51 protein-coding genes, 2 pseudogenes and 1 riboswitch (2 of these 54 cut by a window edge) are annotated in these 57,671 nt (G+C 71.9%); of the genes and pseudogenes, 29 read left to right on the top strand and 24 right to left on the bottom strand.

Annotated features, from left to right (window positions below; genetic code table 11):
* The 3 genes from AB0I42_RS05250 to AB0I42_RS05240 form a co-directional block, all read left to right on the top strand.
* On the top strand, positions 1-653 hold the final stretch of the coding sequence (locus AB0I42_RS05250) for a macro domain-containing protein (RefSeq protein ID WP_357534370.1). 664 nt of this gene lie to the left of the window's left edge; only the last 653 of its 1,317 coding nucleotides appear in the window; its start codon lies off the left edge, out of view; the stop codon is at positions 651-653.
* A 69-nt stretch (positions 654-722) separates the two neighbouring features.
* On the top strand, positions 723-1,088 hold the full coding sequence (locus AB0I42_RS05245; protein ID WP_357534368.1) for a CATRA system-associated protein: 366 nt from the start codon (positions 723-725) through the stop codon (positions 1,086-1,088).
* A gap of 23 nt (positions 1,089-1,111) precedes the next feature.
* Positions 1,112-2,818 carry a CATRA conflict system CASPASE/TPR repeat-associated protein gene (locus AB0I42_RS05240; RefSeq protein ID WP_357534366.1) on the top strand — a complete coding sequence of 569 codons (1,707 nt, stop codon included), beginning with the start codon at positions 1,112-1,114 and terminating at the stop codon, positions 2,816-2,818.
* 40 nt (positions 2,819-2,858) lie between these two features.
* Here AB0I42_RS05240 and AB0I42_RS05235 read toward each other — a convergent pair whose 3' ends face one another.
* The gene (locus tag AB0I42_RS05235) at positions 2,859-3,395 is read right to left on the bottom strand and encodes a hypothetical protein (protein ID WP_357534364.1); all 537 of its coding nucleotides are present in this window, start codon (positions 3,393-3,395) and stop codon (positions 2,859-2,861) included.
* A gap of 232 nt (positions 3,396-3,627) precedes the next feature.
* On the opposite strand from AB0I42_RS05235, the gene AB0I42_RS05230 reads away from it, so the two are divergent.
* Complete coding sequence (locus AB0I42_RS05230) at positions 3,628-4,203, top strand: hypothetical protein (protein ID WP_357534363.1); 576 nt, start codon at positions 3,628-3,630, stop codon at positions 4,201-4,203.
* Between the two features lie 126 nt (positions 4,204-4,329).
* On the opposite strand, the gene AB0I42_RS05225 is transcribed toward AB0I42_RS05230, so the two are convergent.
* From AB0I42_RS05225 to AB0I42_RS05215, 3 genes are all read right to left on the bottom strand, one after another.
* Positions 4,330-4,692, bottom strand: coding sequence for a transcriptional regulator (locus tag AB0I42_RS05225; RefSeq protein ID WP_357534362.1), 363 nt, complete (start codon positions 4,690-4,692; stop codon positions 4,330-4,332).
* Positions 4,689-5,411, bottom strand: coding sequence for a hypothetical protein (locus tag AB0I42_RS05220; RefSeq protein ID WP_357534360.1), 723 nt, complete (start codon positions 5,409-5,411; stop codon positions 4,689-4,691). The genes AB0I42_RS05225 and AB0I42_RS05220 overlap by 4 nt, the downstream gene beginning before the upstream one ends.
* 381 nt (positions 5,412-5,792) lie before the next feature.
* Positions 5,793-8,411 (bottom strand): LuxR C-terminal-related transcriptional regulator, encoded by a 2,619-nt coding sequence (locus AB0I42_RS05215; protein ID WP_357534359.1) that lies wholly within the window; start codon positions 8,409-8,411, stop codon positions 5,793-5,795.
* A 481-nt stretch (positions 8,412-8,892) separates the two neighbouring features.
* Between AB0I42_RS05215 and AB0I42_RS05210 the strand changes: the two genes are divergently transcribed.
* The 4 genes from AB0I42_RS05210 (at position 8,893) to AB0I42_RS05195 (ending at position 12,035) form a co-directional block, all read left to right on the top strand.
* Positions 8,893-9,243, top strand: a complete 351-nt coding sequence (locus tag AB0I42_RS05210) for a hypothetical protein (protein WP_357534357.1) — start codon at positions 8,893-8,895, stop codon at positions 9,241-9,243.
* A gap of 678 nt (positions 9,244-9,921) precedes the next feature.
* Positions 9,922-10,245: a hypothetical protein gene (locus AB0I42_RS05205; protein WP_357534355.1), complete on the top strand. Its 324-nt coding sequence runs from the start codon at positions 9,922-9,924 to the stop codon at positions 10,243-10,245.
* A gap of 107 nt (positions 10,246-10,352) precedes the next feature.
* Positions 10,353-11,087 carry a class I SAM-dependent methyltransferase gene (locus tag AB0I42_RS05200; protein ID WP_357534353.1) on the top strand — a complete coding sequence of 245 codons (735 nt, stop codon included), beginning with the start codon at positions 10,353-10,355 and terminating at the stop codon, positions 11,085-11,087.
* A gap of 426 nt (positions 11,088-11,513) precedes the next feature.
* Positions 11,514-12,035, top strand: a complete 522-nt coding sequence (locus AB0I42_RS05195) for a hypothetical protein (RefSeq protein WP_357534351.1) — start codon at positions 11,514-11,516, stop codon at positions 12,033-12,035.
* A gap of 269 nt (positions 12,036-12,304) precedes the next feature.
* Here the strand turns inward: AB0I42_RS05195 and AB0I42_RS05190 are convergent, their stop codons facing one another.
* The 4 genes from AB0I42_RS05190 to AB0I42_RS05175 form a co-directional block, all read right to left on the bottom strand.
* Positions 12,305-13,504: a hypothetical protein gene (locus AB0I42_RS05190; RefSeq protein ID WP_357534350.1), complete on the bottom strand. Its 1,200-nt coding sequence runs from the start codon at positions 13,502-13,504 to the stop codon at positions 12,305-12,307.
* Between the two features lie 469 nt (positions 13,505-13,973).
* Complete coding sequence (locus AB0I42_RS05185; protein ID WP_357534349.1) at positions 13,974-16,391, bottom strand: CHAT domain-containing tetratricopeptide repeat protein; 2,418 nt, start codon at positions 16,389-16,391, stop codon at positions 13,974-13,976.
* A gap of 49 nt (positions 16,392-16,440) precedes the next feature.
* Positions 16,441-17,172, bottom strand: a complete 732-nt coding sequence (locus AB0I42_RS05180) for a DUF2071 domain-containing protein (protein WP_357534348.1) — start codon at positions 17,170-17,172, stop codon at positions 16,441-16,443.
* Positions 17,172-17,918 carry a methyltransferase domain-containing protein gene (locus tag AB0I42_RS05175; RefSeq protein WP_357534347.1) on the bottom strand — a complete coding sequence of 249 codons (747 nt, stop codon included), beginning with the start codon at positions 17,916-17,918 and terminating at the stop codon, positions 17,172-17,174. Before AB0I42_RS05175 ends, AB0I42_RS05180 begins: the two co-directional genes overlap by 1 nt.
* Before the next feature lie 237 nt (positions 17,919-18,155).
* On the opposite strand from AB0I42_RS05175, the gene AB0I42_RS05170 reads away from it, so the two are divergent.
* Both AB0I42_RS05170 and AB0I42_RS05165 read left to right on the top strand, forming a co-directional pair.
* The gene (locus AB0I42_RS05170; protein WP_357534345.1) at positions 18,156-18,746 is read left to right on the top strand and encodes a hypothetical protein; all 591 of its coding nucleotides are present in this window, start codon (positions 18,156-18,158) and stop codon (positions 18,744-18,746) included.
* A gap of 156 nt (positions 18,747-18,902) precedes the next feature.
* On the top strand, positions 18,903-20,921 hold the full coding sequence (locus tag AB0I42_RS05165; RefSeq protein WP_357534344.1) for a hypothetical protein: 2,019 nt from the start codon (positions 18,903-18,905) through the stop codon (positions 20,919-20,921).
* 180 nt (positions 20,922-21,101) lie between these two features.
* Here AB0I42_RS05165 and AB0I42_RS05160 read toward each other — a convergent pair whose 3' ends face one another.
* The 11 genes and pseudogenes from AB0I42_RS05160 to AB0I42_RS05110 form a co-directional block, all read right to left on the bottom strand.
* Complete coding sequence (locus AB0I42_RS05160) at positions 21,102-21,701, bottom strand: phosphotransferase (protein WP_357534513.1); 600 nt, start codon at positions 21,699-21,701, stop codon at positions 21,102-21,104.
* Between the two features lie 235 nt (positions 21,702-21,936).
* Positions 21,937-22,521 (bottom strand): hypothetical protein, encoded by a 585-nt coding sequence (locus AB0I42_RS05155; RefSeq protein WP_357534343.1) that lies wholly within the window; start codon positions 22,519-22,521, stop codon positions 21,937-21,939.
* A gap of 388 nt (positions 22,522-22,909) precedes the next feature.
* Positions 22,910-23,572, bottom strand: a pseudogene (locus AB0I42_RS05150) (DedA family protein); the annotation flags it as partial.
* A 115-nt stretch (positions 23,573-23,687) separates the two neighbouring features.
* Entirely contained in the window at positions 23,688-24,863 is a 1,176-nt protein-coding gene (locus AB0I42_RS05145) for a cytochrome P450 (RefSeq protein WP_357534341.1), read from the bottom strand.
* The gene (locus AB0I42_RS05140; protein WP_357534340.1) at positions 24,860-26,041 is read right to left on the bottom strand and encodes a nucleotide disphospho-sugar-binding domain-containing protein; all 1,182 of its coding nucleotides are present in this window, start codon (positions 26,039-26,041) and stop codon (positions 24,860-24,862) included. Before AB0I42_RS05140 ends, AB0I42_RS05145 begins: the two co-directional genes overlap by 4 nt.
* A gap of 7 nt (positions 26,042-26,048) precedes the next feature.
* The gene (locus tag AB0I42_RS05135) at positions 26,049-27,407 is read right to left on the bottom strand and encodes a glycosyltransferase family 2 protein (RefSeq protein ID WP_357534338.1); all 1,359 of its coding nucleotides are present in this window, start codon (positions 27,405-27,407) and stop codon (positions 26,049-26,051) included.
* Positions 27,404-28,411 (bottom strand): histidinol-phosphate transaminase, encoded by a 1,008-nt coding sequence (locus tag AB0I42_RS05130; protein WP_357534336.1) that lies wholly within the window; start codon positions 28,409-28,411, stop codon positions 27,404-27,406. The genes AB0I42_RS05135 and AB0I42_RS05130 overlap by 4 nt, the downstream gene beginning before the upstream one ends.
* The gene (locus tag AB0I42_RS05125) at positions 28,408-29,679 is read right to left on the bottom strand and encodes an NAD(P)/FAD-dependent oxidoreductase (RefSeq protein WP_357534334.1); all 1,272 of its coding nucleotides are present in this window, start codon (positions 29,677-29,679) and stop codon (positions 28,408-28,410) included. Before AB0I42_RS05125 ends, AB0I42_RS05130 begins: the two co-directional genes overlap by 4 nt.
* The gene (locus AB0I42_RS05120; protein ID WP_357534332.1) at positions 29,676-31,385 is read right to left on the bottom strand and encodes a prenyltransferase/squalene oxidase repeat-containing protein; all 1,710 of its coding nucleotides are present in this window, start codon (positions 31,383-31,385) and stop codon (positions 29,676-29,678) included. Before AB0I42_RS05120 ends, AB0I42_RS05125 begins: the two co-directional genes overlap by 4 nt.
* Before the next feature lie 11 nt (positions 31,386-31,396).
* Entirely contained in the window at positions 31,397-32,458 is a 1,062-nt protein-coding gene (locus AB0I42_RS05115) for a UbiA family prenyltransferase (RefSeq protein ID WP_357534330.1), read from the bottom strand.
* On the bottom strand, positions 32,455-33,474 hold the full coding sequence (locus AB0I42_RS05110) for a polyprenyl synthetase family protein (RefSeq protein WP_357534329.1): 1,020 nt from the start codon (positions 33,472-33,474) through the stop codon (positions 32,455-32,457). The genes AB0I42_RS05115 and AB0I42_RS05110 overlap by 4 nt, the downstream gene beginning before the upstream one ends.
* 360 nt (positions 33,475-33,834) lie before the next feature.
* Between AB0I42_RS05110 and AB0I42_RS05105 the strand changes: the two genes are divergently transcribed.
* Both AB0I42_RS05105 and AB0I42_RS05100 read left to right on the top strand, forming a co-directional pair.
* A complete protein-coding gene (locus AB0I42_RS05105) occupies positions 33,835-37,941 on the top strand; it encodes an amino acid adenylation domain-containing protein (RefSeq protein ID WP_357534327.1) in 4,107 nt (1,368 codons plus the stop codon).
* Between the two features lie 91 nt (positions 37,942-38,032).
* Positions 38,033-38,278 (top strand): hypothetical protein, encoded by a 246-nt coding sequence (locus AB0I42_RS05100; RefSeq protein WP_357534326.1) that lies wholly within the window; start codon positions 38,033-38,035, stop codon positions 38,276-38,278.
* 41 nt (positions 38,279-38,319) lie between these two features.
* On the opposite strand, the gene AB0I42_RS05095 is transcribed toward AB0I42_RS05100, so the two are convergent.
* Positions 38,320-39,555, bottom strand: coding sequence for a glycosyltransferase (locus tag AB0I42_RS05095; RefSeq protein WP_357534324.1), 1,236 nt, complete (start codon positions 39,553-39,555; stop codon positions 38,320-38,322).
* A gap of 4 nt (positions 39,556-39,559) precedes the next feature.
* A complete protein-coding gene (locus tag AB0I42_RS05090) occupies positions 39,560-41,020 on the bottom strand; it encodes a methyltransferase (RefSeq protein ID WP_357534322.1) in 1,461 nt (486 codons plus the stop codon).
* Between the two features lie 216 nt (positions 41,021-41,236).
* On the opposite strand from AB0I42_RS05090, the gene AB0I42_RS05085 reads away from it, so the two are divergent.
* Together AB0I42_RS05085 and AB0I42_RS05080 are read left to right on the top strand one after the other, a co-directional pair.
* The gene (locus tag AB0I42_RS05085) at positions 41,237-42,100 is read left to right on the top strand and encodes a TauD/TfdA family dioxygenase (RefSeq protein ID WP_357534319.1); all 864 of its coding nucleotides are present in this window, start codon (positions 41,237-41,239) and stop codon (positions 42,098-42,100) included.
* 45 nt (positions 42,101-42,145) lie between these two features.
* Positions 42,146-43,354: a glycosyltransferase gene (locus AB0I42_RS05080; RefSeq protein WP_357534317.1), complete on the top strand. Its 1,209-nt coding sequence runs from the start codon at positions 42,146-42,148 to the stop codon at positions 43,352-43,354.
* Here the strand turns inward: AB0I42_RS05080 and AB0I42_RS05075 are convergent.
* Positions 43,317-44,498: a cytochrome P450 gene (locus AB0I42_RS05075; protein ID WP_357534316.1), complete on the bottom strand. Its 1,182-nt coding sequence runs from the start codon at positions 44,496-44,498 to the stop codon at positions 43,317-43,319. The genes AB0I42_RS05080 and AB0I42_RS05075 overlap by 38 nt on opposite strands.
* A gap of 142 nt (positions 44,499-44,640) precedes the next feature.
* Here AB0I42_RS05075 and AB0I42_RS05070 point away from each other — a divergent pair, with 142 nt between their 5' ends.
* Positions 44,641-45,777: an FUSC family protein gene (locus AB0I42_RS05070; RefSeq protein WP_357534314.1), complete on the top strand. Its 1,137-nt coding sequence runs from the start codon at positions 44,641-44,643 to the stop codon at positions 45,775-45,777.
* A 72-nt stretch (positions 45,778-45,849) separates the two neighbouring features.
* On the opposite strand, the gene AB0I42_RS05065 is transcribed toward AB0I42_RS05070, so the two are convergent.
* Positions 45,850-46,524: a DUF1986 domain-containing protein gene (locus AB0I42_RS05065; protein WP_357534312.1), complete on the bottom strand. Its 675-nt coding sequence runs from the start codon at positions 46,522-46,524 to the stop codon at positions 45,850-45,852.
* A 274-nt stretch (positions 46,525-46,798) separates the two neighbouring features.
* A riboswitch (guanidine-III (ykkC-III) riboswitch) is annotated at positions 46,799-46,869 on the top strand.
* 114 nt (positions 46,870-46,983) lie between these two features.
* On the opposite strand from AB0I42_RS05065, the gene AB0I42_RS05060 reads away from it, so the two are divergent.
* The 9 genes from AB0I42_RS05060 (at position 46,984) to AB0I42_RS05020 (ending at position 55,141) form a co-directional block, all read left to right on the top strand.
* Positions 46,984-47,298, top strand: a complete 315-nt coding sequence (locus AB0I42_RS05060; RefSeq protein ID WP_357534310.1) for an SMR family transporter — start codon at positions 46,984-46,986, stop codon at positions 47,296-47,298.
* Between the two features lie 118 nt (positions 47,299-47,416).
* Entirely contained in the window at positions 47,417-48,268 is an 852-nt protein-coding gene (locus AB0I42_RS05055) for an ABC transporter ATP-binding protein (RefSeq protein WP_357534308.1), read from the top strand.
* The gene (locus tag AB0I42_RS05050; protein WP_357534306.1) at positions 48,265-49,107 is read left to right on the top strand and encodes an ABC transporter permease; all 843 of its coding nucleotides are present in this window, start codon (positions 48,265-48,267) and stop codon (positions 49,105-49,107) included. Before AB0I42_RS05055 ends, AB0I42_RS05050 begins: the two co-directional genes overlap by 4 nt.
* 5 nt (positions 49,108-49,112) lie before the next feature.
* On the top strand, positions 49,113-50,288 hold the full coding sequence (locus AB0I42_RS05045) for a sensor histidine kinase (protein WP_357534305.1): 1,176 nt from the start codon (positions 49,113-49,115) through the stop codon (positions 50,286-50,288).
* Positions 50,285-50,902: a response regulator transcription factor gene (locus tag AB0I42_RS05040; RefSeq protein WP_357534303.1), complete on the top strand. Its 618-nt coding sequence runs from the start codon at positions 50,285-50,287 to the stop codon at positions 50,900-50,902. Before AB0I42_RS05045 ends, AB0I42_RS05040 begins: the two co-directional genes overlap by 4 nt.
* 116 nt (positions 50,903-51,018) lie before the next feature.
* Entirely contained in the window at positions 51,019-52,557 is a 1,539-nt protein-coding gene (locus AB0I42_RS05035; protein WP_357534301.1) for a cellulose binding domain-containing protein, read from the top strand.
* Between the two features lie 583 nt (positions 52,558-53,140).
* On the top strand, positions 53,141-53,623 hold the full coding sequence (locus AB0I42_RS05030) for a hypothetical protein (protein ID WP_357534299.1): 483 nt from the start codon (positions 53,141-53,143) through the stop codon (positions 53,621-53,623).
* A 258-nt stretch (positions 53,624-53,881) separates the two neighbouring features.
* A complete protein-coding gene (locus AB0I42_RS05025) occupies positions 53,882-54,613 on the top strand; it encodes a VOC family protein (protein WP_357534297.1) in 732 nt (243 codons plus the stop codon).
* A gap of 198 nt (positions 54,614-54,811) precedes the next feature.
* The gene (locus AB0I42_RS05020; RefSeq protein WP_357534295.1) at positions 54,812-55,141 is read left to right on the top strand and encodes a hypothetical protein; all 330 of its coding nucleotides are present in this window, start codon (positions 54,812-54,814) and stop codon (positions 55,139-55,141) included.
* 127 nt (positions 55,142-55,268) lie between these two features.
* Here the strand turns inward: AB0I42_RS05020 and AB0I42_RS05015 are convergent, their stop codons facing one another.
* A complete protein-coding gene (locus AB0I42_RS05015) occupies positions 55,269-55,811 on the bottom strand; it encodes a dihydrofolate reductase family protein (protein ID WP_357534293.1) in 543 nt (180 codons plus the stop codon).
* 66 nt (positions 55,812-55,877) lie between these two features.
* Between AB0I42_RS05015 and AB0I42_RS05010 the strand changes: the two are divergent.
* From AB0I42_RS05010 to AB0I42_RS04990, 5 genes and pseudogenes are all read left to right on the top strand, one after another.
* Positions 55,878-56,013, top strand: a pseudogene (locus tag AB0I42_RS05010) (IS630 family transposase); the annotation flags it as partial.
* Between the two features lie 80 nt (positions 56,014-56,093).
* Positions 56,094-56,369, top strand: coding sequence for a hypothetical protein (locus AB0I42_RS05005; RefSeq protein WP_357534292.1), 276 nt, complete (start codon positions 56,094-56,096; stop codon positions 56,367-56,369).
* A gap of 342 nt (positions 56,370-56,711) precedes the next feature.
* Positions 56,712-57,395, top strand: coding sequence for a helix-turn-helix domain-containing protein (locus AB0I42_RS05000; protein ID WP_357534290.1), 684 nt, complete (start codon positions 56,712-56,714; stop codon positions 57,393-57,395).
* Positions 57,392-57,622: a hypothetical protein gene (locus AB0I42_RS04995; RefSeq protein ID WP_357534288.1), complete on the top strand. Its 231-nt coding sequence runs from the start codon at positions 57,392-57,394 to the stop codon at positions 57,620-57,622. Before AB0I42_RS05000 ends, AB0I42_RS04995 begins: the two co-directional genes overlap by 4 nt.
* Positions 57,619-57,671: the 5' end (the start) of an MIP/aquaporin family protein gene (locus tag AB0I42_RS04990; protein WP_357534287.1), read on the top strand. It continues 691 nt past the right edge of the window; only the first 53 of its 744 coding nucleotides appear in the window; its start codon is at positions 57,619-57,621; its stop codon lies beyond the right edge, outside the window. The genes AB0I42_RS04995 and AB0I42_RS04990 overlap by 4 nt, the downstream gene beginning before the upstream one ends.

Below are 57,671 nucleotides of genomic sequence, written 5' to 3'. Positions count from 1 at the left end.
GGCGGGACCTGGCCGCACTCGGCACCGCCGTGGTGGTCGCCGGCGGCGACCTGTTCGCCCAGGAGGGTGCCCACCTGGCCGTCGGCTTCAGCGATACCTTCGACACCGACATCACGCAGGACGTCGTGATCAGCCGCACCAGTCTCCAGGGACAGGTGCTCGACCGCCTCTACGGGGGCGACCGCACCCGCCTGGACCGGGACCTGCGTAACGCCCTGCGCACCGTCGACCCGGTCACCGTGGAGTCGCGCGCCGACAAGCGGCGCGGGAAACTCGCCCGCTACCCGGTCGGCACGGTGGCGGTGCTGCGGGGATCGAGCCGCCAGGTCTTCGCCGTGGCGTACAGCGTCATGGGCAACGACCTCGTGGCACGGTCCTCCCTCGACCGCCTACGGCACAGCCTGGACAACCTCTGGGAGGCGGTCGACCTGCACGGGCGCCGGGAGCCGGTGGCGGTGCCCGTGATGGGCGCGGGGCTGGCCCGGGTCGACCGGATCGAGCCCGCGACACTGATCGCCACGATCGTCGAGTCGTTCGTACGACGGTCACGAAACCGGCCGGTGAGCCGGGAACTGCGCGTCGTCGTCCGACCGGAGGACCTCCAACGGACCGCTATGCTGGACGTCGCATCGTTCCTCAAAGGATTGGCCTGACCTCGAAGGATCGGCCTGACCTCGAAAAGTCGGACTGACCTCGAAGGATCGGGCTGAAAGGACGGCCGGGTGCAGAACCAACTCCCGCCACAACCGGCCGCCGGTCCGGAAGCATCCGAACCCGACGCGGTCCGGGACGCGCGGGACATCCTGGCCGACCTGATCGAGTGGCACCTTCCCGGCCAGCGCTGGTCGACGGTCGAGGAACTGCTGACCGATGCGGAAGCCGCCATCGCCGCCCGGGACCTCGCCGCACTCGCGCACGCGGTCGCCGCGCTGGAGTTGGCCGGCCCGGACCGCATCCAGCGCGTCTCCGCCCCACCGGACCGCTCCGTGCCGCAGACCGTGCGGGAACGGGTGGGCCGCACCGTCGACGCCATGACCGCCGCCTACCCGCCGGCCGGACCGGCACCGGCGAAGCCGTCGAGGCGGTGACCGGGCCGCACGCGGAGCCGGCGGTGGCCGAACCCCGCCTGGTCGACCAGCAGATGGTCGTCCACGTCTTCGCACCCGCCGCCGGCCCCCACGCCACCGCGGCGTACGGCGCGCTGCGTGACCTGTGGGACGCCTGCCGCCACCTGTTCCGGTTGGACGACGAGATCCCCGGCCTCGACGCGCCGGCACGCCTACCCGAAACCGCCGCCGACCTGCCTGCCCCGGCCGGCACCGGACCCGAGTGGATCCTCGCCGGCCAGGAGCGCGCCGACGCGGACTACCAGGCCGTACTGCGCCGCCACCACGACCTGCTCAACCTGTCGTTGGCGCTGGCCCCCGGACCGCCGCCGACCGACGCCGCGCCCGCCCACTGGCCGCGGTGGCACGACCTGGACCGGCAGTGGACCGCCCTGGCCGTCGGTCGGACCGCCCCGCTGCTGGGTGTGGTCCGCATCTATCTCGCCGGGGTGACCGGCCTGTCCGACGCCGGTCCGGCCGGGATCCCGTCCGCCGGGCGGGCAGCGGTGGGCCGCGCCCTGGCGGGGCAGTTGCCCGGCCCGGCGCCCCGGTGGGCCGAACCCGCCCAGCTCGGGGACTCCGCGCTGCTCTGGGAGCTGCCGTACTCCGACGACGCCCGGTGGGAACGGCGACTGCTGCTGGCCGCCCCGACGCACGACGACGCCACGGTGAGCGCGTGGGTGTGGTCCGACGGCAGCGCGGCCATCCCGCCACTGGCCCGCTACCTGCTCCACACGGCGAAGGCCCGCTTCCAGCTGCGGGTGCTGCGCCGGGACAACCCGTCGGACGACCTGCGCGACCGCGTGGACGCGCTGGCCGCCGACGTCCGCGCCGGCGACACCTCCGCGGCCGTGATCGGGGCACTGACCGCCGTACAGCGGGACGCGAACCTGTCGGTCGAAGACCTGCGGGCCATGCGCCACACCGTCGGCGTGGCGAAGCACAACATGGCGGCCGCGTGGGGGAGGACCCCGCCCGCCGTCCAGGGACTTTTCGCCGACGACCAGGACATGATCGACTGGCTGCTCACCCACCTCGACGACGAACGTGAACACCTGGAGACGACGGCGGCCCGGGCCCGCCACCTGACCGGGGACCGACCCGTCGACCCGCCAGCGGACCCGCCGTCGCCGGGCGTCGACCGGCCACCGGCCACCGGCGCGCCGGCCGACGACGTCGCCCGCAGCGTGTTCGTCGTCCACGGCCGCGACGCCGCGGTCCGCGACGGCATCTTCACCCTGCTGCGCGCCCTGGACCTCAAACCGCTGGAGTGGGAGACCCTCGTCTCGGGCACCGGCATGGCCACCCCGTTCCTCGGCGACGTCGTGGCCCACGCGGTGACCCGCGCGCGGGCGGCCGTGGTGGTGCTGACCCCCGACGACGTGGTCGGACTGCACCCCAGCCTGCGCCTGGACACCGACGAACCCCACGAGTGGGCGACCGGCATGCAGGCCCGCCCCAACGTACTGCTGGAACTCGGCATGGCGCTGGCCGCCTATCCCGACCGGACCGTCATCGTCAAGGCGGGCTCCCACCGTCCCGTGGCCGACCTGGACGGGCGCAACTTCCTCCAGCTGCGGGACAGCGCCGACTTCCGGCGTAAGCTCGCCCACCGGCTGCGGCTCGCCGGCTGCGCCGTCGACGACCACGGGCAGGACTGGCTGGCCGCGGGCGACTTCGCCGACCTCGACGCCTACCGCCGCGCACCCTGAGCCGGTCCTGCCCGCGTAGTCGGGTGGCCGGTACCGGCCGTCACCCGGGCGGCAGCTCCCGACGGCCGTTGAAGATGCTGTCCTCGAACGCGAGCAGCGTCCCCCCGATCGCCTTGATGAAGGCGTAGTTGAGGCCACCCCCCACCGCCGCACCCACGAACGGGATCACCTTGCCCGCGACGCGTGCGGTGAGCTTCTTCAGGATCACCTGGGCGACGACCCGCACCACCTGCTGCAGGCCCATGACGCCGACCTCGACCCCGAGGGACAGGCCGACGATCTTCATGAACTCCGGGAAGGACACGGCGTACCGGCCGGTCCGGTGGTAGATCACCGCCAGCGTGACCCGGAACTGCTGCGCGACGGTGTTGGCGACGTCGGCGGGAACACCGACCACGAACGTGATCGGTCCGCCGACCCCGGCCACGGCACCGCTTCCGGCCGCCAGCAGCGCGCAGTAGTTGATGTAGCCGTCGATCCCCATCGAATCGACCTTTTCTTTGATCTTGAAGCCGTCGAGGTTCTTGTGCACGAACTCGAAGGAATTGCTGAGCTGACTCCACTTCCCGTCGGACATGGCCCCTCCTCGCGCAGCAGGCGATCAGTGCGTCCACTGCACCGCGACGGGTGCTTCCCGAGAAAGGCCCGACCCGCTGCCGATGTGCTTCCGATCCGCTCCGCTGGCCCGCCGTATCGAATGGTGGATCTGGCTGTCATGGCAACCGGATCCGTCATCCGACCATGCCGCCGAGTAGGGGTTGGTATCGCGTGTGCCGCCGCTTCGGCACGCTGGGGTCGAGAATGGTGGGGTGGGTGAGGAGCAACGGGGTGTGGTGCTCTACGGGTACGGGGTTGACGCCGTCGCGGAGGCGTTGCGGGAGCGTGATCGGCGGTACGTACTGGTCGATCGTGTAGCGCCGGAGTCAGGGCAGGTGCCGGTGCTGCGTTGCCCACACGGAGCGGAGGCCGACGCCGCGCGGGAGGCGGCGCCCGGGGTCGCCTGGTTGGTGGTTGAGCTATACCGGCCCGGGGTTGATGTCGAACGCGCCCGTGGCCCTCTGCTACTGCTGAACGCCTCCAAGGTCGACCCTGGAATGGCCGCGCGGGCGATTGACCAGCCTGACCTCAAGATCTGGTACGAGGTAGTCAATCCCATTCGCTCCACCACGGTGGACGGCGGGCCGGCAGCGGATGACTACAGCAACGTCGCGATCATCGTGCCGGACGGACATCGGATGGTGGCGCACGCGGTCAGGGCCGGAGGGGCAGTGCCGCAGTGCCTGCCAGGCGGTGCGGATCAGGTGTTGCCGTCGCATGACCTGTGGGCGCTGGCGCGGTTGGGAACGACCGAGGTGTGCCGGGCCTGCACGGCCCGACACGGGTGACGAGGACGAGCCGTACCGGGCCACCCGCGGCCGCCGCCGCCCAGCCGCGGCTGGCGTCGCCGAGCGGCACGGCGACCCCGGTTGCGAGCGTGGCTGCGAGCAGGTGTCGGCGGGTCAGTGTGATGGTCATCGGTCCTCCTGGGTGTCGGCGGTCTCGACCCGCGCGATGAGCTGCTTCAGCCGCCCGATCTCGTCGGCAAGCGCGGTGTTGCCGGCGGCGGTGAGCCTGATCCAGGTACGGCCGCGCCGGCCGGCGTAGCCCTTCTCGACCTCGATCAGGCCGGCCGCTTCGAGCACGCTCAGATGCTTGGAGAGGTTCCCGGCGGTCAGCTCCAGTTGGGTGCGCAGGTAGCCGAACTCGACCCGGCGCGCCTCGTGCGCGATGGTGAGAATCCCGAGCCGCACCCGCTGGTGCACTACCTCGTCCAGCCCGGTGACCGGGTGGGCGAATGGCTCGTGCGGGTCCGGGGTCCCGGCCGCCGCGGTCACCGGTGCCGCCGGCGGGCCACCGCGAAGCCGACCGCGCCCAGCAGCAGCACGACGCCGTTGACGATTTGCTGCGGCAGGAACTCTCCCAGGATTCCCGCGTATCCCCAATTGGGGTGCCAGAAGAAGGTGATCGGAACCAACACCAGCACCAGGTATCCGAGGGTGAACACCAGCAGTGCGACGTTGCGCTCCAGCCGGGCCAGCACCAGCAGCGCGACCCCGATCGTGCCGGCCGGTGCGACCAGACGGTCCAGCAGCATCACCCAGTCCGGGAGCGGGTCGGTCGGAGCCGGGTGGTCGGCCAGGTACAGGCGCACCAGCAGCCACGCGGCGGTGAACAGGACAGTCAGGGCGACGCCGGTGAGCGCGTACGGCAACACCCGGGCGCCCAGCCCCCGTGCCCGGGTCACCCGCACCGCGTACACGGCGATCGCCGCGTACGCCAGCAGCAGTGCCGGCGGCCAATAGAACATCGCGCCCTCCCGCCGGATGTGGCACATGGAGCTGCCGTCCACGTTGCTGATCCACGCGCCAGCGGACCCGCAGTCGGCGTAGAGGGAGTACCAGTCGATCGGGATCGCCGCGAACGTCACCGCGGCCAGCACCAGCAGCGCGACCCAGGTCACCCGCTGGTCAAGCCGCACCCGGTGGGCGAGGGTGCGCACGTCCGACAACAGCCGGCGGGGATCACCGCCGGCGGGTAACGAATCAGTGGTCATGCCAATAGGTTTCCACAGCAAACCTATTTCCGCTAGTACTAGCTTCGACGGCTACCGCACCACGCCCACAGCGGCAGCGGCCCGCGTGTGCCTCGGCTCCGCGCGAGTGCGCGACACTTCGGTCATCGCACACCGACACCTGGATCAAGATCAGACATCCGCTCGTACCTGATCGAGAGATCGGCTGGCGCCGCGCACGGTTGGCGGCAATCCGGATGCGGCCGACCACCAGGCTGCGGCAGCCGCAGCGGCTTCGGCGTCTTCGATAGGGCCGGTCGCGCCGCCGTACACGGGTACTCGGAACCGGGCTTCCTCGTCGGTGGGTAGTTGATCTCACTCACCCTGCTGAAGGACCTGTTCAGGATCCGGCGAGGCCGCCGGTCAGGATCGGTGGGCCAGGAGCCGGGTGAGGCTGGCGCGGTTCGTCACCCCGAGCTTGTGGTAGACGCGCCACAGGTGGCCGTCCACCGTACGGACGCTCAGCCCCAGGTCGGCGGCAATCTGGCTGTTGGTCATTCCGGTGCTGACCATCGCCGCAATTTCGGACTCGCGCGCGGTGAGCTGGTCCAGCGCGGCCGTCGCCAGGGGCAGGGTGGCGTTGAGGGCTCGCCGGGCCACCGCGACATATTCCGCCAGCCGTGGCGACCCACACACGTCGGCCAGCCCAGCGGCACGGTCAAGGTGGCCCGAAACGCCGTCAGCCACCCGATTGTCGAGACAGGCGTTGGCGATGACCAGGCCGGTGAGGGCCGTATCGAGCTTGGCATCGCGGGCCTCGAACTGGGCGAGGGCCGCCGTACCGGTCTCCGCCGCCCCGCGGGGATTCCCCTGTACGCCGTGGGCACGTGCCTCGGCCCGACCGGCGTATCCCAGACACAGCGGGGACGGCCGTCGCCGGGCGTAACTTCTGGCGCGCCGTACATAACCGTCGGCAGCGCCCGGCTCGCCGCCGGTCCCGTGCTCCGCGTAAGCGAGCAGGTCCCACTGTCGGGGCCGGCGCCATGTCGGCAGGCGCGGCAGGTCCCGTCCACCGGCTGCGCGCAGCGTCAGGTGGATGCCACGCTCGGGCTCGCCCACGTGCACCAACGCCTCGGCGGCCATAGCGCGGACCACCACGGCGAACGCGGTCTCGTGCCCATCGCAGACCCGCACGGCCTCGTCCGCCGCGGCCACCGCCTCGGCAGTGTCGGCACCGGCCCGTAGCCACACCAGGGCGTTTGCACGCAGCCCGGCGACCAGCGCCCGACTCGGCCGGTCGTCGCTGGTCCGGGCCAGGTGCGCGGCCTCGTCCAGGGTCTCCAAGCCGCGCGCGAGCCGCCCGAGCCGAAGCTGGATGTCTCCGAAGGTCTTCAGCATCGCGGGAAGGATGTGCGACTGCCCGCTGCTACGGCACAGCGTCACCCCACGCTCAAGGTGGCGCTCGGCGTCACCGATGCGCTCCATGATCGCCTCGACCCGTGCCAGTTCGTACAGACAGGAAAGGTCGCGCAGCAGCACCATGTCGGATGTCGCGTCGGCCTGCCGTGCTGCCCGCCCGATAGCGGTCTCGGCGTTGCCCGGCTTGTCGTCGGAGTACCGCGCCAACGCCGTCAGACTGAACGCGATTATCTCGCCTGCCGGATCGGCGCTGCGGCGCGCGTGCCGGGTGGCGGCGGTCGCCTGCCGTGCTGCACGGTCGTAGTGCAGCGCCTCCAGCGCGTTCTCGGCCAGTTCACGCCGCAGCCGGCTCATGATCCGGTCTCCGTTGGGGAGCGCCGTGAGCGCCGCGGTACGGGCGATCGCGTCCGCCTCCCGGAAGTTCCCCAGCTGCCGTTCCACCTCGCTGGACAGGACCAGCGCGGTCGCCGTGACCTGACGGTCCGGAGCCGGCTCCCGGGCAAGCAGCGTGTGCAGCGCCTCCCGGCCGGCCTTTGGCTGCCCCGTCAGCAGCCGGGCCCGGGCCAGCAGGAGCTGCGCCTCGTACCAGCGGCCGTCGGACTCCGGAATCAGGGTCAGCGCGACCGTCAACCAGCCGATCGCCGCGTCGGGGTGAGCGTCTGTCGCCTCACGGGCCGCCACCAGCAACGTGTCGACGTGCGCGGGCTCGGTCGGGTCGGCTGCCCGTGCGACGTGGTACGCGCGTGCCGCCATCGACCCACCCCGCCGACCCAGTTCCGCCCCGATCCGCGCATGCATCGCGCGGCGTTGACTGACCGGTGTACGGGCGTAGACCACGTCGGCGAGCACCGGATGTCGAAAGGCGAGCCGGGGTGCCGGCTCGGTCGGTCGGATCAGATCCCGTGCGACCAGTGTGTCGAGGGCCGTGAGCGTCTCGTCGGAAGCGGCCGTGGCGACCGCGACCAGCAGGTCCGGCGAGAACGGGTCGCGCAGCGCCGACGCCAGCTGCGCCGCTCGCAGGTCGGTCGGCGAGAGTTGCGCGAGCTCGTCGGAGAACACGCCGGCGGCGTCGGAGGTGTCCGGCGATCCGGCGGCCAGCATTCGCATGTAAGCCGGATTGCCGTGCCCGTCACTGTGGATGGTGGCCAGATCGGGGCAGTCGCCGAGTATCTGTCGGGTGTCGGCGAGCGAGAGCGCGCCGATCGGGTATGTCCGCAGTGCTCGCGAGGACGTCGCCTGGAAGACCACGGCGGCCACCTCCAACGGAAGCTGCCGGGGACGGTAGGCGGCGATCAGCAGGACCGGCGCGCAGACCGTGAGCTCGAGTAGGCGGTCGAGAACGGGTGCAAGGAAATGGGGCAGCCGGTGCAGGTCGTCAAGGACGAGGAGTACGTCGGTGCGGGCTGACAACTCCGTCAGCCCGTCCGGCAGGCGCTGCCACCACTCGAACGGTGCGGGCGCGTAGGGGCGCCGATCGTCGAGCGCGCCGTTGGGAGCCGACACCACGCAGAGGTCACGAGCCTTCGCGTACGCGAGCGACGCGGTCAGCAGGGTGGTCTTGCCGATCCCCGGCTCTCCGAAGATGGCGGCGGCGCCGCCCGTGCCGGCCTGCAGGTTGTCCACCAGACATTCGAGATCACGACCGCATTCCGTACGACCGATCACCGCGCTCGGCCGAGGCACCGCAACCGACGACATGTTCCTGCCTCCGCGAAGCGGTTAGGTAGATCGGTATAGGTAGGTTTGCCGATGTCTTGGGGGATCGAGTGCTGTCATCATAGCGGCCATGCCGGCCGGCACGAAGGGACAGCAATTCTGTCTATCGTGGAGGAGTATCTAAATGATCTTCAGGAGACGTCCGAAGGATCGCGGACGGGGCGGGGCGAGAACCTCGTGGCCTACCCGACTCGGCGCCTATTTCGCCCTGGTTGGCATGGCCATCGCATCGCTGGTAGTGGTCGCACCCACCGCCGCCCACGCGGGGGCGATCGTGGCCTGCCCGACCGACCTCCAGTACTGGAACCGCTACGGCTCCCAGTGAGAAGCCCACCGCTACCGGATCGTCTCCTCGACACCGGTCTTTCTTGCCAGCGACGGTCGCGCCGTGAGCAACGGCCTGAGTTATCCCGTCTCGGCGACCGTGACCGCCACCCAAACGCGGACGCACCAGGTCACCACGTCAGTCGGCGTGGCTGCCCAGCTCACCGAACAGCTCACGATCAATGTCAGCACCCAGATCGTGCAGATACGTAGCACGGCGATCGGGGTGTCCACCAGCTTCGAGGTGCAGCCGAACCAGACGGTCTACGCGGACTACGGAGTGCACGCCTACCAGGTCTCCTACTACGTCGAGAAATGGCGCGCCAGAGGTTCGCTGTGCGAGGAGTGGGGCTACTATCCGTCGACGGTGACCGCGCCCACGTACATCGAGGGGTGGCAGCTCCGGCTCGGCTGAACCGCCCCGACCAGGGTTGGTTCGACTATCGCTGAGTGCGAACTGTGAACATCGCAACATGTGGTGAACGCCGAAAGTGCCTTCGGGCTTTGGTGACATGAAGCCGACGACGCCTCATGAGCCAGACCAGAAGGCACTTTCGCTCGTCTGAAGGACGTCTCGAACTCCGCGAAGGCGATGCCGCTGAACGATTCTATTTGCTCATCCCTGAGCGGCCGACGTCGTATAGGTGAGTGGCCGATGATCGGTGACAGTCGTTCGACTGGAAATCACACGGAGGTGTGAGTTCTGTCGATGGCGACGTCAACAGCGGTTTGGGGATATGCGCTACCCAACGTGCCGTACGTGGCCGCCAGACCCTGCCGAGTGGGGGACGTGAGAGATCCTTGGCATCCAGCAGGCAGGACTGGCCCGGATGTGCGCGGCGCGCACCCGACGTCACGCACGTCGTCGTTCGGACGCCGGCCACGACGTACACCTCGAGCAACACCAGGGATGCGGATCGCCTCCGTCAGACCGCCTACCGCTCGGTCGACGTACCGCCGGCCTTCGTCAACTGGCGCCCTTGGGTACGAGCCGCACGGACCGGTGCGAACGGACGCGCTAATTCGATAGCAGCGAAAACGGATCCCTGCCTACGGTGCTCGCTCGGACAGTGCTGGAGAGGCGAGGTTACGGATGACACTGGCAATCAAGGGTTCTCGACGGATCACCGTCGACGGCGTCGCCTTCCGTTGGTCGGTTCGGCGCAGGCCGACCTATTCCCAGGGAAGTGGCTGGTCGCCACTGACCTTCGTCGTCGAGCAGGCGGAACAGCCGGGCGCCCTGTTGGTCGCGGCGCTGCCCTGTGCCCATCCCGGCAACTGGTTCGGACTGCCGAGCCAACCGGTGTTGCCCGGGACAGTGGCCGCAGGCGTCCGTCAAGCCCTGACGGCCGGCTGGCAGCCGTCACGGCCCGGCCCCGCCTTCAAGTTGGACCTGAGCGACCCGGCGCCCAGATGATGACGACCGCGCCGCCGGGCGCCGCGCCCCGTCCGCGTCGGGAGGGCGCGGCCCGGGACCCGGCTCGCACCCTCGCCGTCCGTCGGTAGCCTCGCGATGACGCGGCGATGTTCTACACCGGAATCGTCGTCGAGGCGTACGCCAGGCTCAAGTCGGCGGACTTCGATCCGCAGCCGTACGCGGAGTTCGTCGAGACGGCAGGGCAGCCCGGCCTGGAGATCGGATGTGGGGACGGGAATCCCCTGCTGGCGCTGCGTCGTCGGGGACTCGATGTGGAGGGTGTCGATTCCTCTGCTGACATGCTCGAGCGATGCCGGCACAGGGCCGCCACGCTCGACCTCGATGTCACCTTGCATCATGCGCTGATGCAGGAACTGTCGCTGGAGCGACGGTACCGCTCGATCTACCTTGCCGGTCCCACCTTCAACCTCCTGCCCGACGACCAGACGGCCGTGCGGGCGCTCCGCGCGATTCGCGAGCATCTGACCGAGGACGGTACGGCGCTCATACCTTTGTGGGTTCCCGGTCCCACGCCGGCCGACGAACTCGGGGTGGCCCGTGAGGCGATCGGGGAAGATGGGGCACTCCTGCGCTACACCCCCGTCTCGGAAGTTCATGACACGGTCTCACAGACGCGGACCACCACGACCCGCTACGAACGAATCACTCCGGCTGAAATCGAGGCTGTCCAGCGTGAGTGGATCCTGCACTGGTACTCCCCGGACCAGTTCCGGGTGATGTGCGACGAGGCCGACCTACATGTCACCAGCCTCGTTGACGACGAGGACAGGCCGGCGACCGCCACGACAACCGATTACACGGTCACCGTCCAACGCAACTGACCCGTCGTACATGCCTCCCGATCGTGCGGGGCGCTTGCGCGCGGGCTCCCATTTGAGCGTCTTGTAGTCGAGGACGGGTCGATCCGGTCGACGAACTCGGCGAGGTCCGGCTCGTCGAACCCGCGCTGCTGCCCCGAACTCGCCGCTAGGCGCGGCTGATCCGCTGGGCGATCACCGTGAGAGCGATCTGGTGAACCAGGTCGACGGTCTTCGAGTGCTTCGGTAGTGCGGTCTCGGCGATGGTTTTTGCCTGAGCTTCTATTCGCAACCATCGCCGGCCGGAGCCTAAGCCCGGGCCACCGGAACGTCGGTCTCTACGCGACCCGGACGAACGTCGTCGGCCCGCCCTGTCATGCCGAACGGAGGCAGCCACGGGAGCGACAGCGGCGCGGTGCTTGGTCCTGTTATAACGGCTACCATCCCTCCGTGTCGATCTTGCCATACAGCGCGAACAGCCCTGAAGGCCTCGCTGCCCGCTGGGTGCAGTGGGCCGCTGCCACCGGGCCGTGGCGGAACCCGCTGCTGGACCGGAACGGCCGTTACGCGCACATGCGTCAGCCCAAGGACGTGTGGTTTCTCGCAGGCTGCTTCGGTGGCACTGTCGAACGGCGGTGCACCGTTCCTTCCGACCGTCCGCTGTTCATGCCAGCGTTCAACATGTGGTGTCCCAACGGCGCATACATCCCGCCGCTGCCTCGCGCACGCGGCACCGTTCACGTCGACGGCGAGCAGCACCCGGTCGTCACCATCGAAGCGGCAACGATGTTCGACGTCCGGGGTGCTCTATTCAACCCGGTCACCCGCGTCCGACGGGTCGTTCCCATGCGGGTCTGGGGTATCTGGGCCATGGTCGACCAGCTTTCGTCCGGCGCGCACACGGTCCGCTTGGACGGCACCGATGGGCATGGGTTCAGAGTGACGGCGACGTATCACCTCGTCGCGCGCTGAGACAGACGATCTGAGCCAGGGCCAATGCCGCCAACTGGCTCGGAATACCGAGCCGGCCGGTGTTGCCCGGGACGGTGGCTGCAGGCGTCCGCCAGGCACCGGCGACTCACAGCCCGGGCCTGTCTGGGCGCCGGATACGGGGGTTGCGGGAATGTTGTTCCTCGCGGACATGTCGCCGGGGATCCTGTGTGGCGCATGTCCGCGAGGGTGACGCGTCACGGCTGGGGCGGTACGGGTTGTTCTGCCGTTACGGCCTGCCGTTTAGTGGGTCAGGTGCAGGTGACGAGTAGTCCGGTGAGGACGGTGCAGGTGAAGGTGATGGTGTCGTTGGCCGGGTTGGGGTCGTTGAGGGTGGTGAAGCGGAATTCGACGGTGTAGGTGCCCAGGGCGAGGATGGAGACGGTACGTCCGTAGGTGGGGTTGACTGATGCTCCGGCGGCGAGGTTGGGGCCGGGGCAGGTTTCGTTGTCGGCGTTGCCGGTGCAGCCCACTCCGGTGTTGGTGATCAGGCCTGCCGGGGTGACCGTCCTGGTGACGGTGCGCCCGGTGGCGGTGGCGGTGCCGATGTTGGTCAGGTTCCAGCGGAAGGTGATCGTCTGGTTGAGTGCGTTGTAGGTCGGGGTGCCCTTGGTCGCCCGGATGTCCGGGTAGAGGTTGGTCACGGTGATCGTGAAGGTGGTGGTGGCCTTCACGACGCCGCCGACCAGGACCTCCGCCGTGATCGTGTCCGAGGCGTGCGCGGCGGTCGCGTTGAGGGTGAACGCCACGTTCTGGCCGCTGCCGGCCGTCGATGCGGCGACGGTTGCCTCGTATCCGGTGGTGCCGTAGGCGGCGCAGGTGCTGGTGGCCGCGGGTGTGCCCGTGCAGGTGCCGAGGGTGGTGTAGGTCGGCAGATCGGCCGAGGTTATCCGGTAGGTGCGGGCGACATTGTCGACGTTGGTCGCCGTCAGCGTGACCGTGAAGGTGTCGCCCGGGCGCACGTCGGTGGCTGCCGGCGCTGCGGTGAGTGTGGTCGGAGAGTTGACGGTGATGACCGGGCCGGTGCGGGGACCTTCGGTGCTGTTGTTGGACTTGTAGAACTGGGCCTTCGGCGTGAAAGTCGTGGAGGCGGTGACGGCGTCCACGGTCAGGGTGACGGTGTAGGAGAAGACCTGGCCGTAGGTGAGGTTGGGCAGCGCTAGGCGGTACAGTGCGCCGACCTCGGTGCAGGTGGGACCGCCGCCGCAGGATTCGAGGGTGGTAAAGGATGTGAGGGCGCCGGGGCCACCCGTGGAGAACAGGTCGATGCGGGCGCCGGTGTAATTGCCGTTGGACGTGCCGGAGATCGTGATCGTGGTGTCCGCGCCGGAGACCACGGTGGTGGGGCTGGCGGTCACGGTGAGCACGGGATGGGCCGAGGCGGGTGCTGCGATGAGTAACGTGCCGCCGATCGCCAGCGTCAGTGCTGCGGCCAGGGTTCTTACGCGCATAGCAGTACTCCGAGAGGTCGAAGATCAAGGAAAGATGCCCACAACACCAGTTCAGGCGGGTGGTGAAGAAAGCCTAGAACGACAAGTGTCGATGTGGCGGTTTCGGTGTCTGGCCGATCACCGACAGTAGGCGCGTCTGTGCTCCTCAGAGCAGAAACTCAACCCTCGTGCTTGTTCAGCTCACGCAGCCGAATGGCCTGGGCTACGGCCAAACAGCTCATGCCGAGAGCAGCTAGCCAGGGGCCGACCCGAGAAGGCTGCGACATGGCCAGCGTGAGACTGGCAAGACCGACCACGACAGCAGCTGCCAGCAGGAGAATCGTGCCCCTCTTGCCCATCTCCGGAGCCTCTCACGGACGCACGCGGATCGGTAGAAGTGCGCGTACCGGCTTGCGAAGCGGATGCCGAGCCGTGACTGACCGGGCGGCCTGGATCGCCGGCGGCACGACTGCCGTATGCGGCCGGCTGGTCATGGCCACGACCAGCCGGCGTACCCGTCCGCCGGGATGGGGCGAACGACGGCGCGCACGGATGCCGCCGATATCGCACCCGCCCCGGGCTGCCACTGCGCGCCCACCGTGGGCCGATCCAACCCACGCCACCCGCTTACGGCGGCGTCAGCGGCCCAGATGGACATAGGCCGCCCACGCCGTCGGGTGTTCGCGTACGTCGGATGCCGCCGGATGGCGGCCACCGCGTGGTGCAGGGCGCGGGCGGCGTCGAGCGGGTCGCCGGCGTAGAAGTGCGTGGCGACGCGGTGGGCAAGCTGGTCGTTGACGCTCCAGAGCGTGGCGATCACCTGGGCGTAACCGGCGGTCAGGAAGCCGCCGGCGATGTGTACGGCCTCGTCGGCGAGGGCGCCGCTGGTGCGGATCGTGCCGCACGCGGCCAGGAACGCGAGTTCGGCGTGCCGTAGGTGCCAGCGGGTGAGGTCGGTGACCGACAGCCGCACCTCCGGGCCGAGGACCAGGTGGCTCTCCGACGGGCTGCCGAGATCGGTGGTGGCGTGACAGGCGTAGTGGACGACGCCGTAGTCCTGCGGCCCGGATGTCGCCAGCCCGTCGAGGCGGGTGGCCCGGTCGGCGAGCATCCGCGCGTCGCGGCGGGCGCCGGTCAGGGTGGGCAGGCCCGGAACCTGGTCGACGACCACCACGGCCATCCGCGCTTCGGCGACCGGTGCCGGCTTTGCCCTGCTGTGCAGCAGTGCGGTCACGGTCGGGGCGATCGACGGAACCACCAGGTCGAGCGCGTCGCCGGCGGCGTGCAGCGGCAGCAGGGCCAGCGGGCCGGTCGGCACCCACCACAGGCGCGGCGGCGCCGGCGCGTCGAGCAGCGGCCGCAGGGCGCGGTGCCCGAGGACCGGGCCGACGGTGGTGCGCCACAACCAGGCCAGGATCTCCCGGAGTACGTCGTCGTCGGCGTCCGGTAGCCGTTCGGCCTGGGCCGTGGCGTCGGCAAGGGTCAGCTCCGTCAGATGCAGCGTCGTCATGCCCGAGGCGGTCAGGATCAGCGCGTCGCACCGGCTGGCCGCGACGTTGACCACGACCACCGGTCCGTCCCGCGCGGCACTCTCGAGGTCGGCGAACAGCGGCGGCAGACCCCAGCGCGCGAAACCGTCGAGACTACGGATGGCCGCCGAAACTTCGTCCAGTTCCCGGACCAGCCGGGCCCGTCCGGTCAGGTCCTCGCCGACCGTCGCCGGCTCGTTCATGGCCGCGATCGTGTCGTCCAGACGTTCGGCGAGGCGAGGCGCGACGCGTTCGAGTTCGTCGAGGCGGGCGCGCGGCGACATGAGCTGATCGAGGAGGAGACCCCGGCCCTGCTCCAGCAGCACCAGGGCGGCCTGCGGATCCCCGACCTGGAGGGCCACCGCCGCGGCGTCGCGGGCCAGACCCACGAACGCCGTCAGCGTGTGCTCCCGGTCCGCGCGGTCCGCACGCCAGGAGGTGATCCAGGGCAGCAGGTCGAGCGCCGCCCGGTAGCCGGCGAGGGCCTCGTGGTGGTCGCCGGCCTCGGCGGCGGTGTCACCCCACAGCCGCGCGTTGACGGCCCGCTGTACGGGCTCGGCATCCGCAAGCCCCGCCGCCTCGGCGAACGCGGAGACGGCCCGGCGGTGATCGCCGCGCAGTCGCTGCACCTGGCCGATCAGGTGCAACGCCCGGGCGCGGAGCATGCGTACCGGCCGGCTCAGCCGCTCCGCCTGCCTGGCCTGGAACAGCAGCATGAACCGGGGCAGGCTGGTGGGGCCGGCCAGATAGAACTCGCCGAGGCGCAGCATCGCATAGGCACGGATGTCGCGGTCCCGGGCTGACGTCGCCTCCCGTACGACGCGGACCGCCTCCACGAACGCCGCGGTGTTCCCGGTACGCAGGTAGCGCGCGAACAGGGCGTCGCCGAGACTCACCGCGCGGACCTGACGGGCCGGGGTGCCGCGTCGCAGGCCTGCGACCGCCCGGCGGCCGAGGTCGATCGCGGCGTCGAGTTCGTCGAGCGACCCGCCGCGTGCGGCCCGCATCGCCGTCGTCGCGACCGCGAACATCGCCTCGTCGGCGGACAGTCGACCGGCGACGGCGATCGACCGGTCGAGGTCGGCCAGTCTGGTCGTCGCCGCCGAGCGGAGGGCGAGCGCGAGCGGCAGGCTCATCGCCAGCTCGGCATCCGGATCGAGCCGCACCGCGCGGTCGGCGAGCGTCACTGCGGCGTCGAGACGCCCGGGGCCGAGCTTGATCAGCGCCCCGGCCGCATACCCCAGGATCTCGGCGAGCATCCGGCGCTCGGCGACGTCATCGGGCAGTTCGGCCAGCGCCTCCGCCGCCCGCGCGATGGCGGCCCCGTCGCCGTCGCGTTCCGCGTCCCGTAGCGAGATCCAGGCCTGCCGGAGGTCCACCCGCCGACGCTAGCCGGTCGGTTGCCGGGGCCGATACCCCGCGTACGGCTCACACCACCGACGGCCCGCCGAACCGCACCGGCACGCCGGGGGAGTACAGCACGCTCACCGGCGCCTCCGTCGGCTTCGCCAGCCCCGCTGCCGGCAGCAGTTCGTCGGAAAGCGAAAGGAGCGTCGCCCGGTGCAGCGGCCACCGCGGATGCTCGTTCGACAGGTGGATCGTGCGGCCGAAGGCCCGGGTGTGCAGGCCCCACCGGGCGGTGACGAAGTGCTCCAGCGCCGTCGGCTCGGCGATCGGCTCGCCCACCCGTACCGTCATCGCGCCGGTCGCACGGCCCGGCCATCGCCTCCTCGTGGCGTACGTCAGCAGGTCGCCTTCGCGGCGCAGCCGCATCGACGCCCACTTGTACGGCAGCCGCAGGGTCGCGATCGCGGTCAGCACCGGCAGCAGCCGCGCCGCGTCGAGGGAGCGGAACACCACGGCCCGCCGCCCGGTGTCGTCGACGCTGTAGAGGCGCACGTTGGTCTCGCAGAACGTGCCCAGATAAGGAATTCCGGGCCCGCGCAGGAGCCCGAGGCCGACCATCCGGAACGCGACCAGCCCGACGTACGTGACGCCGTCCAAAGTGTCCGGTGCGGTCCGGGGCGGCAGCAGCGGGGCGACCGTGGCGGGATCGGCCGGCCAGTGCACGAACGTCAGGTCCCGCCAGCTCTGCACGAGCCACGGCCGGCGTACGGGCCGCACCGTCTCCGGCGTGACGTCCTCGATCCGCCCGGTCATCAGGGGCTGGGCCGCAGCAGCAGGAAGACGAATCCGAGCACCCCGCGGTAGCCCTCGAGCCAGCTGCGGCGGTGGGCAGCGGACACTTCCAGAGCCTGGTCACGGTCGGGGTGATCAGGATGGTCCAGCGCCCACCGGGCCAGCGAGCCGGTCCAGTTCCACTCGTAGTCGTCCCACTCCGCCAGGGTGCTGACATGCCCGTAGACCGGCGTCCACCCGTCGGCGACCACGCGGGCCACCGTGGTCGGCAGATCGGCGTACTTCTGTGGGCCGTCCTCCAGTTCGGCGCGCAGCGCCGGTTCGGGCTCCCGCTCCCAGAAACAGTCGCCGAGCAGGACCACGCCGTCCTCGGCGAGGTGCCCGCGGGCGGCCTCCAGGGTGGGCAGCAGCTCACCGAAGGCGTACGCGGCGCCGACGCTGAGCACGACGTCGGCCCTGCGGGGGGACCGGTACCGGGTCACGTCCTCCTGGCGCAGTTCGAGCCGGTCCGTGGCGCCCAGGCGGGCGGCCTCCTCGAGGGTCCGGTCGAACCCCTGCCCGGAGATGTCGACGCCCACCGCCGTGATCCCCGGATGTGTCCGCAGTGCCCGCACCAGCCACGCCCCCTCACCACAGCCCAGGTCCAACAGGTGGGCGTCCGGTCGTCGGATCGCGCGGCCGAGCAGGCGGTCCACCGTGCTCTCGCTGGCCGGTGCGGCGATGGGATGGTCCGAGTGCGCCAAGGCGCTGAGCGTCTGTCGATCCACCGGGACTGCCTACCACAGACCCGTGGCTGAGCGGGTGTCCTGTGTCGGAGACGGGCATCTGGTGGCCGGGGTCATCGACCACTCCGGTCATCCCGCCCCCAGGCGTCCCACTGCGTACGAGGTCGTCAGGGACGCCTGCCCTTGCCGTTAACGGTTGGCGCCGTCACGCGGACATGTCGGAAGATTCCGAACGTGTTGTTCTTGATATCGGGAGCCAGTGGCGTGGGAAAGACGACCGTGCGCAAGCACCTCGCCCCGCGCCTCGGCGCGGCATTCGAGGCGGTCGAGCTCTGCGACCTCGCCGCCACCGACGCGGTCAGCATGCGCTGGCGCCAGGAGACCGCCGAGATCGCCGCGGCTCGCGCGGTCGAGCTGCTGACGACGGGACGTCACCTGCTGCTGAGCGGAGACCCCGTCGCGCCGGCCGAGCTGATCGCGGCGCCGTCGGCCGCGCGGGCCGGCGGTGTCGCGGTCTGCCTACTCGACGCCGACCCACACACCCAGACCGCCCGCTTGACCGAGCGCGGCGATGACCCCGCGCTACTTGAACTGCACCTCGGCTTCGCCCAATGGATGCGTGAGCACGCCGACGACCCGCTGCCGCGGTTGGACGTGCTGACCCAGGACGCGGCACCGGACGCGCGCTGGGACCGCGTGGCGCGTCTCGTCGAGCAGGACCAGTGGCACGTCGCCGTTCTGGACACCTCCGGGCAGCAGCCTGTCCAGGTTGCTGACGCCGTCGAGCAGTGGATCGCCGCAGGCATGACCGAAGAGCACCTGGTCATGCACCCCACCGATGAGGCCCACCCCGCGAGCGCAGCATCGTGAAGTTCGAACACGCCCTGCCGAATCTTGAGCCCTGCGGCCCCTATTCATGACCCTGGAGCGGTGTTCCGGATAGGGCGAGTGAGCCGGCCGGCCTGACGGTGAGGCCGTTATCCGCCTCCTGGGTATCGTGCTCATGATTCCCGGGGAGGACACAAGTTGGACCGCTTTGAGCGCATGCTGACGCTGTTGCGGCGTGGACAGCCCGAACACGCCGAACAGTTGCGGGCCGAGAGCCCGGCGGCGTGGCTGCCACAGTGGACCGCCGGCGAACCGCTGAGCCGGGCATTACGGCAGGCGCACCAGCTCGGCTCTGTGATCACCGCGGTGCACCTGGACGACACGTTCGCGTGGGCGCTTGCCGGGGGCACGGTGTTCCGTACCTCACTGACTGATGGTGTGGTGCACCGGCTGGGGCTGGAGGGGCGGGACAAGATCCACTGGGATGCCGCATTCGCCGGTGACACCGTCGTCGCGGTCGAGGACGGGCGGCTGCTCGTGTGGGATCTCACCACCGGCAAGTTGCTGCTGGCCACCGACCCCGACGACGTCCCCCGGCGGGCGGGCGGCCTGCGCAGGCTCGCGGTCGGCGCCGGTGTCGCGGTCACCGGCACCGAGGGCGGCTACCTGCTGCAGTGGGATCTGGCCACCGGCCGGCTGCTGGCGAGGACCGCCGCACACGGCGGCTATGTCGCCCGCGTCGCGATCAGCACCGACGGCACGCCAGCCGTCCTGAGCCTCGGCGGCGAGGACCGCTGGACTGGGACGGTGTGCTTCCACGACCTCGACGGGCTGCGGCGCACCGGCGAGGTGGCCGCGCCCGAGGAGACAAGTTGCGGCGGCTGGACCGTGCTCGACGGTCAGCGGTGTGCGGTGACCGTCGCCGAGAGCGGCCTGCTGACCGTCTGGGATCCCGCGACGGCGGTGCCGGTCGCACAGTTCTCCACCACCGTGCGCCCGAGAGCGACGCTGGCGTTCGCGACCGGTGGTGCCTGGGCCGTGCTCGGCGAGTCACGGGCGCTGCGGATCGTTGATCTGCGTGACGGCGTCGTTCGCGGAACGATCCGGACCGACTTCACATTCGACGTTGATAAAGTCGCCGCCTGCGGCCGGTTCGTCTTCGCGGCACAGGGCGGCAGCACCGAAGGGCGTACCAACCTGCTGGAGCTCACCGACCCGCCCACGCAGGACGCCGAGGACCGGCCGCGCTTGCTCGACGCGGTCCCGGCCACGGTCGGCGGACGGGCCGTCGTCGTCGCTGTCGACGAGGACGGCCCGTACCGGGTGTACGACTCGGCTGACGGGCGGGAGCTCGGGTCGGTCGGCGAACGTACCAACAAGCACCGGTCGGTAGGTGGGCGTCCGCGGTTGCGGACCGTCAGCGTCGGTGGCCGAGACCTGGTTCTGTCCATGTCCGACCTCGTACCGACGGTTGTCGACCCGGCCACCGGCGAGATCCGGACAGCGTCTCGGCCGTCCATGGCCGGGCCGGTTCTGTCGGATGCCGCCACACATGACGGCCTCGTCGCGATGGTTGATGCCCGTGGCACCCTCGCCGTCTGGGACGGGGCCACGCTGACACTGCGCGTCTCGACCCGCATAGCCGAGTCGCTGGAGACGACCTCGGTCGCGCTCGGCGACCTGAACGGCCGCACCGTCGTGCTGACCGGCGCCGTCGACGGCGGGATCCGCTGGTTCGACGGCGCGGACCTGACCGAACTTCCGCCTCCCGGCCGGTTCGCTGAGCGCACCGGTCTGGCCGACCACGCGGTGAACCCGATGAGGTGGCCCGGACCGGATGCCGTCACCGCCCTGCATGTGGCTGGAGCGGTGGTGGTCAGCGCCGTGGGCGATACCGTCACCTGCGCCGACATCGCCACCGGCGAGCCGTCCGGGCCGGCACTGGCACATCCGGGCAAAGTCCGGGCGGTCCTGCCGGCCGTGTGTGACGGCGTCCCGGTCGTGGCGACCAGCTGCGCCGACCGGGTCGTGCGGGTCTGGGACATCGCGACGGGCCGCACCATCCGGGCCGTCACCCTGCCACGACCGATCTACCGAATCCTCTCGGTCACCACCGAACAGCTCATCGTCCTCGACAGCGGCTACCTCATCGCGGTCGGCCCCGGCGCGCGGTTGCCGGTGCACCACGAAGCCGTCAGCCGCGACGGAACTCGTTAGGCGGCCTCTGGCTTCTTGAACGGGACAGGAAGGCCCGGGGATCTATCGCCGGGCACTCCATACCTAACCCAGGGCTTCCTCTTCTGCGGAGCGCTGCCAATACGGTGCACCGGCAGCGGTATGCCCACCACGACCACGTGCAATGTCAATGAGCCCTTTGTGGCTCCCGGGAGTTCGGGGTCAGCGTGTCGCGGCGTCGGTGAGGATCGTTTCGAGCCGTGTCCGGCATTCGGCCACGAAGGCGGGCCATTTGTTGCGGTAGTAGGAGATTCCGGCGATGCCCACGGCGATGGCCCATGCCCGAGACTGCGCCCAGGTGAGGTCGTCAAGGTTCATGGCATTCCAGTAGGCCTGTCGCGCTGGGGCCGGCAGGTCCCAGATCGGAGCGTGCTCGGCAGCGGGAAAGCCGACGGACAGACCCCCGAAATCGATGACGGCGTGCAGTTGGCCCTTCGTGGCCAGGAGGTTGGCGGGACGGAGGTCACCGTGGAGCCACACGTGAGGGCTGGAGGGCTCGGGCAGTCTGATGGCGGCACGCCAGAGTTGTTCCAGGGTTTCGACATCGAGGTCGTCGGCCGTGGTGGTCCGGCAGTCCGCGAAATAGGTGCTGAAGTCCTCGTCGCAATCCTTCAGGCTGCCTCCGCGGTACCAGCTCAGTTCATCAGCGCGAGAGGCACCCATGAGGTCGATGTCGTGCAGTTCGTGGACGAACGTTGCCAGCTCGGTTCCGAAGGCGGCCCAGTCCTGGACGGCATTCGCATCGACTTCGGTTCCGTCGATCTAGCGGTAGATCGACCAGGACAGCGGGAACTCGGGGGCCGGCGTGCCGGCGTAGACCGGTTCCGGGGTTCGGCATGTGAGAAGTGGTCCCAGCCGAGGAAGCCAGGTCCGCTCCTTGTTCAGTGAGCGAGCCTTGTCGGCTGTTCGCGGAAGCCGGACAAGGAGGTCTACTCCCAGCCGATACATGATGTTGTCAGTACCGGCGCCTGCTGGTGACAGGGGCAGCGAGGCCCAGTCAGGGCGTTGAATCCGCAGAAGTGACCTGACGACTGCCTCGTCGACCGGGATCTCGTTCTCGTGAAGCATCACGGCAGAGATCCTTCCGTGGCGGGAGACACCGGACCAGCCAAATTCCCGGCAACGAAGTGACCCCTGTCGGCCGGTCGCCGGTCAGGAGTTGAGGTAGCACAGATCGCCAGGACGCGGCGGCTGTGGCCGGTGGTGTGGGACACGCCATGTGGTGCAGCACGTCGCGTTCCCATGGCGTGAGGCGGCTGAGCGGGTCGGTGTGGCTGGCCGCGGCCATCAGCCGCCGTACGACCTCGGGGTTGAGCGCGGTGGAGCCGGCGGTGGCGCGCTCCAGCGCATCGAACAAGGCCTCGACCTGTGCGAGGCGGTCCTTCAGGACGTAGCCGACGCCTTCGGACCGGTCGGCGAGCAGCTTGGCGGCGTAGCGCTTCTCGCCGTACTCGGACCGCACGAGTACGGCGATGTCGGGCCACCGGCGGCGGATCTCCACGGCGGCGCGTAGCCCGTCGTCGGTCTGGTCGGGAGGCATTCGGACGTCGGTGACGAACTGGTCGGCCGCCGCTACCGTCATCGCGTACGCGCATTCTGTCGTGGGCCGGGTCGAGCGGGACGACACCGGCCCAGCGGGGATGGTCGTTCACTTCCGTGTGTCAGTGGTCGTCCGCCGGCTGGCGTGGGGTGCCGTACAGGGTGCCGCGCGGGGCGGTCCCGGCCCCGTGTGCCGGGACTCGTGCGGATCCGTAGACGGTGCCGCGGGTGGCGGGGCCCGCGCTGCCGGCCCACGGCTGGGTGTGCGGCTCGACCGCGGCCTCCGGCAGGTACGGCTCGACAAAGTCGGGCCGCGGGTGGTCGCCGTCGGGCCGCGGGATGTCGCCGTCGGGCCGTGCGAGGTCGTCGTCAAGCCACGCGATGTTGTCGTCGGGCGGCACGTCGTCGCCGTCGGTCGCCGGCTGTCCGCGTCGTGCCTTGACGACGCGGGCGATGACGAACCCGGCCACGGCGAGCGCCCCGACCACGATGACGATCTTCTGGAAGGTCCCGGCGTACGCCTCGACGGTGTGCCAGCTCTCGCCGAGCAGGTAGCCGGCCATGACGAACACGGTGTTCCAGATCAGGCTTCCCAGCGTGGTGTACAGCAGGAACGTGGGGATCGGCATCCGTTCGACGCCGGCCGGGATGGAGATGAGACTCCGGAAGATCGGTATCATCCGTCCGAAGAAGACCGCTTTCGCTCCGTGCCGGATGAACCATGCCTCCGTCCGGTCGACGTCGCTCAGCTTCACCAGCGGCAGCCGTGCCGCGATGGCGCGGACCCGGTCCCGCCCGAGTGCGACCCCGATGTAGTACAGCGCCATCGCACCGACGACCGAGCCGATCGTGGTCCAGACGATCACGGCGAACAGGTTCATCTTGCCCTGGCTGGCGGTGAACCCGGCCAGCGGCAGGATGACCTCGCTCGGGATCGGCGGGAACAGGTTCTCCAGCGCGACCGCGAGACCGGCGCCGGGGGCCCCGAGCCACTCCATGAGGTCGGTCACGAAACCGACCAGGCCACCCTCGGACGGATCGGACTCCTGGGCCAGCGAAGCTACGTACGTGGACAGTTGCGACAGGCGGGACATGCCGACCAGGGTATGGACCCGAGGGCGGCCTCGGCCATGAGGGCGGCCCCCGACTTCGGCGTAATCACCGGGTGCGGAGAACCGTACCCGGGAGAACCAGGGGGTACCCGGGCCGTCACCAGGTGACCGGCAACGTCTCCAGGCTGCGTACGGCCATGCCGAACTTGAACCGCAGCTCCTCCTGCGGCACGGTGATCCGCAACCCGGGCATCCGGCGCAGCAGCGCGGCGAGGACCTCCTGCAGCTCCATCCGGGCCAGCTGCGCGCCGAGGCAGTAGTGGACCCCGGCACCGAACCCGAGGTGCGGGTTGTCGGCGCGGGCCAGGTCGAGGCGGTCGGGGTCGGCGAAGACCGCCGGGTCGCGGTTGGCGGCGACCATCGCCGGCAGCACGGCGGCGCCGGCCGGGATCACGGTGCCGCCGAGCGTCACCTCCTCGGTGGTGAGCCGGACCTGCCCGACACCGCTGTCGCCGAGCTGGACGTAGCGCAGCAGCTCCTCGACGGCGCGGGGGAGCGCGTCCGGATCGGCGACCAGCCGTTCCCACCGGTCGCGTTCGCGCAGCAGGGTGAGCAGGAACAGGTTGATCTGGTTGGCGGTCGTCTCGTGGCCGCCGATCAGCACCCCGATGCAGAGCATCACCAGCTCACGCTCGGTGAGCTGGTCCTCCTCGTCGCGGGCGGCGATGAGGGCGGTCAGCATGTCGTCGGCGGGCGCCGCCCGCTTGGCGGCGATCAGGCCGGCGAACCCGTCGAGCGCGGCCCGGGTCCGTTCCGGGTCCTGGTCCCACTTGCCCATCAGCGCCGCCGACCAGCGCAGGAACGGGTCCCGGTCGGCGGGCGACACCCCGAACATCTCGAAGATCACCTGTACGGGCAGCGGCATCGACAGGTTGGCGACCAGGTCGACCGGGCGGGGCATCCCCTCCATCGTGTCGATCATCCCGTCGACGAGTTCGGCGACCCGGGGGCGCAACTGCTCGACGCGCTTCGGCGTGAACGCGCCGGCGACCAGTCGCCGCAGCCGGGTGTGCCGGGGCGGGTCCAGCCCGATCAGCGACTCCGAGGTCAGCGCGCCCAGTTCGCTCTCCGGTCCACCGGGCGCGGTCGCCGCGGCCCGGCTGAACCGCGGGTCGACCAGCACCTGCCGGACGTCCTCGTGCCTGGTCACCAGCCAGGCCGGCGTGCCGTCGGGCAGCGTGACGGCGGCGACCGGGCACTTCTCGCGCAGCTCGCCGAACTCCGGCGCCGGCTCGTGCATCGACGGGGCGGTGAACGGATACGACACGCTCATACGGCGGCAACCTCTCTGGTGTGGACCAGTTCCTGCAGCGATGCGACGACGTCGGCCGGACTCGGCGCCGCCGCCACCCGGCCGGCCGCCACCCGGGCCGCGTCGCGCCAGTGATCGGCGGCGAGCAGGTCGGCGACCCGCTCGCGGATCCGCTCGCCGGTCACCGCGTCGTCGGTGAGGACGGTGCCGGCGCCGGTCGCCGCCAGCCGTACGGCGTTGAAATGCTGGTCGCTGACCTGCGGCAGGACGAGTTGCGGCACCCCGCAGGCCAGCCCGGTCATCGTGGTGCCGGCCCCGCCCTGCTGCACCAGCGCCCGGCAGCCGGGCAGCAGCAGGTGCAGGGCCAGCGGCGAGTCGGCCACCCGTACGTCGGCGGGTAGCCCGGCGAGGTCGGCGTGCTGGGCGGCGTCGACGGCGACGACGATCTCGGCGCCGAGCCCGCACAGCGCCTCGGCGACCGTACGCAACGCGAGTGTGCCGGGCAGGTCGACGCCGGCCATCATCGTGCCCCAGGTCAGGCAGATCCGGGGGCGCCGCGGCGGGTCGAGCAGCCAGCCCGGCAGGACCGCCGGCCCGTTGTAGGGCACGAACCGGATCGGGAGCGCCGGCCCGGCGAGCGGCACCTGCATCGGCGCCGGGCACGGGTCGATGGTCAGCGCCCCGGCCAGGTCGACGCGTCCGGCGCCGAACCGGGCGGCCCGGGGCGCGATGATCCCGTCCTCGTCGATCCCGATCGCGGTGCTGGAGTCCGGCCCCCACAGGTGCCGTACGCCGGGCACGTCCAGGGCGGCGGCGGCGATCGGGCCGGCCAGGTTGTACGGCTCGTACACGACCAGGTCGGGCCGCCACGACCGGCCGGCGGCGACCAGGGCGTCGAGCATCGCGTCGGCGTACCGGACGACGCCGCCGTCCGCGGTGATCATCGGGGCGACCGAGTCCGGTGCCGGCTCGTCGGCGTCCCCGTCGGCGACCCGGCCGATCCGGCCGCCGAAGACCTCGGCGAAGTCCAGGTCGGCACCGACGGCGACGGCCGGCAGCCCGGCGGCGGTGATCGTCCCGACCAGCGCCGGCTGGCTGGCGACGAGCACCTCGTGCCCGGCCGCCCGCAGCGCCCAGCCGAGCGGGACCAGCGGGAAGAAGTGCGACCGCCAGCCCCACGTGCTGATCAGGACCCGCATGCCGGAATCACCCGCGCGGCCCGAGCAGCGACACCGTCCGGGTCCCCTCCACCTCGGTCACCTCCACCCGGAAGTACGGCTCGATAGTGATCCGGATGAACTCCAGGTCGTCGACGATCTGCAACGGCAGCAGGTCGGCCGGCGTCACCGGGGCCGCCGACCTGACCAGGTCGACCCGCCGGCCGATCCGCACCGACTCGACCAGGAACGCACCCAGCTCCTCGGGTGCGAACAGTCGCCACAGGTCGACGCTGACCACCCGCTCGAACCGCTGGTCCTCGAGGCCGGTCACCACCCCGGCCAGGTGCCAGTTCTGTTCGCCGAGCGGGGCGTCGTAGTCGAACGTGCGGCCACCGTCGCCGAGGCGTACCTTGCTGGCGCCGTAGCCGATCAGCAGGCAGTCCCGGTCCTCCAGTTCGGCCAGCAGCGGCGCCGGCAGGGTGTCGACCCGGCCGAGGCCGTGCCGCTCGCAGGCGGCCAGCGCGTCCTCGAAGCGCATGATCCGCCGTACGACGTTGGCCCAGTTGCCGGGGTAGCCGAAGAACTCCATGTCGAAGCGGGGATGCTTCTGCGCCAGGTAGCGCACGTTCTGGGTGAGCTGCGACATCAGCATCGGCATGACCCGGAAGTGCGGCAGGTCGTAGGTGATCGCCTCGTCGCCGAGGTGGAACAGGTCGATGTCGTCGCCGTGGTGGTGGAAGATCCGGTAGAACAGTTCGTTGTCCTCGCCACCCCAGGTGACCAGGTTCTCGTCGAACCCGCCGACCGCGTCCAGGGTCGCCCGGTCGACCGACGCGTTGTTGGTGTGCCCGTAGATCCACGGGGCGCGTTTCCAGTCCCGGCGCCGGCTCGGGGCGAAGAGCAGGTAGTCGCGGATGTCCTCGTTGTAGTCGCCGATCACCCGGTGGTCCGGCGTCTCGCCGCGCTTGAGCGCGTCGATCGCCCCCCAGTCCAGGGCGAGGCTGCGGCCGAGCAGGACGGTCGGGCGCAGGCCACGGCCGACGTGGAAGTCGCGGTGCCGCTCCAGCGTGGTCGGATGCGCCGGCTGGTCGGCGTCGAGGAACAGCACGATCTCGCCCCGGCCGGCGGCGATGGCCCGGTTGCGGGTCACCGAGCGGCCCCGGTTCACCTCGTTCGCCAGGTACGTCAGGGGGAGCCGGTCGACGTAGCGTGCCACGACCGGCTCGACGGGCACGTTCGAGCCGTCGTCGACGACGATCACCTCGAACCTGTCCCGGGGCAGGGTCTGCAGCGTCAGCGAGTGCAGGGTCATGTCGAGCAGGTGCCCGTTGTCGTACGCGGGCACCACCACGGTCAGCAGCGGGTCGTCGGCGGTCACGAGGTTCCTCTCAGGTGTGGTGGTCACGGCACCGGGCTGACCGTGGTCTCACGTACGGCCGCGAGCAGCCGCTCGTTCGCCGGCCGGTCGCCGACCGTGATCCGTACGCCGTGGCCGGGATAGGGCCGCACCAGCACGCCGGCCTCACCCAGCCGCTGCGCGAACCCGGCGGAGCCGTCGCCGACCGGCAGCCACAGGAAGTTGGCCTCGCTCGGCGCGACCGGCAGCCCGTACCCGGTCAGCGCCTGCGCGAGCCAGCGTCGCTCGGCGGCCAGGTCGGCGAGCCGGGTGGCGAGTTCGGCGGTGGCGTCGGCGGCCAGCGAGGCCACCGCGGCGGCCTGCCCGAGCCCACCGGGGAAGAAGACCATGCCGGCCATCCGGCTGGCCGCCCCGACCCGGGCGCCGGCGACGGCGTAGCCGACCCGCAGGGTGGCCAGCCCGTACGCCTTCGAGAAGGTCCGCAGCACGCAGACGTTGTCGCGCCCCCGGTAGAGGTCGATCCCGTCGGGCACGTCGGGGTCGGTGACGAACTCCCGGTAGGCCTCGTCGATGATCACGACGACCTCGGGCGGGATCCGGTCCAGGAACGCCTCGACCTCGGCGCGGTGCAGCACCGCCCCGGTCGGGTTGTTGGGGTTGCACAGCAGCACGGCGCGGGTGTCGGCGGTGACCGCGTCGGCGATCGCGGCCAGGTCGTGCCGGAAGCCGTCCATCGGCACCGGCACCGGCCGCGCCCCGCCGTTCGCGATCAGCAGCGGGTACGCCTCGAACGACAGCGCCGCGTGCAGCACCTCGCCACGGGTGCGGTCGAGGCCGGCGATGACGTGCTGGCACAGCCCGGCCGAGCCCGGCCCGACCAGCACGTGTTCCGGCGGCACGTCCAGGTGCCCGGCGATCGCGCCGACCAGCGCCTTCGACGCGTGGTCGGGATACCGGTTGAGCTGCCCGGCCCCCTGCTCGACCAGCCGGCGCACGCTCGGCAGCGGCGGGTACGGCGTCTCGTTCATCGACAGGTCGACGGGGGTGGTCATCGGGTCTCGCTCTCGGTCGCGGGTTGTCGGGGACGGTCGTTCGCGCGCGGGTCGGGCAGCAGGCCGAACTGGTGGAGCCGGTCGAGGGCCGTCAGCCGGTGTACGCCGACCCCGGCGAGGTTGCCGGTGGTGATCCGCAGCAGTCGCCGGTTGGCCGAGGTGTGCCGCATCATCCGGCGCCCGAGCACCTGGGGAAGGCCGGTGGTGGTGGTCAGCATCCGCGACGCGTTGTGGCTGACGGTCGCGGTGTGGTCGAGCCGGGGCAGCCGGGCGGCGTGGTATTCGCGCAGCGCCCGGTCCAGCGCGGTCGGGTCGGTGCCGGCGGCCGCGACCCGCTGGGCCAGGGTCTCGGCGTCGACCAGCGAGCTGTTCATGCCCTGCGCGGCCATCGGGTGGACCGCGTGCGCCGCCTCGCCGACCAGGGCCAGCCCGGGGGTGGACAGCCGGGGGGCGCGCAGCCGGTGCACGGCCAGGATCTGCCGGGTCCGTAGCGCGGCGCGCAGCGCGTCGGCGAGCGGGGCGAGCGCCGGCGTGCCTTCCAGCACCGCCGCCGACCAGTCGGACAGGTCGCCGCCGCCGCGCAGTTCGTCCGGCTCGACCTGCACGTAGAGGCGGCACCGGCCGCCGGGCAGCGGGTAGACCAGGCGCAGCCCCCGGTCGCCGGCGTACGCGGTCACCTCGTCGTCGACGCGTACCCCGGCCAGGTCGAAGGCGACCAGCCGGTGGTCGTACGCCTGCCGGCGGGCGGTCAGCCCGGCGTCGGCCCGCAGCCTCGACGACAGCCCGTCGGCGGCGACGACCAGCCGGGCCGCGATGTCGTGCGGCCGGCCGTCGCGTACCGCCCGGATGCCGGCGATCCGGCCGGTGTCGTCGCGCAGCACCCCGGTGACGGTGACGCCGCGCCGCACCTCCACGCCCGGCCCGAGCACGCCGGTCAGGGCGTCGAGCACGTTCGGGTAGCCGGTGCACAGGATCTGCCGGTGGTCGCCGGCCAGGTCGGCGTAGTCGAGGTTGAGCAGTGCCCGGCCGGCCGGGTCGCGGATCGCCAGCCGGGCCACCGGGACCGCGCCACCGGCGTGCACGGCCGGCAGCGCGCCGAACGCGTCGAGGACGCGTACCGACTCCGGTTGCAGGATCTCGCCCTTGGGTACGTCGGCGGGGCCGTCCTGCCGGTCGACGACCAGCACCCGCAGCCCCAGCGCGCCGAGCGCGTGGGCGCTGGCCAGCCCGCCGACGCCGGCGCCGCAGACGACGACGTCGGTGGTCACGCCCGCGTCCCCGGGGTCGGTGTGCCGTGCGTGGCGCCGGTCGCGGCGGCCCGGTGCGCGGCCAGGGCACGCAGCGCCAGCCCACGGGTGATGATCGAGTTCGGGTAGTGCATGTGGTGCCGGATGTAGACGCAGAGCCGGGTCGCCGGCCACGACCCGTCGGGCAGTTGGGCGTCCAGCAGCCAGCCGACGCCGCGCGAGATCCGTTCGTCGTCGGCCGGTAGCCCGGCGGCGAGCAGCGCGTGGACCGCCCAGGCGGTCTCCTCGACCGAGCCGGGCCGGTCGTCGCCGGGGCCGAACGACCCGTCGTCGCGCTGGGCGGCCAGCAGCCGGTCCCGGGCCCGTACGGCGACCGGGTCACCGGCCAGGCCGGCGCGGGCGAGCGCGTCGAGGACCATCGCGGTGCCGGAGGTGTGGTCGCGGTACCACAGGTTCTCGTACGACCCGTCCGGCCGCTGCGCGGTCCGCAGCCATTCGACGGCCCGGGCCACCGGCGGGCTGTCCGGGGTGTGGCCGGCGTCGAGCAGGGCGACGACCCCCTGGGCGGTGATCGCCGGGCAGGGGCCGTCGTTGGCGAGCTTGGTGTCGCGTACCCACAGGCTCCACGAGCCGCGGGTGTCCTGGCGTTCGGTCAGCCAGCCGACGCCGCGGCGCAGCACCGGGTCGTCGGCGGCGCCGGGCAGCCCGGCCAGGCCGGCGACGATCTCGGCCGACTCCAGGGTCACCGGCCAGCCGTCGGCGCCGGAGAAGCTCCAGCCGCCGGCCGGGCAGTCGAAGACCGGGAACGGGTTGCGCTGCTGGGTGCGGTGGAACAGTTCGCGGGTCGCGGCCAGCCGCGGGTCGGCGGCGTACCCGGCGGCGACCAGGCCGGTCAGCGCGAACGCCGACTTGGTCAGGTCCAGGTTGGTGACCGCGTCCCAGGCGCCGTCGGGGCGTACGGCCCGGCGCAGGAAGCCGGCGATCGCCTCGACCAGGTGCGGTGCCTCGCCGGCGCGGGCCAGGCCCAGGCAGACCAGGGCCGCCGGCCACGGGTCCTCGCTGAACGCGCCGGTGCGCCCCTCGTGCTCGTGGATCGCCTCGAGCAGGCGCAGCGCGGCCGGCCGGGCCAGCTTCAGCGTCGCCCGGCGCAGCGCGCCGGTCGGCATCGTCGCGCCCTGGAGCAGCGCGATGCCGATGAACGGTGCGGTGCGGAACGAGATCCGGTCCCGCCGTACGCCGTCGAACAGCACCAGTTCCAGCGGCAGCCGGCGCGGGGCCGGCGCCTCCGGGAAACCGGCGAGGGCCTGGAACTGCTGGCAGAGTACGGCCACCGCCCGGTCGGTCACCGCCGCCACCCCGCCGAACTCGGCCAGCCGCCGCTGGCCGGCGGCGACCGCGGCGTCCGTCTCGGGGTCACCGGTGCCGGCGACGACGCGCAGCGCGGCGGCGGCGACCGCGGTCGGCACCACCTCGCTGTCGGCGCCGAGCACCCCGCCCCAGCCGCCGTCGGCGCCCTGCGCGGCGCGCAGCCAGGCGGCGCCGCCGCGGACCAGTTCCGCCGAGCCGGCCGGGTCGGCGGCGTGCAGAGCGGTGATCGCGCCCGCGGTGCCGAGCACCGACGCCGGCGGATGGTCGGTGAACGCGCCGTCGGGGCGCTGGTGGCCGAAGAGTTCCTCGGCACCGGCCGCGACGGCGGCGGCGACGCGGTCCACGGGTACGGGGGGCATCGGCGCTCCCTTCAGGACGGATCGGACGTGACCTGCCCGGCGGGCGGGACACCGGGGGACGGGCCGGCGGCCCCGGCCGGGGGAGCGGGCGGGCCGAGCTCGTAGCCGGCCCGCATCCGGGCCTGGGTCCACCAGCTCACGGTCAGCGCCGGTACGACCAGCACGACGGCGGGCAGCAGCCCGAAGCCGAGCCCGATGGCCGCCCCGGCGAAGCCGATCCGTTCCAGGACGAGCAGTTCGTGGGCCCGCAACGCGGTCCGTATCGAAAGTTGGTCGCGGCGCGGCAGCAGTGTCGCGAAGGCGGCGAACCCGACGGCGGCGGTCAGTGCGAGCAGCGCCAGGTAGCCGCCCCGCCCGCCGGTCAGCGGCGAGTCGACCGGCCGGACCAGTCCGCCGACCGCGGCGGCGGCCACGGCGGCGAGGTAGAACAGCAGGGCGATGCCGGCCGCGATCCGGTCGCCGTGCCGCACCGGTACGGTCCGGTAGCCGCCGGCCCGGTCGCCGGCCATGTCGCGGATCGTGCCGACCAGGTTCGACGCGGTGTCGTGCGCCCAGAACGCGACGGCGAAGGCGACCAGCGGCCACCAGCCGACCGGGGCGACGACCAGCGCGCCGTAGAGCATGGCGAGGGTGCCGAGCGCCCCACGGGCGAGGTTGCCGGACAGCCCGCGGGCCTTCAGCCCCTTGCCGTACGCGACGATCCCGATCGCGGCGAGCACGGCGACCAGTCCGGTGCCGAGGCCGCCGGCGATCGCCAGTGCCCCGACCCCGACGAAGCACGCCACGCCGCAGCCGAGCGCCGCCTGCGGGCGCAGCCGCCCGGACGGGATCGGCCGGTGCGCCTTGCTGATCGCGTCGAGCCGCCGGTCGAAGTAGTCGCCGAGGTAGTGTCCGCCGATCCAGCCGATGGTGGGGGTGGCCCAGGCGGCGAGCAGCCGCCACCAGTCCCGGTCGCCACCGCCGAGGCCGGCGCCGGCGAGGCCGAGCAGGCCGACGTACCACAGCGTGTAGGGGCGCCAGGTCTGCACGTGGGCGATCAGGGTGGTGTGCCGGCGCCCCGTGACGGCCGTCATCCGGGCACCGCGGCCCAGCCGGCGATGGCGGCCAGCGTGTCCCGGGCCGTCGACTCGTCGAGTGTGGACAGTCGGCGGTGGGCCCGGCCGGCGTGCTCGGCGGCCACGTCCCGGGCGGCGGCCAGCGCCCCGGTGGCGCGCACGATGTCGCGCACCCCGGCCAGCGCCGCCGGGTCGGCGCAGCCCCGGCTCAGTGCCTCGGCGAGCTGCCGGCGTTGGGCCGGCCCGCCGGCCCGGTGGGCGAGCAGCACCGGCAGCGTCGGCCGGCCGTTGGCCAGGTCGCTGGTGGTCGACTTGCCGATCGTCGCCGCGTCGGAGGTGTAGGCCAGCAGGTCGTCGCGGATCTGGAAGGCGATCCCGACGCTCTCGCCGTAGCCGGCGAGCAGCCGGGCCCGCTCGGCGTCCGCGCCGCCGAGCAGGGCGCCGATCTGGCACACCGCCCGGAACAGTGCGCCGGTCTTGAGTCGGACCATCTCCAGGTATTCCGTCGCGGCACCGGCCGGGTCGCCGGCCAGTCCGGCCTCGAGCACCTGGCCGCGGCACAGGTCGGAACCCGCCCCGGCGAGCGCGTCGACGGCGGCGACGATCCGGTCGGCGGGCACCCCGCCGGCCCGGCACTCCACGATCGCGGTGAAGGCGGTGAAGATCAGCGCGTCGCCGGTGACGATGGCGTCCGGGGTGCCGTACGCCGCCGACACGGTCGGCCGCCCCCGCCGGGTCGCGTCGCCGTCGATGATGTCGTCGTGGACCAGTGTCGCGACGTGCAGGTATTCCAGCCCCAGCGCGGCCGGCAGCACCGGCTCCGGGCGGCCGCCGGCGGCGACGGCCGACTCCAACGCCATGATCGGCCGGATCAGCTTTCCGGCGGGCAGCAGCGCGTGACGCACCATCGTGGACAGGCGGTCGGCCGATTCCGGCCACCTTTGCCCGAGCCGGTCACGTAAAAGGCGGCCGCTGTGGCTGGCGGACAGCTTCCCCGTGAAGTCGAGCGGATCTGTGCTGGCAACAATGGTCATGACATCAGGCCCCTGCGAGCGGAATTGCCGCTGTCCGAGGAAATATCACCGCGGGATAGGGACGCTACCACCGCCTCATCTGCCGGTAAAGACACTGGTTGATGGGTAACACAGCGTTCATATCCGGCGTCCCCGATCCGGCCCGGTACCGATCCGATGATCACCCAGCGTTGTCGGAAAGTCGGAGTTGGCGGAGAAAGCCGACAACTAGCATCGACCGCCACCAACCCACCGTTACCGTCCAGGGTCCGGTTCGACCCCGCCGGTACGGTCCGATCGGGGGCTCGCGGTAGCCGGCAACCTGCTGATAGCGTTGCCGACCATGCCAGCCGGGATGCCGTGCCAGCGAGGTGGATGATCGTGTCGGGCCCGCGTCGGCCACTGTCGGTCGCCCAGTCCAGCGTCTGGTTCGCCCAGCAGTTGGCGCCCACCAGCCCGGCCTGGAACATTGGCGGATATCTCGAGATCCACGGTCACCTCGACCGCGCCGCCTTCGAGTGGGCCGCCACCCGGGCCGCCACGGAATTCGAGGCATTGCGCCTCAAATTCGGCGAGGACGGCGGCGAACCGTGGCAGGTGATATCCGACCGGGCCACCATTGATCTGTCCTACGTAGATGTGCGTAACACCAATGACCCGCAGGTGGCCGCGCATTCGTGGATGGCCGCCGAAATGGCGCGCCCGACCGATCTCACCACCGGTCGGCTATTCGGCACCGCACTGATCAGGATCGCCGACGATTTCTTCTACTACTACCAGCGGGCCCACCACGTCATCCTCGACGGCTACGGCACCGCGCTGGTCGCCCGCCGCACCGGCCAGCTCTACACCGCCCGGACCACCGGGGCACCGGCCGGCCCGGCCCCGGCCGGCTCACTGGTCCGGCAACTCGCCGACGACGCCGCCTACCGCGACTCCGACCGCCACGCCGAGGACCGCACCTTCTGGACCGGATACCTCGCCGGCCGGCGGGCGCCGGCCAGCCTCGCCGCCCGTACGGCGCCGGCCTCGCCGCTGGCCCACCGGCGGACCCTGCACCTGTCCACGACAGACGTGGAGATGCTGCGCGTCGCCGCCAACCGCGACTCGTGGCCGGCCCTGTTCGTCGCCGCCACCGCCATCCAGCTCTTCCGCACCACCGGCGAACCCGACCTGGTCCTCGGCTTCCCGATGACCGGCCGGTGGGGCCGCAACGCCCGCGAGACCGCCGGCATGATGACCACCGTCCTGCCGCTACGGCTGCGGCTCACCGGAGCCATGACCGTCGACGAGGTGACCCGGCAGGCCGCCGACCAGATCCGGCTCGTCCTGCGCCATCAGCGCTACCGCCTCGAGGACCTGCGCGCCGACCTGCGACTCACCGCCGACGCCGGCCAACTGCTCGGCCCGTCGGTCAACGTCATGGCGTTCGACAACCGGCCGCTCTTCGGCCCGCACCCGACCCTCGACCGCACCCTCGGCGCCGGCCCCGTCGACGACCTCTCCATCGACGTCTACGGCACCCCCGGCGGCGCCGACCCCAGGATCGACTTCGTCGCCAACCCGGCCCGCTACGACGACACCGAACTCACCGCCGTCCAGGAGCGGTTCCGCCGCGTCCTGCACGTCGTCTGCACCCGGCCCGGCCTGCGGCTGCGCGACGTACGGCTGATGCCGGCCGCGGAGCGGGCCGCCGTCCTCGCCCGCAGCGCCGGCCCGGCCCACCATGTTCCGCCCGGCACCCTGCCGGCCCTGTTCGAGGCGCGGGCGGCGGCCACCCCCGACGCCGTCGCCCTGGTCACCGCGAACGGGGCGGCCGTCCACTACCGCGAACTCGACACCCGCGCCAACCGGCTCGCCCGGGAACTGCTCGCCCGCGGCACCGGCCCGGGCGCCGTCGTCGCCCTCGCCCTGCCCCGCTCGGCCGACCTCGTCGTGGCGATGCTCGCCGTACTCAAGACCGGGGCCGCCTACCTGCCCGTCGACCCCGGCGACCCCGCCGAACGGATCACCTACCTGCTCGGCGACGCCCGGGTCACCCTGCTGCTGACCGACACCGCCCACCGCGACACGATCCCCGGCGGCCCCGACCCGGCCCGCGTGCTGGTCGTCGACGACCCGGCGACGCTCACGAGCCTCACCGGGCGGTCCGGCACCGCCCTCACCGCCGCCGAGCGGGCCCGGCCGCCACACGAGCGGGACCCGGCGTACGTCCTCTACACCTCCGGGTCGACCGGCCGGCCGAAGGGCGTCGTCGTCGCGCACCGCGGCCTGGTCAACCACCTCGCCTGGATGCAGGACCGCTACGCCCTCACCCCGCGCGACCGGGTGCTGGTCAAGACGCCGGCCGGCTTCGACGTGTCGGTGTGGGAGTTCTTCTGGCCGCTGCTGGTGGGCGCCACCGCCGTACTGGCCCGCCCGGACGGGCACCGCGACCCCGGCCACCTCGCCGACCTGATCCGCGCCGAGGGGATCACCACCGCCGGCTTCGTGCCGTCGATGCTCCAGCTCTTCCTGCGCGAACCGGCCACCGCCGGCTGCCACGACCTGCGCCGGGTGCTGTGCATCGGCGAGGCACTGCCGACCGACCTGGTGGCCCGGTTCCACCGGGTCCTCGACGCCGAACTGCACAACCTGTACGGCCCCACCGAGGCGTCGGTCGCGGTCAGCGCGGCCCGGTGCGTCCCCGGCCCGGAACCCGTCTCCATCGGCGCGCCGGCGTGGAACACCGCCGCCTACGTCCTCGACCCGTTCCTGCGACTGGCCCCGGACGGCGTACCCGGCGAGCTGTACCTCGCCGGAGTCCAGCTCGCCGACGGCTACCTGCGCCGCCCCGGCCTGACCGCGCAGCGCTTCACCGCCGACCCGTACGGGCCGCCCGGGGCGCGGATGTACCGCACCGGCGACCTGGTGCGGCGCCGCCCCGACGGCGAACTCGTCTACATCGGACGCACCGACGACCAGGTGAAGCTGCGCGGGCACCGGATCGAACTCGGCGAGATCGAGGCGGCCCTGGCCGCCGACCCCGACGTCGCCCAGGCGGCGGTCGCCCTGCGCGCCGACGCCACCGGGGACCAGGACCTCGTCGGCTACCTGGTGCCGACCGCCGGCCGCGACACGGTCGACCCGGCGGCCGTACGGGCCCGCCTCGCCGAGACCCTTCCCGCGCACCTGGTGCCGGCGGTACTCACCGTGCTGGCCGCCCTGCCGCTGACCCCCAACGGCAAGCTCGACCGGCACGCACTGCCCGACGTCGGGCCGGCCGTGGCCGCCGCCGGCCGGGCGCCCCGCACCCGGCACGAGGTCGTCCTGTGTGGACTCTTCGCCGAGGCGCTGGACCTGCCGATGGTCGGTGTCGACGACAGCTTCTTCGACCTCGGCGGGCACTCGCTGCGCGCCGCCCGGCTGGCCAGCCGGATCCGCACCGTCTTCGGGGTCGGGCTCGACCTGCGCGCGGTCTTCGAGTCGCCCACCGTCGCCGGCCTCGCCGCCCGCCTCGGCACCGACCCGCTCCTCGCCGGTGCCGGTGGCATCAACCCGGCCCTTGCCGGTGCCGGCGGCACCGGCAAGGGCCCCGACGCGGCCGCCCACCGGACACCGGCGACCGCCGGTGGCGGGCCGGCCACCGGATGGGGCGACAGCGCCCTCGACGTCGTCCTGCCGCTGCGCGCCACCGGCACCGCGCCGCCGCTGTTCTGCCTCTACCCGATCACCGGCCTGAGCTGGTGCTACTCGGTCCTGCTGCGGCACATCGGCACCGACCGGCCGGTCTACGGCATCCAGTCGCCGGCGCTCGCCCGCCCCGGCGAGCCGCCGCGCACCATCGAGCAGATGGCCGCCGACTGCGCCAACCACATCCGCTCCGTCCAGCCCACCGGGCCCTACCACCTGCTCGGCTGGTCGCTCGGCGGACTGCTGGCGTACGCGACCGCCACCGAACTACAGCACCGGGGGGAGGACGTCGACCTGCTGGCGGTGCTCGACGCCTACCCGCCCGACCCGCACCTGCACAGCCCGGTCGCCGCCGACATCGAGCGGCGGCGGATCCTCAACGTCGTCCTCGCCGACTTCGGCTACGACCCCGCCCTGCTCGACGGCGGCCCGCTCGACCTCGACCGGGTCCTGTCCGTCATCCGGGCCACCGGCGGCGCCCTCGTCGACTGGTCCGACGAGGCCATCGCCGCCCTGGTCGAGGTCACCACCAACAACCTCGCGGCGGTACGCGCCTTCGACCCCGACCGGTTCCACGGCGACCTGCTCTTCTTCTCCGCGACGCTGACCCGGCCCGAACTGCTGCAGACCGTCGACACCTGGCTGCCGTACGTCGACGGCCGGATCGACAACCGGGACATCGCCTGCCGGCACGAGCGGATGATGCGGCCCGACGCCATCGCCGAGATCGGCCCGATGCTCGCCGAACACCTGGCGGCCCTCCCGTCCAGGCCGCCGGCCGTGCTGCCGGCCGCCACCGGTGGCCCGGCCCGCTGACCCGTCGTCGTCCGCCGGTCGGGTTCGGCGCCCGGTCCGGCACCGTGCGTCGGCCGGGGCCGGGCGTGGCCGGTTGCCATAGACTGCCGGCGTGTCTCTCCGCCGACGTTTCGCCGCCGCACTCCTCGGCGTCGCCGTCGCAGCGTCCCTTGTGGGCTGCGCCGACGACAGCGAGGTCGTCACGTTCACCGACGAGCACGGTCGGGTGTGCACCGCCCTGGTCGTGGACGACGGCTCGGACGGCGACCGCGAGCCGACCGCGCTCGACTGCGAATACCCGCCGGCCGGCCGGACCCCCGGCGCGACGACGCAGCAGCCACTGCCCGGAAAGGACTAGCGGCCCGTCCTGGCCACGCCACGCGACTGTCGTCCACGGGGTCAGCGTCGCACTGTCCCGGTGTTCCGGGCCAGTGGGGGCGAGCGGGTGAGGGCGGTCAGGTCGGCGACCAGCCGGGTGAGGTCGGGCAGGGCACGCAACTCCTCCCGTAGGGCGGTGACCCGGTTCCGGTAGCCGGGGTCGGTGAGTACGGCGGCGCAGGCCCGGGCGGTCGCCTCGACCGTCAGGTCCTCGATCGGCAGGGTCCGGCCGAGGCCGAGTTCGGCGACCCGGGCGGCGTTCGCGGGCTGGTCGGCGACGACCGGTAGCGCCACCATCGGCACCCCGGCGGCGACCGCCTCCCGGATCGCGCTGTAGCCGGCGTGGGTGACGAACAGGTCGCACCGGGCGAGCAGTTCGGCCTGTGCCACGTACGGCACCACGGTCACGTTCGCCGGCACCGGCCCGACGGCCCCGGCGAGGTGTGCCTGGCCGCCGAGGGTGACCACGGCCCGGCACGGCAGGGTGCCCAGTGCCCGCACGATGACCGGCAGCAGTTCGGCCATCCCGGGCAGGGTCAGCGCGAGCGAGCCCAGGCTGACCAGCACCAGCGGGCGGCCTGGGTCTCCGCCAGGACCGCCGGCCGGTGCCGGCTCCCCTTCGGGTACGGGCACCCGGTAGTGCCGGGCGGTCGGCAGCCGCAGGTCGGGCGGGTACCAGCGGGGCGGCAGCAGGGCGGCGAGCAGGTGGCGGTGCGGGTGCCGGGGATCGTCGACCGGCGGCAGACCGAGTGCCACCCGCTGCGTATTGAGGGCGTCGTGGACGACCGGCAGTTCGGTGAGCGCGTACGGGGCGATGTCGACGGTGGCGTGCGGGATGCCGAGCCGTTCGGCGGCGAGATAGCCGCCGAACTCGGCGGGCTCACGCACGATCACGTCGGGGCGCCAGTCCGGGGCCGCCGCCAGCAGTTCGGCGGCGAACCGGCCGGCGACCGGTCCGGCGTACGCCCGGGCGATCTGCCGGGCGACGGCCGGGTCGACGGTGCGGCTGCCGGGCGCCATCAGCACCTTCGGCAGCCCGAACTCGTCGGCGAGGGCCGGGTCGGTGCGCAGCTCGGCCAGGCCCGGCACCCGGGGCAGCGGCAGGTGGGCGACGCCGTGCCGGCGCAGTTCGTCGGCCATCGAGCCGGCGGTGGCGACCGCGACCTGATGGCCGGCCGCCGCCGCCGCGTGGGCCAGCGGAACCAGCGCCGGCACCAGGTGGGACGTGATCGGCTGGCAGGTCAGCAGGATCCGCACGCGGTCAGCCGGCGGTGCTCAGGGCCGCCGGGTCACCGGCGTCCGCCCCGCCGCCGCTGGCCGGGGTGGTGGCGCACTCGATCAGGGCCAGCCCCCCGCGCCCGTGCAGGACCCGGGTGACCGCCAGGCCGGCGGCGGCGACAAGCGCCTCGAAGTCGGTCAGGGTCCGTTCCCGGCCGCCGACGACGGCCAGCATCTGCAGGTCGAACGGGGACAGATGGGGCACGTGCGGCTCGGTCGGCAGCACCTCCACGATCAGTACCCGACCGCCGTCGCCGGCCGCCTCCGCGCAGCGGCGCAGGATCGCCGTCGCGTCGCGGTCGTTCCAGTCGGTGATCGCGCGGGCGACCACGTAGACGTCGCCGCCGGCCGGCAACGGGGCGAAGAAGTCACCGGGGACCACCTCGACCCGGCCGGCGAGACCGTGACCGGCGAGCCGGCTCGCGGTCGTACCCGCCGGGTCGGGCCGGTCGACCAGCGTGCCGCGCAGGTGGCCGTGGGTCCGCAGGAGTTCGGCCAGCAGCGCGCCGCTGCCGCCGCCGACGTCGACGACGCGGCCGACGCCGCTCCAGTCGTAGAGCGCGGCGACCTGCGGGGCGGTCAGATGGTTCTGGCTCATCATCAGGTTGTCGAAGAACCGGCGGTAGTGCGGTACGGCGTCGAGGTCCTCCCAGAGGCTGCGGCCGTGCACCGCCGCGTACCCGGCCTCGCCGGTGCGTACGGCGTGCAGCAGGCCGATGTAGGCGAGGTCCATCCGGGCGCCGAGCCCCTCGAGGTCGAGGAAGCTCCGCTGCCCGCCGGCGCCGTCCTCGCCCAGCAGCCGCCCGGTCTCGGTCAGCGCGAACACGTCCGGGGCGGGTTCGGTGAACAGTCCGCGGTGCGCCAGGTAGCGCAGCAGCCGGCCGAGGGCGTCGGGGTCGGCGCCGGCCTGCCCGGCGAGCGCGTCGAGGCGGGTGACCCCGGACCCGATCAGGTCGGCCAGGCGCAGCGTCGCCGCGACCCGTACGGCGAACGGGGCGGCCAGGTCGGTGAGCCGGCCGAGCCGTTCCTGCGGCGACGCGGCGCCGTCGGCGGTCACCGGGAGGGCCCCGGCCGGCGCCGGGGGAGCGGCGTCGTCGGCCGGGTCTGGTCCGGCCGGCCGGGCGAACGTCCACAGGTGACCGCCGGGATCGGCGACGGTGAACGCGCCGGCGTCGTCGGGTCCGTCGACGACCGGGGCGCCGGCGGCGACCGCCCGCCCGTGCAGTTCGTCGACGTGGCCGGTGGTGACCAGCAGGCGTACGGCCACGTGCGGCGTGCCGGGCCGGCGGGCCTCGACGGCCACCCGGATCCCGCCCGCGGTGACGACGGCCGGGCCGGCGCCGGCTCCGGTGTGCGCCAGCCCGAAGGCCCGGTCCAGCCACCGCAGCGCGGCGTCCGGGTCGTCGTAGGGCAGGCACGGGGTCAGGACGGCGTGGCTGATCAACGCGGGGCTTCTCCCGTCAGGAACGCGTCCGTCCGCAACGCGGCAGGATGCGGCGCCAGGACGCGCGGCCGGCAGCAACTGCGATCGATGCTTGCAGCCGCCGCGCGGTGCCGTCAAGGTCGCCGTGGGCGCCCCTTGCGACTCTGGCGTACGGCCGTCCGGCCGTGGAATGATGCGCCCACGGACGGCACCACCACGACGGGTTCGGAGGCGGGAATGTCGAAACCGATGTTCGACGTACGGCCGATCTCCGGCGCGCTCGGTGCCGAGATCCACGGCGTACGGCTGACCGAGCTGACCGACGAGGTCTTCGCCGAGCTGAAGCGGCTGCTGCTGACGTACCAGGTGATCTTCATCGTGGGGCAGGAAGACCTCACCCCGGCGGCGCACGTCGACTTCGGCCGCCGGTTCGGCGAGGTCGAGCTGCACCCCTACCTGCCCCGGCTCGACGGGCAGCCGGAGATCGTCATCATCGACTCCGAGCGGGGCGGCAAGGTCGACGTCTGGCACACCGACATGACGTTCCACGCCAACCCGCCGCTGTGCTCGATCCTGCATCTGGTCAAGTGCCCGAGCACCGGCGGCGACACGATGTGGACGAACCAGTATCTGGTCTACGAGCGGCTCTCCGCGCCGATACGCGAGCTGCTGGACGGGCTCACCGCGGTGCACGCGATCCGCATCGGCGGCAGCGACTTCGCCAGCCGGGCCGAGCACCCGGTGGTCCGGGTGCATCCAGAGACCGGCCGCCGCTCGCTGTACGTCAACCGCCTCTTCACGTCGCACATCCCGCAGCTGACCCGCAACGAGAGCGACGCGCTGCTGCAATACCTCTTCGAGTTCTCCGAGGGCCCGCAGTTCGTCTGCCGCTACCGCTGGCGGGCCGGCGACGTCGCGGTGTGGGACAACCGGGTCACCCAGCACTACGCGGTCAACGACTACGACGAGCCCCGCCGGGGGCAGCGGGTCACCGTGCTCGGCGACGCGCCGGCCGGCGGCGAGCCGCGGTGGGAGCACTACCAGGCGCCGCCCGGCCAGCGGTACTGGCCGGCCCGGGTCAACGCCGTTGAGAACTACTGACCACGGCCGGTCGGGGCGGCCCGCCGCGACGGGTGGAGGCCGCCGGTGGCCCTGATCCTGATGGTGATCCACGGCACCGACGGCGACGTGCTGCCGTTCGTCCGGGTCGGCCGGGCGCTGCGCGGCCGTGGGCACGACGTGACGGTGCTGACCCACGCCTACTACCGCGGGGCCGTGCACCGCGCCGGGCTCGACTTCGTGCCCGTCGACACGGTCGCGGAGTACGAGCGCTACCTCGCCGACGCCGCCGGCCAGTTCGACGAGACCGACATCTCCGAGTTCCGCCGCCACTTCGACCGGACCGGGCTGTTCGACCAGTTCCTGCTGGAGTGCCGGGAGATGCTGCGCCTGCACCGTCCACATCAGACGGTACTGGTCGGGGCGCCGATCTCCGGGCAGTCGGTGCTCACCGCCGCCGAGGCGCTCGACGCGCCCGCCGTCTGCCTGGCCGCCTCGCCGTTCCAGTTGATGGCGCTGCCCGGCGTCGCCGGCATCTACCGTGAGGTGCTTGCCGACGGTGTCGACACCGCCCGCGCCGGCATCGGGCTCGGCCCGGTCACCGACTGGCCGGCCTGGATGTCGTCGGCCCGGCAGTACGTCGGGCTGTGGCCGGCCTGGTTCGACGCCGCCGGCCCGCCCGCCCCGGCCGGCACCGACCTGGCCGGGTTCGTGCTCGCCGACGAGGACACCTCCGGCGACATCCCGCCGGCGGCCCGCGAACTGCTCTCCGGCGACGTGGCGCCGGTGCTGGTCACCGGCGGCACCGGGCGGCTGCTGCAACGCCGCTTCTACCGCACCGCCGTCGACGCGATCCGCTCGCTCGGGCGGCCGGCCCTGCTCGCCGTCCGGCACGGCGACCTGGTGCCCGACCCGCTGCCGCCGGACGTGCACCGGTTCGTCAAGCTGCCGTTCCGCGCGGTGATGCCCCGGGTCGCCGCGGTGGTGCACCACGGCGGCATCGGCACCCTCGGCCGGGCGCTGGCCGCCGGCACCCCGCAGGTGGCGATGGCCGCCGGGCTGGACCGGCCCGACAACGCCCGCCGGCTGGCCGCGTACGGCGTCGGCCGGTGGCTGCCGGAGGGGGAGTGGACCCCCGAGGCCGTGGCGGCGGCGATCCGGGCGGCGATCGACGACCGGCCGCCGGTCGTACCCGATCCGCTCGCGGCGACCTCGGTCGAGCGGGCCGCCGACGCGGTCGAGTCGGTGCTGCCCGACCTCACCAGGCGACCGGAAACTCCGCTATCCCGCAGTTGACCCGCTCCTGCCGCCACGGCAGTTTTTCGAGCGGGACCGCCGGCCGCAGGCCGGGGAACCGGCGCAGCAGGGTGCCGATCGCCACCTCGATCTGCAAACGGCCGAGCGCCGCGCCGAGACAGAAGTGCGGGCCGTGCCCGAAGGCCAGGTGCGGGTTCTGGGCGCGCCCGATGTCGAAGGCGCCGGGGTCGGGGAAGACGTCGGGGTGCCGGTTGGCCGCCCACGGCACCGCCATCACCGTGTCGCCGGCCCGGATGAGGTGCCCGGCCAGTTCGACGTCGCCGACCGCGGTCTGCGGCAGGAACATCGGGCTGACCGACGTCCACCGCAGGATCTCGTCGACCGCGGACGGCAGCAGCCCGGGGTCGGCGCGCAGCCGGTCGAGCTGGTCGGGGTGCAGGAAGAGGGCGCGCAGGCCGGCGCTGGTGGAGTTGATCTCCCGTCCGCCGATGAGTACGCCGACCGCCAGCCCGACGATCTCCTCGTCGCTGAGCTCGTCGTCGGCCTGCGCAGCGAGCCACGCCGAGAACAGGTCGTCGCCGGGCCGCTCCCGCTTGGCGGCCAGCCGCCCGGCGAGGTAGGCGCGCAGTTCGGCGACGGCCCGGACCGCCTCGGGGGAGTCCTGCCCGGCGATGGCCAGGATCGCCGCCGTCCACTCGGCGAACCGGTCGCGGTCGGCCAGCGGCACCCCGAGCACCTCGCAGATGACCCGCACCGGCAGCGGGGCGACCAGGGCGGCGATCAGGTCGGCGGGGCTGCCGCCGGCCACCATCTCGTCGAGCAGGTCGTCGGTGATCTGCTGCACCCGGGGCCGGTACGCCTCGACCCGGCGGGCGGTGAACGCCCGGGCGGCCAGTCGGCGCAGGCTGGTGTGCGCCGGTCCGTTCATGCTCAGCTCCCGGACCGGGCAGCCGCCGCCGTCTCCGCCGCCGCCGGTGGGGTAGGGGTCGCCGTGCCGGGTGAAGCGCGGGTCGGCGAGCACCGTGCAGACCTCGTCGTAGCCGACCACGAGCCAGGCCGGGCGGCCGCCCGGCAGCTCCACCCGGCTCACCGGCTCGGTCCGCACCATCTTGAGCAACTCGTCGGGCAGGTCGCCGTGGAACGGCTCGAAGGGATAGCTGCGCAACTGTTCACCGGTCGTCATGGATTCCCCTCGAGGCGGCGCCAGGAATTGAAGCATACGATTCCGGTCCGGCCGGCGGGAGCGCCCGTACGGCCGGGTTTGTGATCGGGTTGACACCGGGTATCGGTGCTGGTCGGGGCGCTGTCGGCCGTAGCGTGTCAGGGTGCGTGGGGCTGCTGAGACGAACGCCGGGCGACGCTGGTCGACCCCGGAGGTGCTGCGTACCCGGGGTGCCCGGGTCTGGACCCACCGGCGGGTGATGATCCAGGCCGGCTCCGCCGCCGGCCTCGCCTGGTTCCTCGCCCAGTACGTGATGGGGCACGAGATGCCGTTCTTCGCGCCGATCTCGGCGGTGCTGGTGCTCGGTGCCTCGGCCGGCCAGCGGCTGCGCCGCACCGTCGAACTCGTGGTCGGCGTCGCGGTCGGCATCTTCGTCGGCGACCTGCTGATCGTGCTGTTCGGGGCCGGCCCGCTGCAACTGGCGCTGGTGGTCGGCCTGGCCGTCGGGGCGGCGCTGTTCCTCGGCAGCGGCGCCCTGCTGATCAACCAGGCCGCGGCGTCGGCGGTGCTGATCGCCACCCTCTACCCGCCGTCGGGCGGCATCTACTACACCCGCTGGCTCGACGCGCTGATCGGCGGCGCGGTGGCGTTCGGCGTACACGCCCTGCTGCTGCCCGGCGACCCGCTGGCCACGGTCGGCCGGGCGGTCGGGCCGGTGCTCTCCACCCTCGCCGACGCGCTGACCGCGACCGGCCGGGCACTGCGCGAGGCCGACCCGGCGGCGGCCGACGCCACCCTGGCCGGGCTGCGGGCCACCGAGCCGCTGCTGCAGGAGCTGACCGACGCGCTGGCCGGCGCCCGCGAGACGGTCGCGGTGTCACCGATCCGCTGGGGCGACAAGTCGGCGCTCGGCATGTACGTCACCGCCGCGCCGCACCTGGATCACGCGGTACGCAACGCGCGGGTGCTCGCCCGCCGGCAGCGGGCCGCGTTGCGTACCCGGGAGGCGGGTCCGCCGGTGCTGGCCGAGGCGCTCGACGAGCTGGCGGCGGCGGTCCGGGCCCTGCACGACGACCTGGACCGGGGACGGGAGTCGGTGGACGGCCGCCGGCACGCCGTCCGGGCCGCCCAGCTCGCCGGCGAGGTGTACGCCGCCGGGGTCGGGCTGTCGACGGCCGCGATCGCGGCGCAGGTCCGTTCGGTGGCGGTCGACCTGATGCTGGCCTCCGGGCTGGAGGAGACCGCCGCGCACGCCGCCCTGGACCCGGCCGGCGGTGCGGTCACCGACGGCGACGATTGACCGCGGACCCCGCGATGCGGCCGTGCCGGCCATCCATTGTGGATGACCGGCACGGCGGTGGTGGAAATCTGATCAGACGCCGGAGATGCTGGTGATCCACGCCCGGTTGGCCGCCACCGAGGCGTAGTTCTGGAGGGTGCTGCCGTTGCCGGTCGAGCAGACGCCGACCTGCTGGCCGTTGTAGAACTGCGGGCCGCCGGAGTCGCCCTGCCAGGCCACGCCGTTGCCGCGGTTGCTGCGGATGGCCGGGCCGCCGTACGCGTCGGTGGCGCTGAGCGAGGTGACGCCGACGGTGGCGGTCTTCAACTGCGACGACGGGGCACAGTTGGTGCAGGTACGGCCCCAGCCGTAGATCTGGTTCGTGGAGTTGAGCGGCGGGTTCACGTTGGCCAGGGTCACCACCGACGGGCTGGTGATCGCGCTGCTCAACCTCAGCAGGGCGACGTCATTCTGGCCGTAGGTGGCCGAGACCGTACGGGTCTGGCCGCCGGAGCCGTAGAAGACGCTGCCGACCCGGACCGACATTGTGCCGCCGAGGCAGTGCCGGGCGGTGAGCACCCAGTTCGCGTGGATCAGCGAGCCGGAGCAGGCGAACGAGCCGTTCTGGAACACCGCCGCGGCCCACGGGGCCGAGGCGACGGTGCCGCCGCCGATGATCGGCGCGGGCGCGGCGGCCGCGACGGAGGGGGCGACGAGGGCGCCGGTGAGTGCGGTGGCGAGGATCGCCAGGGTCAGTCGGATGCGCAAGACGGGCTCCTTACCGAGGGATTCCACCCGGGGTTCCGGGGCGGTCGGGCCGACGGCGGGACGGATTCGATGCGATCCGCGCCGCCGGGTCTCACTGCCGGCGAACGGATGACTGCCGGCCTGAGGCATCACGCTAGGAGCGGTCCGTGGCATTCACAAGTATCGATAGTCTTGTTTTCGGATGGTGCGGTCCCGCCGCTGCCGACTTGCGTGCCGGTGTGGTGAGCCCAGCCACCATGGGCCCGCCGGCCACCCCGGTCGGCTAGGGTGGCAAGCGGCGCCCGATCTGGCGGGTCGCCCCGGACGAGCCGCGTGTCGTACCCGGTGGTGCGAAGACGACACGCAACCCATCACGGCCTCCGCCGCACCTTTCTCCTCCCGTTCCGCCCCGCCGCCGACGCGTGCCCGGGCCGTACGGCCGCGACCGGGGCCGACCCGCGCGGAAAGGACGGAATAGACATGGCATGGCTGCTACTGGTGATCTCCGGGATCCTGGAGACGGTGTGGGCGATCGCGCTGGGCCGCAGCGCCGGCTTCACCCGACCCGTACCGTCGCTGGTCTTCGCGGTCGCGCTGGTGCTCAGCATGGCGGGGCTCGCCCTCGCCCTGCGCGACATCCCGATCGGCACCGGCTACGCCGTCTGGGTCGGCATCGGTGCCGTCGGCACCGCCATCGTCGGGATGGTCGCCCTGGGCGAACCGGTGACCGTCGCCCGGATCACCTGCCTGCTGCTGGTGGTCGCCGGCGTCGTCGGACTCAAGGTGTTCCACTGAGTAACCGGCCCGCTACCAGCGTCCACTGACGTGCCGACGGCTGTCCACCGATCGGTGGACAGCCGTTGTCAATCTTCCGGGCGTCCCGGGCGGCCGCGCCGGCCGCGATGATCGATACATGACTGATTCCGCCGTGCGAGTACGCGGCCTGACCAAGCGCTACCGCGACAACCTCGCGGTCAACAACGTGGACCTCAACATCGCCACCGGCGAGATCTTCGCTCTGCTCGGCCCCAACGGCGCGGGCAAGACCACCACCGTCGAGATCCTCGAGGGCTACCGCGACCGCGACGGCGGCGAGGTGGAGGTGCTCGGCGCCGACCCGCAGCGGGCCAGCCGCCGCTGGCGCTACGGGATCGGCATCGTCCTGCAGGACGCGTCCGACCTCAGCGAGCTGACCGTCCGGGAGACCGTACGGCACTTCGCCCGCTACTACCCCAACCCCCGCGACCCCGACCAGGTCATCGAGCAGGTCGGTCTCGCCGCCAAGGCCAACTCCCGGGTCAGTACCCTGTCCGGCGGCCAGCGGCGCCGCATCGACGTCGCCGTCGGCATCGTCGGCAACCCGGCCCTGCTCTTCCTCGACGAGCCGACCACCGGGTTCGACCCGCAGGCCCGCCGGCAGTTCTGGGACCTGATCCGCTCCCTGACCCAGGAGAACGGCACCACCGTCCTGCTGACCACGCACTACCTGGAAGAGGCGGAGAACCTCGCCGACCGGGTCGCGGTCATCGTCAAGGGCCAGGTCGTCGCCGAGGGCGACCCGGCCACCCTCGGCGGACGCGCCGAGGCCAAGGCGACCGTCTCCTGGCTCGAGGACGGTGAGCACCGCACCCGCGAGGCCACCGACCCGGGCCCCATCATCGCCGAACTGACCACCAAGTACGGCGGCACCGTCCCCGGCCTGACCGTCAGCCGACCCAGCCTCGAAGACGTCTACCTCGACCTGATCGGGAGCGCCCAGAAATGACCGCGACCACCACCCGCCCCGCCACCACCGGGAAGGATCCCTCCGCGGTCGCCCTCGGCCTGCACCGGGGCGTGATCGAACTCAAGGGCTTCTTCCGTGAGTGGGACAACGTCGTCTTCACCTTCGCCCTGCCGATCGTGCTGCTCGCCCTGCTCGGCTCGCTGTTCAGCGGCATCTACGAGGGCAGCACCGTCACCTCGGCGCAATACTTCGTACCCAGCATGATCGCCGCCGGTGTCGCCTCGGCAACCTTCGTCAACCTCGGCATCAGCATCGCCGCGGACCGCGACGACGGCACCCTGAAGCGGCTGCGCGGCGCCCCGATGCCGAAGTCGTCGTACTTCCTCGGCAAGGTCGTCATGGTGCTGGTCATCAGCGTCGCCGAGGTAATCATCCTGCTCGGCCTCGGCATGCTGCTCTTCGACGTCGAACTGCCGAGCGAGGCCTCCCGCTGGGTCACCTTCGGCTGGGTCTTCCTGCTCGGCGTCATCGGCTGCTCGTTCCTCGGCATCGCCGCCAGCAGCCTGGCCCGTACCGAGCGCAGCGCCGCCGCGGTGATGAACCTGCCGTACATCGTGCTGGCCTTCATCTCCGGCATCTTCTACACCCCGATCAGCGCGCTGCCCGAGCCGCTGCAGCAGCTCGGCGCGATCTTCCCGCTGAAGTGGATGGCCCAGGGCTTCCGGTCGGTGTTCCTGCCGGACGACATCCTGCCGCAGGAGATCGTCACCACCTCGTGGGAGCATGGGCGGATCGCCCTGGTCCTGGGAGCGTGGTGCATTGGAGGTCTGCTGCTGTGCCTGACGACCTTCCGCTGGCGCGGACGGCGGGACCGGTAGTCCCCATGGAGGACACGCCGACCTGGCTGAACCGCTTCCCGATGTGGGACGCCTACTTCGGGCTGGTCGCCGTCGGCACGTCGGGCTTCGTCGCCACCACCGGCTCCGTGCCGGTGGTGGCGCGGGCCTGGGCGGTCGCCCTGCTGGCCGGCCTCGCCGCCTGGTACTGGCTGTACGGCCGGCCACTGATCCGCGGCGAGATCGAGGACCGCCGGGGCTACGTCTACTTCGCCGGCGTCGTCGTCCTGCTCACCCCGGCCGTCGCATTGGTCAGCGTCTCGTCGTTCGCGCTGCTCGCGCTCTGCCCGCAGGCGTACATGCTGATGGACGCGCTGCGGGCGACGATCGCCGTACTCGTCCTCAACGCCGCCGACGTGGTGGTGGCGTACGGGTCCACCCGCGACCTGGCCGACACCGTCGCCGGCCCGCTGCCGGTCGCGGCGACCATCGTCGTCGGCTCCGCCGTCTTCGGCACCTGGGCCCGCCGGGTCACCACCCAGAACGACGAACGCGCCCGGCTCATCCGCCAACTCGACGGCAGCCGCGCCGAGGTCGCGCGGCTGTCACACGAGGCCGGCGTACTCGCCGAACGGCAACGCCTCGCCGGCGACATCCACGACACCGTCGCCCAGGGGCTGACCAGCGTCATCATGCTCATCCAGGCGGCCGACGCCGAACTGGAGCGCGACGTCGCCCAGGCCCGCCGGCACCTCGGCCTGGCCCTCGACACCGCCCGCGACAACCTCTCCGAGGCCCGCGCCCTGGTCGGCGCGCTCACCCCGACCGAACTCGACGGATCGTCGCTGGCCGACGCGCTCGCCCGGCTGGTCGACCGGTTCGGCCGGGAAACCGGCGTACGCGTCGACTTCAGCACCGAGGGCGAACCCGTCGGGCTGGCCACCGCGGTCGAGGTGGTCCTGCTCCGGGCGGTGCAGGAGTCGCTGGCCAACGTCCGTCGGCACTCCGGCGCCGGGCTGCTCACGGTGCGGCTCGCACACCTCGGCGGCACCGTCGCCGTCGAGGTCGCCGACGACGGGCGCGGGTTCGATCCCGAAAAGGCGTCCGGTGGTTACGGGCTCGGTGCCATGCGGGCCCGGGTCGAGCAGGTGTCCGGCAAGCTGAGCATCGACTCGGAACCCGGCCGCGGCACCACGATCAGGGTGGAGGTGCCCGACCTTTGATCTCCGTACTGCTGGTCGACGACCATCCGGTGGTCCGCGCCGGGGTGCGCGGCATGCTCGACGGCGAGGCCGACATCGCCGTCGTCGGCGAGGCCGGCTCCGGCGCCGAGGCGGTCACCGCCGTACGCGCCCTGCGCCCCCACGTGGTCCTGATGGACCTGCGGATGCCGGGCATCGACGGCGTCACCGCGACCGGGCAGGTGCTCACCGTCGCCCCCACGACCCGGGTGGTCGTGCTGACCACGTACGAGACCGACACCGACATCCTGCGCGCCGTCGAAGCAGGCGCCGCCGGCTACCTACTGAAGGACACCTCCCGCGCCGACCTGGTCAACGCGGTACGTACCGCCGCCCGCGGCGAGACCGTACTGGCGCCGTCGGTCGCCACCCGGCTGCTGCACCGGGTACGCCGGCCCCAGCACGAGTCGCTGTCGCCCCGGGAGACCGAGGTCCTCCGCCTGGTCGCGCGCGGCCTGTCCAACGCCGAGATCAGCCGCGAACTGCACATCAGCGAGGCGACCGTCAAGACACACCTGCTGCGCGCGTTCGCCAAACTCGGCGTCTCCGACCGGACCGCGGCGGTCACCACCGCGATGTCTCTCGACCTGCTCTGATCCGCGCGGACCCGGCCGGCAAAGACCGGCCCGAGGCCCGGCAGCCGCCCGGCAGGACCACTCCTGCCGGGCGTCCTGCCTGTTCCACGGCCGCCGGCATCGATTGACTCGACGGCATGACACAGACCTGGAAGGCGACCACCCGCGCGGTGGTTGCCGGCGTACTGATCGGCGCCACGGCGCTGGTCGGCCCGCTGACGGCGCCCACCCACGCGGCGCCCGGCCAGCCGTCCGGGGCGTCGGCACCGACGCCGACGCCCGACGACGGCTCCATCCACGATGTCATCCCGGCACGGATCCTGGACCGGATGACCGCCCAGGCCCCCCTGGTCGACGCGGCCAACGTCATCCGCACCGCCGTCGAGGCCGCCCCGCCGCGCGGCTACGCCGGCATCGGGCTGGTCGACGACCACGTCACCCTCTGGTGGAAGGGCGCCCTGCCCGCCGACATCGCGGCGGCGGTGGCGACCGCCCGCCGTACCGCGCCGGTCGAGGTGGCCGCCGCCACCTACTCGCGCGCCGAACTGAAGAAGGCGGCGGCGAAACTCCGGACCGTGGTCGACGCCGACCCGACCGGCGCCACCCACGCCCTCCGGCTGCGCACCGACGGCTCCGGCATCGACGTCGCCGTCGACGACGCCGCCGGCGCGAAACTCCCGAAGCTGCCGGCGACCGGGGTCAACACCCGGATCGTCCGGAGCGAGCCGATGGTCGAACGGTCCCGGTTCGACGACGCCGCACCGTACGACGGCGGGATCGGGATCGGGTTCACCACCTACGGCTGCACCGCCGGCTTCGGCGTACGCGACGCCGTCACCGGCACCGGCTACCTGCTCAGCGCCGAACACTGCGGAGCCATCGGCTCGCCCTGGCACATCGCCTGGAACACCACCACCAACACCGGGACGCTGGTCGGCTACGCGGTCGCCAGCAACGACGACCACGACACCATGCTCATCTCGACCTCGTCGCCCGGCAGCCACATCTACGTCGGCGGCCAGCACGACGAGATCCGCGCCGAGGTCGTCGGCTGGACCGCGGTGTACCCCGGACAGCTGCTCTGCCAGTCCGGATACACCTCGGCCGGCGAACTCGGCGGCCCGGTCTGCAACCTGCGGGTCGACTTCCACTACGACGACATCGAGGACCTGGTCGAGGCGACCCAGCTCGACGGCGAGGAGGCGGCCCGCGGCGGCGACAGCGGCGGCCCCGTCTACGCGGTCAACCCCGACGGCACCGTGCTGGCTGCCGGCACCACCACCCGGTCCGCCGGCCCCGGCTTCGGCTTCCAGGACTTCGCCACCGCCCGCGACGACTACGGCGACATCGTTCCGGCGACCGCTCTCGCGAGCAGCTGCCGGGTCTCCTTCGTCGTCACCAACTCGTGGAGCACCGGCTACACGGCCAGCGTCACCGTCTACAACGACGGCCCGCCCGTCAACGGCTGGACGCTCGGCTGGAACTTCCCCGGCGGCCAGGTCGTCCAGGGCCACTGGAACGGCATCTTCCAGCAGACCGGTGCCGCCGTCACGGTGACCAACGAGAACTACAACGCCGCCATCCCGACCGGCGGCGCGGTCAGCTTCGGCTACACCGCCGACGGTTCCCCGGCCACCCCGGTGCCGTTCACCCTCAACGGCACCACCTGCAACTGACCCCTCCGCACCCAACCGCGGAACCACACCGACGTTCCAGGTAACCCCCACCACGCCAGGCCCCGCCGGAGTCACCGGCGGGGCCTGGCCGTTCGCGTCCCCACCTCTTCGGCAGACCACGGCCCTCCAGGGTCAGTGACCCGACGATTTCCCCTGTCGACTTCTCGGTGATCACCACCGGCCTCGGCGCCGTGTCGCGGACACCCGCGACATCCACCGCCCCGATGGTTCGGAGAACATCAATGACAGCCGGAAACCCGACAGTGTGCGGCGCGATGCGCAAGAACCCTCAAAAATCTCGACCATGAGGTTGATTCGCAAACTCGCGGCGGTCACGGCGACGGCTGCTCTGGCGAGCACGCTCATCGCCGCGCCAGCACAGGCTCTTGCGGGTTTGGCGTGCTCCGAGTACGCACACACCGGTTACTACGAACACGACACGTACTACGTGGTGCCGTATTGCAAGTGGTACACGACAACCGGTGAACCCGGGGGCGGTGGCCGAGACCCCGGTGAGCTGCCGAAGCCACCCTCCGGCCCGGGAGGAGGCGGCCGCGGTGAGCCTGGCCGGGAACACCCTCCGATGACCTACGACAAGGAGCTGTGTGACCAGCTCACCCGACAACACGACATCTCCCAGGAGGCGTTGAAGGTCGCGCACGAGCAGGCGGAATCTCTGTTCGACTTCATCCAGGGCGGCAACCCGGTGACCGAGGACGACGCCATCCGGTTCTCCGAGCAATTCCAGACCTGGCAGCTGACCAAGGCCCAGGTCCAAGCCATGCGCGAGAACTACATCCGGTTCAACGGCGTCGACCCGAAGACCGGGGACGACGACTGGAAGGTGGACACCAACGCCCGTTACGGCCAGTCGCTGTCGCAGGCGTTGGAACTGGACTATGAAGCCAAGCGGAAGTTCGAGGAATGGGAAGACACCTACACCGATGACGCGAAGCAGCGGGCCAAGGGCGAACTCAGCCTACTGCTCCAGCAGATCGGTGCCATGGAGCGCGAGTCTCGCATGATCCGCGATCTGAAGGCTGAGGCCTGCGCCAAGAGTCACTGACCGGTGTGCGCTGCGGCTCCTGGGGGTAGCGCTCACCGGCGACCGCATCGGGCGCCGGGGCGCGGCCTGTTGGCGTGGTGTTGATCACAGCATCGATCGACGCCCCAGTATCGGCGTGCGTTACCGGTCGGATACCGGTGCCGTTTCCGGTTTGATTCTGGCTGGGCGCGTTCCGTGCCCGACGCGCCTCGGCTTCCCCGCCTGCCGAGATCAGTACGGCTGATCTTGATGCGCCGGACTGTGGCTAGCATCGTCGGCATGGCAACGCGGCTTGTGCAGATCAGCATGAAGGCTCGGGACGACTCCGCGCTGGGCGGTTTCTGGGCGAAGGCACTCGGCTGGGTGATCTCCAGCGAGGAACCCGGCGTGACCAACCTCGAACCCGAGGGCTTCGTCTACCCCGACCCCGCCGCCGTCTGCCTCGACATCATCGCCTCTTCAGAACTTAAGATGGTGAAGAACCGGGTGCACGTCGACCTCGCCACCACCTCGGCGGCCCATCAGGCGGAGGTGGTCGCGCGACTGAAGGATCTCGGCGCAACACCCGTCGACGTAGGTCAGGGCGACGTCCCATGGACGGTCATGGCCGACCCGGAGGGCAACGAGTTCTGCGTGCTGGACTCGCTCTACGGAGACACCGGACCGATCGCCACGGTAGTGGTCGACTGCGCGGATCCGCGAGCCATGGCCCGCTTCTGGGGCGAGGCCATGGACTGGACCCTGCACGAGGTGACCGACCACAAGGCGGTACTGCGCTCCGCCAAGGGCGTCGGCCCATATCTGCAGTTCCTCCGCACACCCGACGTGAAGACCGTGCGGAACCGCGTCCATCTCGACGTCCGCCCGTACCCAGGTGCCGACCAAGAGGCAGAGGCGGTCAGACTGCGGACGCTCGGCGCCACCGCCATCGACGTAGGTCAGGGCGATGTGCCGTGGACGGTACTCGCCGACCCGGAAGGCAACGAGTTCTGCCTTCTCGCCCCGGAATGACGCCGTGCCGGAACCTGCCCGACCGCTATGGGTCGTGGGAAAACTGCGAGGAGCGGTTGCGGCAGCGGACGGGACGTGGGATCGGATCCGCCTCGCCGGCGACGTCTCCGGCCGCCGAATCCTCGACGCGGGGTGCGGTTCCGGCCCGTTGTCAGCGGCGCTGCGCGCCAGGGGAGCTGGTCGGGTCCCCTCGCCGAGTTGCGTCGCGTGCTGAAGCCAGGCGGTCGCCTGCTGCTCTCGGTCATGCATCCGGCCGGCTATCCGGTCACGCATCCCGAAGACGACTACTTCGCGCTCACGAAGTACTCCGAGGACTACATCCTGGACGGCCAGACCGTGTGGCCGACCTTCTGGCACCGGCCGCTGCACGCCATGTCGGATGCTTTTGCCGCCGCCGGGTTTCGCATCGTGACGATCAGCGAGCCGCCCCCTTCTCCGGACACTCCTGCGGAGATGCTTCCACCCGACAAGGTCAAGGGCTCCGGGTCCTTCATGTGTTTCCTCTTCTTCGTCCTCGAGTCCGCCTAGCGCTCTGACCAGAAACGTTCACGGTGTTGGATGACATGCTGCTCTGCCGGTCGGGTGGCGTGGCTGGGCTCAGGCTGGGCGGGGGGGGCAGAACCCGTGCGTGTGCGGCGGCCGTCTGCCAGGAGGGTCAGCCGCTGCTGAGCACGCGGAAGCGGAGCATCGTGACGGCGCCCGACTGGGTGCTGCTCAAAGGTTCCAGGTCGATCCTGTCGAGGCTTGGGGGCGAGAAGCGGACACCGTCGCCGAGCAGGACCGGTAGGACATACACCAGGATCTCGTCGACGAGCCCGCGCTGCAGGCACTGGGCGGCCACGTCAGCACCGAGGATCTCCAGGTTCTTGCCGCCCGCGGCGCTGCGTGCCGTGGCAACGGCTTCCTCGATGTCACAGGTGAGGAACGTGACGGTAGGGTCCGGCTCGTCGGGAGGCTCGTGGGTGAGGACGAACTGTCCTCCCCCGTCGTAGGGGGTGTCCTGGTCGGCCATACGCTTGGCGACCTCGTACGTGCCCCGGCCGACGAGCATGGCACCCGTGGCCGCCATCACCTCCGGGAACGTATCCGCAGTCAGGTACTCGAAGATCCAGTCCATCGCGTGGCCAGGACCGGCGATGAACCCGTCCAGCGACATCGCCCTGTTCACGACCACATTGCCGGTGCTCACATCGCTCATGCGTGCTCTCCAAGGATTTTGGGGCCCCGGGGCCGAATCATAGTTCGGCCGGTGGGCAGGCGACGGCGGAAGTTGCACGCGTATCTGCGGTGGCCCAACGTGAACAGCCGGCATCCGGATGTGCTGGTCGCGCAACGTCGGGAACGTGCCCGGGTACGGAGTGAACGACACGTGGGGTCGTCCCCGGTCCAGGGCTGCGTGACACGCCCTGGACGGCGGAGCTAAGAAGCTGAGTACGCGTACGGATGGTAGCGGCGGCTACCCGCGACGAGACTCCTCCGTATGCGTACACGGATTGTCCTTGCCACGGTCGGACTGGCCGGTTTGCTGGTGACCGGTGGTTGTTCTTTCCAGGAGAGCATCTGCGGCGGCGGCGAGTACCCGGTCATCGCGGTCGGCGGTCAGGGCGGCAGTGCCTGCATCCCGGACGGACAGGAGCCGACCGCTCCATATGTTCGCTACCCCGAGGGCAAGGTGCCGCAGCATGTGGACGACGAGTGGGACGTCTATTGGCGGAGCCACGGCATCGACGAGAACGGCACCATCATCGAGAGGTGACGGCCGTCGGCGGAGATCCGACCTGTTCGGCGTCGCTTTCTCCGCCGGTCGTCGCATCCTGTCGCCGCTTCTGGCCAAAACTTCGTGATCGTAAATGGCCGGCTCGACAGCTTGTCCACTGTGTATGAATAGGCGGTATACGATCGGCTGATCTTGTAGCTCTCCTGCCGCAGTTGTCCCAGGCTTGCGTTTGCTCCCGAGTTCGACATCGAGGTCGTCCATCTGTTCTCAGCCGCGTGAGCTGAGGTAGGCCTTGCGCTCGTCTCCGAGCAGCGGTCGTCTCCGCGTGGTGCCGGCGAGACCCACTTGACTCGGCGAAGTAGCTCAGCAATAGTTGAGTCAATGAAAGCTGAGTCTTCTTCCCTTGGTGGGCGAGCCCGGATCCACGCCGCCCTCGGCGATCCGGCACGCCTGGCGATCGTGGACGCGCTCACCCTGGGCGATGCCTCCCCTGGGGAGATCGCGCACACCCTCGACATGCCGACCAACCTGGTCGCCCACCACGTCAAGGTCCTCACCGGCGCTGGCATTGTCTTCAGGGGCCGCTCCGAGGGCGACCGGCGACGCACCTACCTGCGGCTACGCCCCGAGGTGCTGGCCGCTCTCGCCACCCCGCGTCTGGCGGGCGTCGGTCGGGTGGTGTTCGTGTGCACCCACAACTCGGCCCGCTCGCAGTTGGCTGCCGCGCTCTGGAAGCAGCGCGCCCACGGCGATGTCGCCTCCGCCGGCACGAAGCCCGCCACCCGGGTGCACCCCCGCGCAGTGGCCGTGGCCCACCGCCACCACCTCGACCTCGACCCGACCGGCACCGCCCACGTCACCGATGTCGTCCGCCGCGACGACCTGGTGATCGCCGTATGCGACAACGCCCACGAGGAACTGACCGGCCCGGTCCACCGACTGCACTGGTCGGTCCCGGACCCGGCGCGCGTGGACACCGACGAGGCGTTCGAAGCCGCGTACGCCGACCTCGCCGACCGCGTCGACCGGCTCGCCCCCGCCATCCTGCCCAGAGGTCCCCGATGACCGACACCGCCTGTCCCTACCAGGAGATCACTTTCGACCAGCAGGTTGCCCCGCACACCGCCGCGACGCGACTCGCCGGGCCCGACCCGGTCGACGTGCGGCCGATCCGCGACGAGACCGAGCGCCGAGTCCGTCGTCTGCCCGACGAGTTGAACGTCCCCGCCACCCGACAACCGATCTGCCCGATGATCCGGGACAGCAACACCAGGGGAGAGGCAGACCGATGACCATCGCCCTTCGGCGGCGCCTGCTGGCTGAGTTCACCGGCACCGCCCT

The organism is Polymorphospora sp. NPDC050346 (assembly GCF_040655695.1).
GTDB lineage: Bacteria > Actinomycetota > Actinomycetes > Mycobacteriales > Micromonosporaceae > Polymorphospora > Polymorphospora lycopeni.
The sequence above is the reverse complement of the archived record's forward strand: the minus strand, read 5'-3'. Positions and strand labels throughout refer to the sequence as shown.

Coding starts and splice junctions, on each gene's coding strand:
- AB0I42_RS05035 (WP_357534301.1), top strand. CDS start 51,019: ATGACACAGACCTGGAAGGCGACCACCCGCGCGGTGGTTGCCGGCGTA.
- AB0I42_RS05055 (WP_357534308.1), top strand. CDS start 47,417: ATGACTGATTCCGCCGTGCGAGTACGCGGCCTGACCAAGCGCTACCGC.
- AB0I42_RS05220 (WP_357534360.1), bottom strand. CDS start 5,411: ATGACCACTGATTCGTTACCCGCCGGCGGTGATCCCCGCCGGCTGTTG.
- AB0I42_RS05085 (WP_357534319.1), top strand. CDS start 41,237: ATGTCGAAACCGATGTTCGACGTACGGCCGATCTCCGGCGCGCTCGGT.
- AB0I42_RS05005 (WP_357534292.1), top strand. CDS start 56,094: ATGCGTACACGGATTGTCCTTGCCACGGTCGGACTGGCCGGTTTGCTG.
- AB0I42_RS05060 (WP_357534310.1), top strand. CDS start 46,984: ATGGCATGGCTGCTACTGGTGATCTCCGGGATCCTGGAGACGGTGTGG.
- AB0I42_RS05115 (WP_357534330.1), bottom strand. CDS start 32,458: ATGACGGCCGTCACGGGGCGCCGGCACACCACCCTGATCGCCCACGTG.
- AB0I42_RS05140 (WP_357534340.1), bottom strand. CDS start 26,041: ATGCGGGTCCTGATCAGCACGTGGGGCTGGCGGTCGCACTTCTTCCCG.
- AB0I42_RS05075 (WP_357534316.1), bottom strand. CDS start 44,498: ATGACGACCGGTGAACAGTTGCGCAGCTATCCCTTCGAGCCGTTCCAC.
- AB0I42_RS05130 (WP_357534336.1), bottom strand. CDS start 28,411: ATGACCACCCCCGTCGACCTGTCGATGAACGAGACGCCGTACCCGCCG.
- AB0I42_RS05155 (WP_357534343.1), bottom strand. CDS start 22,521: ATGACGGTAGCGGCGGCCGACCAGTTCGTCACCGACGTCCGAATGCCT.
- AB0I42_RS05015 (WP_357534293.1), bottom strand. CDS start 55,811: ATGAGCGATGTGAGCACCGGCAATGTGGTCGTGAACAGGGCGATGTCG.
- AB0I42_RS05045 (WP_357534305.1), top strand. CDS start 49,113: ATGGAGGACACGCCGACCTGGCTGAACCGCTTCCCGATGTGGGACGCC.
- AB0I42_RS05205 (WP_357534355.1), top strand. CDS start 9,922: ATGACACTGGCAATCAAGGGTTCTCGACGGATCACCGTCGACGGCGTC.
- AB0I42_RS05145 (WP_357534341.1), bottom strand. CDS start 24,863: ATGAGCGTGTCGTATCCGTTCACCGCCCCGTCGATGCACGAGCCGGCG.
- AB0I42_RS05235 (WP_357534364.1), bottom strand. CDS start 3,395: ATGTCCGACGGGAAGTGGAGTCAGCTCAGCAATTCCTTCGAGTTCGTG.
- AB0I42_RS05030 (WP_357534299.1), top strand. CDS start 53,141: ATGACCTACGACAAGGAGCTGTGTGACCAGCTCACCCGACAACACGAC.
- AB0I42_RS05050 (WP_357534306.1), top strand. CDS start 48,265: ATGACCGCGACCACCACCCGCCCCGCCACCACCGGGAAGGATCCCTCC.
- AB0I42_RS05025 (WP_357534297.1), top strand. CDS start 53,882: ATGGCAACGCGGCTTGTGCAGATCAGCATGAAGGCTCGGGACGACTCC.
- AB0I42_RS05000 (WP_357534290.1), top strand. CDS start 56,712: ATGAAAGCTGAGTCTTCTTCCCTTGGTGGGCGAGCCCGGATCCACGCC.
- AB0I42_RS05190 (WP_357534350.1), bottom strand. CDS start 13,504: ATGCGCGTAAGAACCCTGGCCGCAGCACTGACGCTGGCGATCGGCGGC.
- AB0I42_RS05180 (WP_357534348.1), bottom strand. CDS start 17,172: ATGACCGGGCGGATCGAGGACGTCACGCCGGAGACGGTGCGGCCCGTA.
- AB0I42_RS04995 (WP_357534288.1), top strand. CDS start 57,392: ATGACCGACACCGCCTGTCCCTACCAGGAGATCACTTTCGACCAGCAG.
- AB0I42_RS05200 (WP_357534353.1), top strand. CDS start 10,353: ATGTTCTACACCGGAATCGTCGTCGAGGCGTACGCCAGGCTCAAGTCG.
- AB0I42_RS05110 (WP_357534329.1), bottom strand. CDS start 33,474: ATGACCATTGTTGCCAGCACAGATCCGCTCGACTTCACGGGGAAGCTG.
- AB0I42_RS05120 (WP_357534332.1), bottom strand. CDS start 31,385: ATGCCCCCCGTACCCGTGGACCGCGTCGCCGCCGCCGTCGCGGCCGGT.